The following is a 50,793-nucleotide window of genomic DNA, read 5'->3' as shown; positions in this document are numbered from 1 at the left end:
CTCATCGGCCTCGAGCCTGTCCAACACCATGCGGACCGCACGGTCCTTGAACGCTTCCGGATACTTCGCGGGCATGTTCCCATCCTCTCGATAAAGGAACGGAACGAAACCCAGGGCGGTTCAGATCTCGGTGAGGAGTGTGTCGGTGGTGTCGTGGCCGGTGGGGGTGCCGGTGAGGACGAGGTCGGCGATGAGGTCGGCGCGGATCTCGTCCACGGTGCGGTCGTCTGCGTCGAACGGGATCCCGGCGGTGGTGGCGTCTCGTTTCGCTTTCTGGTTCTCTTCGCGGAGGCGGTGTGCCATTTGGGAGAGGCGGTCCATCATCGCGTGGATGAGCACGGCGGGGGCGTGGACGTGCAGGTCGGCCATGCCGTCGTCGGTATCCGCTGTCCAGACGCGTCGTTTCGGGCGTGCGGCCTTGTGACGGTCGTCGATGCTGCGGGGGTGGAAGCGTTCCGCGATCCTGTTCGCGATCGGCCGCAACCGGTTCGGGGACTCGACCTCGGCGAACGGCAGCACCGCCGCCGCATATGCCGCCCGCACGGCGTCGTCCTCCAGGTGGGAGCCGGCATCGATGATGACCCGGGCGTGGGCGGAGCTGATCCGCCCTGCCGCTTGTGCCTGCCAGACGGCGGGGAATCCGTCGACGAGCCAGGACGCGTCACCGATGCGGCGTTCGATCGTGCGATCACTGACCCGCAACCGTTGCCCGATCTCGGCCGCAACGGCCCGGATCGTCATGTCGCCCCGGTCGGGGTGCGCCCCCTGACGGGCGATATCCACGGCGACGCGACCGGCGAGCGCGAGCATCCCGTCCCGTGCGGCCATCATCGCGTTCAGGGTGGCATCGGCCGCGCTCAACGACTCGACCAGATCAGCCAACACGGCCATCTGCGAGTCCGACGCATCCACCAGAACCACCATGCGACGAGTACACCACCAACCACCGACATTCGAACAAAGAATCGACGGCTCCTGCAGTCGTGAAGATCACGACTGGATAACGAAAGGGGTGCACTGCGTCCGCGGCCGTTGTGAACGTCTGCGTTCGCGTTACGCGTCGACGGACCGAGCTGCCGCGATGAACCGCCAGATCAGCTCTGCATCCTTGACGCCCCGTTCCGACTCCACGCCGCTGGAGACATCCACCCCGGACGGGCGCGCAGCGCGCACCGCGTCGCCGACGTTGTCGGGGTCGAGGCCGCCAGCGAGGAGCCAGCGCCCTTCGATGGGGCCGTCCGCCAGTCCGCCGATGTCCCAGGTCTCACCCGAGCCGGGTACCGGCGAGTCGAGAAGCAGCGACTCCTCGCCCCACGCGCCGACCGGCTCGCCGCCGAAGTGCGCCAGCGATGTCGCGCGCCAGACGCGAGGAAAGAGCCCGGCGGCCGCTTCCAGGTCGGCGCGCGCATACTTCGGGCCGTGCAACTGCAGCACGTCGACACCGATGGTCGTGGCGAGTCGGACGGCGTCGTCGACGGCGAGATCGTTCACGACCAGCACCCGATCGGCGGACCGACCGGCATAGTCGCAGAGCGACCGAGCGGTATTGGGGGAGATGTTGCGCACGCTTCTCGTGCTGATGACCATCCCGACAGCATCCGCGCCGGCGTCGAGCGCCGCGCCGAGGGTCTCGATGGTCGACAGCCCGCAGATCTTCACGTACATGATCGCCTCCGATGTCCAGTGCGCCGGTCGTATCCGACGGGTGCACTAAGAGGCGGATCTTCGGATGCTGATCCTGTCGGCCGTCCGACGGGCAGAGTGAATCCCGCCAGCGCAGCGTGATGGTTCCTCGTCGATTCTAGGCACTCAGCCCAGCATGTGCGTCAGGCGGCGGGCCTCCTCGCGGCGATCAGGGCCGCGATCGGGGCCGGATCGCAGTACAACTCGTACCGTGCGATCCTTCCCTCCTCGTCGAACGTGACGACCTCGGTCTCGGGAAAGTCGAGCGCCTCGCCGAGGATCTCGAGCCGGTTGTTCATGCTGGCGAAGATGGTCGTGCCTGCAGCATCCGCTCCGCGTGTGAGCACGCGGCGCTCGACCAGCCTCCAATACGTCAGGACCTTCCTCAGGTCCGCGTCGACGGCTCCGACGCCCGCAGTCGCCGGCGAACCCATTCCTCCGAAGTAGACGACGCAGTCGTCGGCAAGGTAGGAGGTCATGGCGTCCCAGTCCTTCTGCGGTGAATCGAGATCGAGTGCCGCGATGGCCTCCCACCATGCCGAGAGGATCGCGTGCAGATCGGTCGCCGGCGCAGCCTCGGGCATGCGGTCCCGAGAATCTCGTTCCCTCGCCTGTGCTGCTCGGTAGCTGTCGATCTTCCGGTCGATGGCGGCGAGGTGCCGGTGCGTCTGATCGAGACGCTCGAGCACGCGTGCTCGGTGCTCCTGGAAGAACATCAGGCGCTCCTGCTCCGTGCCCTCGCGCCGACTCAGTTCCGCGATCACGCGGATGTCCGAGATCGGCATGCCGGTCTGGCGCAGCATCACCAGGCCCGAGATCCATGCCACGTCTCTCTCGCCGTATCGACGGCGACCGCCGGAGTCGCGCGGTGCCGCTTGGAGCATCAGGCCCTCGCGCTCGTAGTAGCGCAACGCCTCGACTCCGACGCCGATCGCCTCGGCGACCTTGCCGATCGGAAGTCCTTCGGGTGGTACGACGGCATCGACATCGGGCAGCAGCAGATCGGACATGCCCTCATTGTTCAACCTGTTGCGCGCTACAGGTCAAGCGCTGGAGCCGCTTCTTGAGGTCGATGTCCGTGGCTCGTGCCCGGAAACGCAAAAACCCGCGATTTCTCGCGGGTTTTTCGTGGACCTGAGGGGACTCGAACCCCTGACCCCCTGCATGCCATGCAGGTGCGCTACCAGCTGCGCCACAGGCCCATCTCGCTGCCCGAACCTTCCGGAGCAACTCGAAAAGCGTACTACAGGAATCGCCGCCACCGCCAATCGGCCCGGCGATCCCGGGCGCGTCGGCCGGGCATCGCTGCCCGTACGCTGGAGCGATGGCCAGCATCCACCCGATCACCGCCGCCGACCTCGACGACTGGACGGAGCTCTGGAACGGCTACCTGACGTTCTACGAGGCGAGCGTGCCGGATGCCGTCACCGGGGAGACCTTCCGTCGACTCGTGGCCGACGCCGAGCTCCACGGAGCGATCGCCCGCGACGACGACGGCCGCGCCATCGGGATCGTGCACTGGCTCACGCACGCCGCCACCTGGACCACCAGCCACTACACGTACCTCGAAGACCTGTTCGTCGCACCGGACACCCGAGGCGGGGGAGTCGGACGTTCCCTGATCGCCCACGTCACCGACTGGGCGCGCGAGCACGGGTCGACCAAGGTGTACTGGCTGACCCAGGAGAGCAACGAGACGGCCCGCCATCTGTACGATCGGGTCGCCACGCACAGCGGTTTCACCCACTACCAGATCGAGCTCTAGGAACAACGCCGAACCCGGAACCGTTGGGATCAGGGTGAGCATCTTCGACAGCATCGTGATCGGAGCCGGCCAGGCCGGACTCTCGGCGTCGTACCACCTCACCCGCCTCGGCATCCGCCACGTCGTCCTCGATGCTGACGCCGAACCCGGCGGGGCATGGCGACACCGCTGGGACGCTCTCACCATGCGCGACGTCCACGGCGTCGCCGAGCTCCCCGGCGATACGCCCCCGCCTCGCGACGGCCAGCGCGCGAACGTCGCCGTACCCGCCTACTTCGGCGCCTATGAGCGCGCGCACCGGCTTCCGGTGATCCGCCCGGTCCGCGTCGACCGCGTCCAGGACGACGACGGCGTCCTCGTGGTGCACGCCGGCGACCGGCGATGGCGCGGCCGCACCCTCGTCAACGCCACCGGCACCTGGACGCATCCGTTCCTCCCGCACTACCCCGGCATGGAGACGTTCCTCGGCGAGCAACTGCACACCGTCGATTACCCGGGACCTGAGCAATTCATCGGCAAGCGCGTGCTGGTCGTCGGAGGTGGCGCGTCTGCCGTGCAGTTCCTCGGTGCTCTCGCGCCGCTCACCGACACCATCTGGGCGACCCGACGCGAGCCGGTCTGGCGCACCGACGACTTCACTCCCGAGGCGGGAGCCGCCGCCGTCGCCCTCGTCGAGAAGCGCGTCGCGAAGGGTCTTCCTCCGGAGAGCGTCGTCAGCGTCACCGGGCTCATGCTGCGGCCCCAGGAGCAGGAGGCGGAGCGCCTCGGGGCGTACGCGGACCGGCGTCCGATGTTCAGCCGTATCGAGCCGGACGGCGTTCGCTGGGCCGATGGATCGTTCGAACCCGTCGACGTCATCCTCTGGGCCACGGGCTTCCGCCCGGCGATCGCGCACCTCGCACCGCTGCATCTGCGCTCCGCTGCCGGCGGCATCCAGTTGGATCGCCACGGACGTGGCACGACAGCGGTGGCCGATCCGCGCATCCAGCTCGTCGGCTACGGTCCCTCGGCCAGCACGATCGGCGCCAACAGGGCCGGTCGGTCGGCCGCGAAGGGCGTGCAGCGGATCCTCGAGGGAGAGCGCGAGACCGTCGACGCTCGCTAGCCTGGACGCATGCTGCGCATCGTCTTCCTCGTGGTCTGGCTGCTGCTGTCGGCATGGCTCGTGATCTGGACCGGCGAAGGTCTCTTCGGGGTCGATCAACGGCACTCGATTCTTCCGTTCGCCGGCGAGGACACGCTGGGCGCCCCGATCCTCATCGGCGTGGCCTGGGGGATCATCGGGTCCCTCGGCGGAGTGATGAGCGGCTTCCGTGGGATCAGTCGTGGTCGTGCAGCCCGGGGCGAGACCCGACTGGGCGTCGGCCGGATCGTCAGGATCGATCGCACGGGGACGGAGATCAACGACGTCCCCCAGTACGACGTCTTCGTCCGCGTCACACCCCCCGAGGGCGAGGAGTTCGTCGGCCAGATGCGGATGCTGATCGACGCGAGCGACATCGCGAGCCTCCAGGTCGGGCAGCCGGTACCGGTGCGATACGACCCCGCGCGTCCGGACGTCGTCGAGCTCGCGGACCTGCGCGACCCCGAGGTGCGGGAGGCGATGCTGCAGTGGCGAATCGCCCGGGGCCTCATCCCGCCGCATCTCGTCCGCGCTCGCACCACGGGTATCCAGGTGCCCGCATCGGTGCTCGCCATCCGCCCGACCGGGCGCCGCCTCGAAGGCCAGAGCGAGCTCGCTCTCTCGGTGCTGATGGCGCCGGAGGGAGGAGCGACCTGGGAGGCCGACACGACCGTGTTCGCCTACCCGGAGGCGATCTCCCGCTTCCAGGTCGGCTCCCCGATCTGGGCCTTCTATCGACGCGAGGATCCGCAGACCGTCGCCGTCACGATCGAGAAGGAGCCCACACGATGAACGTCGCCGACACGCTGATCTGGCTGCTGAACTTCCCGGCGTCGCACGCGTACGCGATGGTGTTCATCGCCGGCTTCTCGATCCTCGGTCTGTTCGCCGCCTCGTCGCGGGGCGCGATCCCCGGTGCGGCGCTGCGCATCGTCCGCGAGAGCGAGGGGCTCGCCGCCGACGAGCCGCGGAGGACCGAGAGCCTCCTCGGGCGGGCACGTCGCCTCCTCTTCCGGGTGCTCGCATTCGTCATGCTGGCGAACCTCGTGATCGGCATCCTCAGTCTCACCGGCGTGCCGCTGACCCGCGCCTACATCCATGAGCACGGCATACCCACGACGGCGACGATGGACGGCGACTGGGTGACGTTCTCGACGACCGCTGGCGTCGAGTACACGCTCGAGAGCAACTTCTTCAGCCCTGCCGTGTACCCCGACCGCGACGTCTACCTCCCCAGCGGAGAGCCGGTCGTCGTGCGCTACCTGCCTGACCATCCCCAGGCCTTCGTGATCGACAGCACGCAGACCCCGCGCTGAGCAGCACGCGTAGGCTGGATGGCATGTCTCGTGTCATCGTCTTCGGCGGCCACGGTCGCATCGCCCTCCTGCTCGCTCCGCTCCTCGTCGCTCGCGGCGACGAGGTCACCTCCGTGATCCGCAACCCCGACCATGTCGCCGACGTCGAAGCCGGCGGCGCCACGGCGCTCGTCGCCGACATCGAGAACATCGACACCGAGGGACTCGCCGACATCCTCCGTGGTCACGACGCAGTCGTCTGGTCGGCGGGTGCGGGCGGGGGAGACTCCGGCCGCACCTACGCTGTCGATCGCGACGCGGCGATCCGCTCGATGGATGCCGCGGTGCTCGCCGGCGTGCGTCGCTATGTCATGGTCTCCTGGCTCGGATCCACCGCCGATCACGGCGTACCCGAGGACGCCGCGTTCTTCCCCTATGCGGACGCGAAGTGGGCAGCGGATGAGCATCTGCGCTCGGTCGATCTCGATGGCACGATCCTCGGCCCAGGCACCCTCACGTTCGACGAGCCCACGGGGCGCATCCAGATCGACCCAGCGGGGCGCGGCGAGGTGACCAGGGCCGACGTCGCCGCGGTTATCGCCGCGACCATCGCCGACCCGTCGACGATCGGCAGGACGCTGCGCTTCGGCAACGGCGACCCCGAGAGCGCCGTCGCCATCGCGGACGCCTTCTCGCACTGATGACGGCCACCCGCGCCACGGCGGTCGGGCGACGGGCGGTCGTGCTTCTCGGAGCGGTTCTCGCGGTGCTCTTCGCCTCGGCATCGACATCGGCGCAGGCCGAGCTCGTGCAGCCCGCCCCTGTGCAGCCCGCCCCCGCGCAGGCGACCACCGCGCAGGCCACCACCGCGCAGACCTCGCCAGCTCGCAGCGGCCCCGAGGCCCGTGCGGCAGAGCTCGTCGCCGCGATGCCCACGAGTGCGCAGGCCGCGAGCGTGATCATGGGGCACATCCCGAGCACCGATCCGACGGCGCTGCGTGCCTACATGGCGCAGGGGTTCGGCGGCTTCCTGCTCATGGGAGCCAACATCCCGACGACCCTGCAGGAGCTGGCGGGCCTCAGCGCGGCGCTCGTCCTGGACTCCGCCCTCCCTCCGCTCATCGCCGTCGACCAGGAGGGCGGCCTGGTGTCGCGGCTCGCCGGCGACGTGTATGCCGCATCGACGACGCTCAAGGCGCTGCCGGTGGACGAGACCTCGATCGCGTTCACCGGTCGAGGAGCACTCGTCGCCCAGGCAGGCATCACGGTCGATTTCGGGACGATCGCCGACGTGACAGCGGATCCCGGGTCGTTCATCTTCGGACGCGCTCTCGGAACCGACCCGCAGAGCTCCGCCGACAGGGTCGCCGCGGCGACCGTCGCGCAGGAGCAGTTCCTCGCATCGACGCTCAAACATTTCCCCGGCCACGGTGCGGCACCCGGGGACTCGCACCATGCGATCCCGAGCACGGAGAAGAGCCTCGAGGAGTGGCGGACGAGCGATGCGCTGCCGTTCGCCGCCGGCATCGACGCGGGCGCATCGCTGCTCATGTTCGGTCATCTCTCCTACACCGCGGTCGACTCGGCTCCCGCCTCGCTGTCGCCCGCCTGGCATCGGATCGCCCGGGAGGACCTCGGATTCGACGGAGTGATCGTCACGGACGATCTCGGGATGCTGCTCTCCTCCGGCATCTCCGCCTACAGCGACCCGGTTGCGAACGGCGTGAGCGCCCTCGCCGCCGGCAGCGATCTCCTGCTAATGGTCGCCGGATCCACACCCGAGACCGCGGGGCAGATGGCTGCGGGCATCACTGCGGCGGTGCAGAGCGGCGCTCTGCCCGCGGAGAGACTCGCGGATGCTGCGACACGGGTGCTCGCACTGCGGCTGAGCGCGTCGGCTGCGAGCGCGGAGTGGACGGTGTGCCCGACGTGCACCCCCGCCGGGTGAGCCCTCAGGCGGCGATCGGCGCCCCGAGCCATGCCTCCAGCAGCGCGCTGCGCAGAACAGCACCGCGGTCGGCGAAGACCCGCTGACGCCGTACGTACTCGGCCTTGCCCTCCGACGTCTCGATCCGCACCGGGACGACGCCCCAGGCAGAGAGGTCGTAGGGTGCTGCCTCCATGTCGAGGAGGCGGATGTCGCGGCCGAGCTCGAACGTGTCGAGAAGCAGCTCGCCGGGGATCAGCGGGCCGAGCTTCGTCGCCCACTTGTACAGGTCCATCCCCGCATGCAGACACCCCGGCTGCTCGAACAGCGGCTGGTCGTCGCGGGTCAGCGGGGTGCGGTTGAGGGGAACCGCATCGGGGGTGAAGAAGCGGAACGCGTCGAAGTGTGTGCAGCGCAGGTCGTGATCCTCGACCACCGCGTCGGTGCCCGTTCGCCCCAGGCGCAGCGGGACCGGATGGCGGTTCTCGTCCTGGCGGTAGACCATGGCCCATTCGTGCAGGCCGAAGCATCCGAACTGCCCGGGGCGAGACGCCGTGCGTCGCAGCATCCGTTCCACGAGCGCAGCGAGCTGCGGCTTGTCATCCGCGAACATCGCGGCATCGGGAACCGCCCCCGATGACCCGGCCGACGCGTACCAGCGCCAGTCGCGACGCTCGACGGCATCGTCGAGCGCGATGCCGGCACCGGGGTGCCACCGCCGCAGCTGCGCGGGCTTGTACCCGTAGTAGGTGAACAGGAAGTCCCAGACCGGATGCTTCTCGCGTCGAGCCGCACGCTCGCGGTGGTCGGCGGTGAGAGCATCCGCTCGCTGCTGATGGGCCTGCTCGCGGCGCGTCCACTCGGCTCGGGAGAGCATCATCTCAGTGCAGGATGCCGGCTTCGCCGAGCAGATCCCGCAGGCCTGCGCCGTCCTCGGCGCTGACCCAGGGGGCGACGTGCTCGGAGTGCGGCTCCTTGCCCGCGCGGCCTCCGGCGAGCACCGCCTCCGCCGGAAGCAGACGTCGGATCGCGACTCCCGCGACCGACGATGGGTGCTCGGACATGAACTCCGAGTAGATGGCCTCGTCGTGCTGGCCGTCGTCGCCGATCAGGAGCCACTTCACGTGCGGGAACTCGGTCGCGAGCCGCCGCAGGTTGGTGAGCTTGTGCTCACGGCCACTGCGGAACCAGCGGTCGTGCGTGGGACCCCAGTCGGTGAGGAGCATCGACCCGTTGGGGAAGAGGTGTCGGCCGAGGAACCTCCGCAGCGTGGGCGCGACGTTCCAGGCACCGGTGGAGAGATAGACCATGGGAGCACCCGGATGCTGCCGCAGGAGCTGATCGAGCAGCACCGCCATCCCTGGCACGGGCAGTCGCGCGTGCTCGTCGACGACGAACGAGTTCCATGCCGCGATGAAGGGACGGGGGAGCGCCGTCACCATGACGGTGTCGTCGACGTCGGAGAGCACGCCGAATCTCGTGTCGGCGGCGACGATGAACGCCGTGGCCTCGACGGGCGGCTGTCCCTCGACCGAGACGGTGAAGCTCTGCCAACCCGCGGGGAGGTCGGCATGGATGACCGCGTCGACCACGCCGCCGCGATCGGCGACGACATCGTGCATGGTGTCGCCGATGCTTACGGTGACCTTCGCGAAGCTCACCGGGATCCCGACGAAGCTGCGCCAGCCCCGCACGCTGGCGAGATCGCCGTTCTTCGTCCGCCGCTGCGGCGGCACGATGAGCACTCGACCGACGACGCGCACCCAGCCCGGTCCGCCGTAGCCGGGGAAGGGCACGATCGTCGCCGACCGCCCGCGACGGCGCGCACGCCCTTCACGCCACACGTGGAAGCGGTGCTCGAGGCGCGCGAACCAGTGGATCCGGGGGGCCGAGGATGCAGAGGCCATTGCCTCAGTCTTTCACGTCGGGATCCGTCTCCGCGTCGCCGATGTGGAGATGACGGGCCTCGGAGCGGGCGATCAGTTTCTTGCCGAGGAAGATGAGCAGCAGGAACGCGGCGATCACGCCGACGAAGATGTACCCGGCGAAGTGCACCTGGTCGACCAGCTCCAGGAAGCTCCCCGCAGCGAGAGACGTGATGCTCACATACGCCGCTGCCCAGATCAGGCACGCCGGGGCGGTCCACGCGAGGAATCGCCGATAGGAGTAGTGACTCATCCCCACGGTGAGGGGGACGAGCGAGTGCAGCACAGGCAGGAACCGGGAGAGGAAGATCGCGATGCCTCCGCGCCGGGCCAGGTAGGTCTCGGCGCGGACCCAGTTCCTCTCGCCGATCTTCCGCCCGACCCAAGACCTGCGGATGCGGGGACCCAGCCAACGCCCGAGCACGAAACCGATGCTCTCGCCGATCAGCGCGCCGACGACGACGGCGGCCACCATGGCCACCGCCTCGATCGGACCCTCGACGCCCATGGACGCGATGATCACGACGGTGTCGCCGGGGAAGATCAGGCCGATGAGAATGCTCGTCTCGAGCATCACAGCCGCAGCGGCGATCAGGGTGCGCGCGACGGGATCGATCGACTGGACGGTGTCGAGGATCCAGAGCAGGAAGGCATCCACGTCACGAGACTACGGGAGGGCGCCGCCTCTAGGCTGGCAAGGTGCCCGAGCCTCTGACCACCCGCGCTCTGGACGCCGCTCGCCTGCCGAACGGGGGACTCGACACCACTGCGCTCTTCCTCGCTCTCGCGGGTTCATTCGAGGACGTGTTCTGGCTGGACGCGGGCTCCGACGCGGCGAAGGGTTGGAGCTTCCTCGGCACCGGGGTGCGTGATGCCGCCCCACGGGATGTGCGACTGGACACGACAGATCACGGCGGCATCCCGTTCACGGGCGCCATCCCCTTCAGCGGCGGCTGGGTCGGCTGGTTCGACTACGAGACCGGCGCAGGCCGAGCCGGCGCGCCCACTGCGCCGGCCGACGGCGGGGCGTGGCTGCGCACCACGCGCATCGCTGCGATCGAACACTCCACAGGTCGGGTCTGGGCGCTCGCCGCGGACGACGAGCTCGAGGAATGGGCCGCGTTCGTCGCGGAGCCGAGAGCGGCGGCATCCGTCGAACCGATCGGGATCACGGAGGATGCGGACGCGCGCCACACACCCGCGCAGTACCGGGAACTCATCGAACGGTGCCGGGACCACATCCGCGCGGGCGCCGCCTACCAGCTCTGCCTCACGACGAGGTTCACCGTCCCGGGGGAGCACGATCCGGTCGCCGCGTACCTGCGACTCCGATCCGAGACACCCGCGCACCATGGCGGGTTCCTCCGTATCGGGGGGCGTGCGCTGCTCAGCGCGAGCCCCGAGCAGTTCCTCGACGTCAGGGGAAGCGCCGTGCGCACGAAGCCGATCAAGGGCACCCGCCCGCGGGGCGCCGACACGGAGACGGATGCCGCGCTGGCCGCGGAACTCGTGGCCGATGAGAAGGAACGCGCCGAGAACGTCATGATCGTCGACCTCATGCGCAACGACCTCTCCCGAGTGTGCGTGCCCGGGAGCATCCGTGTCGATGCGCTCTGGCAGGTCGAGAGCTACCCGGCCGTGCATCAGCTCGTCAGCACGGTCAGTGGAACCGTCGCGCCCGGGACCACGCTCGCCGATCTGCTCGAGGCGGCGTTCCCCGCCGGGAGCATGACGGGGGCGCCGAAGCTGTCGGCGATGACTCTTCTGCACGACCTCGAGGGCGGCCCGCGCGGGATCTACGCCGGATGCTTCGGATACGTCGGTGCGAACGGTGCGCTCGATCTCGCGATGGTGATCCGCAGCATCGTCGTCGATGCTGATCAGGCCGTCGTCGGTGCGGGCGGCGGGATCACCTGGCGATCGATCGCCGCTGCGGAGACCGCGGAGGTCGCCATCAAGGCCAGAGCCCCGCTGGCCGCGCTGGGGGCCCGAACGCCCGCGCTCTGGCGTTCGGATATCCTGAACTGATCCCGGTTTTCCTCCCAGATTGGTCGTGCGTTCGTTGTCTGAGAACCTGTCCTCCGCTCCCGTCAACGACGAGGGTCCTTCCGCTCACGCCATCCAGGCCAAGTGGCAGAAGTACTGGGCGGAGAACCAGACGTTCCTCACGGGCGGAGCCGACGACACCCGCCCGCGTCGATACGTGCTGGCGATGTTCCCCTATCCCTCGGGCGACCTGCACATGGGGCATGCGGAGAACTACCTCTACTCCGACATCGTCGCGCGCTTCTGGCGCCATCGCGGCCACAACGTCCTGAACCCGATCGGGTGGGACTCGTTCGGTCTGCCGGCGGAGAACGCCGCCATCCGCCGGGGTGCCGACCCCAAGGAGTGGACCTACCAGAACATCGCGCAGCAGAAGACGGGTTTCCAGTCCTACGGCGTCTCGTTCGACTGGACGCGCGTGCTGCACACCTCCGACCCGGAGTACTACCGCTGGAACCAGTGGCTGTTCCTGAAGATGCAGGAGCGGGGGCTGGCCTACCGCAAGAAGAGCCCCGTGAACTGGTGCCCGAACGACCAGACGGTGCTCGCGAACGAGCAGGTCGTCGACGGTCGCTGCGAGCGCTGCGGCGCCGAGGTCGTGAAGAAGAAGCTCACGCAGTGGTACTTCCGCATCACCGACTACGCCGACCGTCTGCTCGACGACCTGAACCAGCTCGAGGGCCGCTGGCCGTCGAAGGTGCTGCAGATGCAGCGCAACTGGATCGGTCGCTCGATCGGCGCCGACGTCGACTTCCGCATCGAGGGACGGGACGAGCCGGTGACGGTGTTCTCGACGCGCCCCGACACCCTGCACGGTGCGACGTTCTTCGTCGTCGCACCGGACGGAGAACTGGCCGGCGAGCTGGCCGCCGAGGCTCCTGCGGAGGTGCGCGAGCGCTTCCAGAGCTATCTGTCGGACGTGCAGAAGAGCACCGACATCGACCGTCAGGCGACCGATCGTCCCAAGACCGGCGTCTTCCTGGAGCGCTACGCCATCAACCCCGTGAACGGCGAGCGACTGCCGATCTGGGCCGCGGACTACGTTCTCGCGGATTACGGCCACGGCGCCGTGATGGCGGTTCCCGCCCACGACCAGCGCGACCTCGACTTCGCGCGGGCGTTCGACCTGCCCGTGAAGATCGTCGTCGACACCACCGCACCGGTCACCGGCGCGATGCCCGTGATCGAGGTCGACGACGAGGGCGTGCCGATCGACACCGGCCTCGATGACCAGCATCCCTCGGTCACCGGCATCGCGCTGACGGGCGAGGGCCGCCTGATCAACTCGGGTGAGCTGAACGGCCTGTCCAAGCGCAACGCGATCGCACGGGCGATCGAGCAGCTCGAGGCCTCCGGCACGGGCCGCGCCGCGAAGAACTACCGACTGCGCGACTGGCTGATCTCGCGTCAGCGCTTCTGGGGCACCCCGATCCCGATGCTGCACGCCGAGGACGGCCGGATCATCCCGGTGCCCGAAGAGCAGCTGCCCGTCACGCTGCCGAGCGTCGAGGGTCTGGACCTGTCGCCGAAGGGCGCATCGCCGCTGGGCGCGGCCGAGAGCTGGGTGCGCACCGTCGACCCCGAGACCGGTGACCCCGTGCTGCGCGACCCCGACACGATGGACACGTTCGTCGACAGCTCGTGGTACTTCCTGCGCTTCCTCTCGCCGAACAGCGACACGTTCGCGTTCGACCCGAAGGAGGCAGCGCGCTGGGCTCCCGTCGACTCGTACATCGGCGGCGTCGAGCACGCGATCCTGCACCTGCTGTACGCGCGCTTCATCACCAAGGTCCTGTTCGACATGGGCCTGATCGACTTCACCGAGCCCTTCTCGAACCTCATCAACCAGGGCATGGTTATCCTCAACGGCACGAAGATGTCGAAGAGCAAGGGAAACCTCGTCCTGTTCCAGGACGAGCTCGACGCGCACGGCGCCGACGCGCTGCGCGTGGGTCTCGCCTTCGCCGGACCGGTCGAGGACGACAAGGACTGGGCCGACGTCTCGACCACGGGTGCACAGAAGTTCATCGCCAGGGCCCTGCGGATCGCCGGCGAGGTGTCGAGCCCCGTCGACGTCGTGTTCGACGGGGGAGACGCCGCGCTGCGCCGTGCCACGCACAGGCTGCTGGCCGCGGCACCGGCGCTGGTCGAGCAGACGAAGTTCAACGTGCTCGTCGCCCGGCTGATGGAGCTCGTGAACATCACCCGCAAGACGATCGACGCCGGTCCCGGCGCCGGCGATCCCGCGGTGCGCGAGGCCGCCGAGACCGTCGCCGTGATGCTCGACCTCATCGCTCCGCATTCGGCGGAGGAGATGTGGGAGATCCTCGGGCACGAGCCCTCCGTCGGCCTCGTCACCTGGCGCTCGGCGGACCCCGAGCTCCTCATCGAGGACTCCGTCACCGCGGTGGTGCAGGTGGGCGGAAAGGTGCGCGCTCAGCTCGAGGTGTCGGCGCGCATCGGTGAGGCGGAGCTCGAAGCCCTGGCCCGCGCCGATGAGAGAGTGATCCGGTCGATCGGCGATCGGGAGATCGTCAAGGTCGTCGTCCGAGCGCCGAAGATCGTCAGCATCGTCGTCAAGGGCTGAGCATGGCCGAGGCGGAGCGGGACAGCGCGTGGCGCGATGAACTGATCCGCCTCGGCGGCAGCATCCATCAGGACGATGCCCCGCCACTCAGCGATGAGGAGGATGCGGTCCAGCAAGCCGGCATTCAGCGGTATCTCGCGATGCTCGACGTCTTCGACTTCGAGGAGCTCGTCGATCAGGACACGATCGAGGCGATCCTGTGGTCGCTGCACGCGATCGACGACTACGGCATCTACGAGGCCGCGTACGGTGCGCTGTCCCTCGCGGACGAGATGGCGCTGGGGCGGGCGTTCGCGCAGGTGCTCCCCGAATGGCTGCGGACGCGCGGTGATCACGACAGCATCGCCGCGGCGATCTGGCTGCTCGTCGAGCGCGACACCACTCGGGCGGAGTTCGCGCGCGGCGCCGCAGGCTGGGCGCCGGACGAGCGGAGCCTGGTCCTCGCTGCGCTGGCCAGGTGGGACCGCGATGTCGAGGGGTGGACACCGGTCGCGGCAGCTCTCGGGGTACCGGTTCGTGAGAGCGTGGCCGACCCGCTCCCTGCCGACTGGCCCGCGGACTGGACCGCGGCTGCGGTCGCGTTCCGTGACGACGGACGGGTGGATCGTGCCTGGCTCGACGAGGGCGACTTCGCGAGCAACTTCCCCCGTGTGCTCGCGCTCCTGGAGATCGACCACGGAGACCGGTGGCGGGAGGTTCCCGACCTGCTGAATCCGCTGCTCGTGCGTCGACGGGACGCAATCCCCGCGTTCGTCGATGCCTTGGCCGAGGTCCCCTCGGCGCGCCGCGACCGGATCCTCGGGGCGATCGATTCGGCCCGGCCCGAGACGGCCGACGCTCTGAGGTCTCTGCTCGCGCAGCGCTGACCGCTCGTCCCCAGCGCCCCGGGGTTCGCGGGTTCTGCACGGAGTGTGTTCTTCCGCCCACACAGTGTCGCCGGCGCGACATACCGTGGGCGTGTGCCAGCGACAGCGTCCACCGCATCACCCGTGCGGCGCGCACGGGTGAGCATCGGTGCGGCCGTCGTACTGGGTCTCATCGTGCTCTCGATCGCCGTGGGCGTCGGGATCATGCGCGGTCAGGCGGCTCCGTCGGAGACCGTTCCCCTCGGATCGGATGCCGCGACGACAGCGCCGTCCGGCGAGCTCTACGTCCACGTGCTGGGCGCCGTTCATCAGCCGGGTCTCTACGTGCTGGACCTGGATGCCCGGCTCGTCGACGCGATCGCCGCGGCGGGTGGAACGACGGATGACGCGGATCTCACGGCGATCAACCTCGCGCGCCTGCTCACGGACGGCGAACAGATCATCGTTCCCGTCATCGGTGCGGTCGACACCGCGCCCGGTACGGAGGACCCGGCGTCGTCCGACGGCCTCATCGATCTCAACTCGGCGGATCAGTCCGCGCTGGAGGCCCTGCCGCGCATCGGACCTGCACTGGCCCAGCGCATCATCGACTGGCGCGAACAGAACGGACGCTTCACGTCAGTGGACGATCTTCTTGCGGTGCCGGGGATCGGAGAGAAGCTGCTCGCCGGCATGAGGGATCTCGTCCGGGTCTGATCCTGACCCCCGGATGGGGGCAAAGGTGGTCAAGAGGGTGGAGAACACGCGAATATATCGCTCAAGATCCTCCGTCGTTTCCTCGTGGCGACGTGTGATCTCCGGACCGTGAGTTGGGGCCTACTCCGGTCCGATCGGTTCGAGGAAGTCTCGCGGTGATGCTCTCCCTTCTCCGCGCTCCTCGAACCTCCGCCCACGGGTGCCTCCCCGCGCCCGTGGGCGGGCCCTCGTCGCCTGCTGCTCGAGAATCGTGCACAGTCGGCGTTCGCGGGGAACTCTGCACCACTCGCGGCGGATCGCGGTGATGTCGGATTCGGGCGCGGGCGCGGGCTCTAGCGTGGCGCCATGGATGACGGACGGGATCGGCGTGACCTGCGGCTGCTGCCGGTCGCGGTGTGCGTCTGGGGCTCCGCGCTCCTCGGCGTCTTCGTTCCGTCGTCGGCCGCGATCGCCCTGCTCTCGTGCCTTCTCGGGGCTGCGATGGGCGTGGTGCTGCTGGTCATCGCCGGTCGCCGCAGCGGAGCGCGTCGTGGCGGCCTTCCGATCGTCGTCCTCGTCGCGGCGGCCGCGGTGTCTCTCTCCGTCGTGGCGGCGATGCCGTCGAGAACCGCGGCCGCCGAGGTGGATGGTCGCGTGGTGGAAGTGGTCGCCGAGATCTCGTCGTCGGCATCGATCGGCCGCGACGGACGGCTGTGGTTCGACGCCGAGACCTCGAGCATCGGTGGGCGGAGCATGCCGGCAGCGGTGGTCGCGCCGGTGCGGATCGGCGTCGACCCCGCTGACGGCTTCGACCTCGGCGCGCGCATCCGTGTCGTGGGCGAGGCGCTCGGGACGGATGCCGGTGAACGTGCGGCGCTCGTCGTGTTCGCGTCCGAGGCGGAGGTCGTCCGTCCGGCGGAGGGCGTGTTCGCGGTCGCGGCGGATGCGCGCACCGCCTTCATCGAGCGGGCGACCAGGCTCCCCGAGCCCGGGGCCGGCCTGCTGCCCGGACTCGCGGTCGGCGACACGAGAGCGGTCTCGACCGAACTGAACGACGACATGCGCGCGAGTGGCCTCAGCCACTTGACCGCCGTCTCCGGGGCGAACTGCGCGATCGTGGTCGGTGCGGTGTTCTGGATCGTCGCACTCGGCGGCGGCGGTCGCGGGCTCCGCGTGACTCTCGCGGCGGCCGCGCTGGGAGCGTTCGTCGTACTGGTGACCCCCGAGCCGAGCGTCATCCGTGCTGCCGTGATGGCCGGAATCGCCATGCTGACGGTGCTGCTCGGGCGCCCCAGTGCGGGGGCCGGGCTGCTCGCCCTGTGCAGCATCGGCATCCTGATCGGTGACCCCTGGCTGTCCGCGACGCCGGGGTTCGCCCTCTCGGTCGCGGCGTCTGGAGCGCTGATCCTGCTCGCGTCCCCGCTCGCGCGGGGCCTGGAGCGTGCGATGCCGAGGACCGTGGCTCTCGCGATCGCCGTTCCGCTGGCCGCGCAGCTCGTGTGCGGGCCGATCATCGCCCTGTTCGCAGAGCAGCAGTCGCTCGTCGGTGTCGCTGCCAACATGATCGCCGGGCCGGCCGCACCGATCGCGACGGTGATCGGCCTGCTCGCATGTCTCGCCGCTCCCTTTCCTGCGCTCGCCGATCTCCTCGCCGCGGCGGCCTGGCTGCCCTCCGCTTGGATCGCGATGACCGCTCACATCAGCGCGGGACTGCCGCTCGCTCAGATCACGCTCGTGCCGGGCATGGGAAGCGCACTGCTCGTCGCCGTGGTGAGCGGGGCTGTCGCGGTCGTGCTCGCCCGTGCGCGCGGGGGAGGGACGCCGCTGCCGGTCTGGACGCGGCGCATCGCCGGCGCGGTCGTCGTCATCGTCGTGTCCGCATCGGCCGGGCAGCTGCTGCTGCGAGGTCCGCTCGCCACCGCCACCACTCCGGACGGATGGGCCATCGCCGCCTGCGACGTCGGTCAGGGCGACGCACTCGTGGTCCGCTCGGAGGGCATGATCGCGCTCATCGACACCGGCCCCGACCCCGAGCCGCTCCGTCGATGCCTGCAGGAACTCGGCGTCACACGCATCGACCTTCTGGTGCTGACGCATTTCGATCTCGATCATGTCGGCGGGACTTCGGCGGTCGAAGGCATCGCCATGCAGGTGCTGCACGGTCCGACGGCCTCGACGGACGACGAACGCATTCTCGCCGACCTCGCGGACGGCGGCGCCAGACTCGTCGACGCAGCGGCCGGACTCGAGGGTGCGCTCGGCGCGGCGAGGTGGCGCGTGCTCTGGCCGCTGCGCTCATCGGCGGTCTTCCCCTCGGGCAACGACGCGAGCGTGATCCTCGAGATCGCGGGCGGTCAGGTGCCGCGATCTCTGTTCCTCGGCGACCTCTCCGCAGAGTCGCAGCGGATGCTGATGCGCACGGCGCGACTGGGATCGGGCTTCGCCGTCGTGAAGGTGGCCCACCATGGGAGCGCCGATCAGGAACCCGACCTGTACGAGTCGATCCGGCCGACCGTCGCGGTCATCAGCGTCGGTGAGGACAACGACTACGGGCACCCGCGCCAAGAGATCCTCGACGTGCTCGACGCGATCGGCGCCCACGTGCTGCGCACCGATCAGCGGGGGCGCATCCTGCTCGGCATGCGCGAGGATGAGCTCGAGGTCTGGACGGAGAAGAGCGTCGGAGCCCCCGGGTAGGCTGAGACCATGGCAGGTTCCCGCACATCCGCACGTGGCGGCGCCAAGCCGAGCAAGATCCCCCAGGTGTCGTGGCGCGACCCCCGACCGGCACCCGTGGTCCTCGTCTCCGGGCCCGAGGAGGTCTGTGCCGAGCGCGCGATCGCGGGAGTTCGCGACTATCTCCGCGCCGAGGATCCAGCGCTCGAGGTGAGTGACGTGCGCGCCGACGACTATGCGCCCGGCACGTTGCTCGCGCTCACCTCGCCCTCGCTCTTCGGCGAGCCGCGGCTCGTGCGGGTGTCCGGCGTCGAGAAGTGCTCCGACGCCTTCCTGCAGGAGGCCGTCGCCTATCTCGAGCATCCGCAGGACGGTGCGACCGTCATCCTTCGGCACACGGGTGCGACTGTGCGGGGCAAGAAGCTCCTCGATGCTCTGCGTGCGGGCTCCGGCGGCGGGATCGAGATCGCCTGCCCGGCGATCAAGCGTGACGGAGAACGCGTCGACTTCGCTGCCGGCGAGTTCAAGGCCGCCAAGAAGCGCATCGCACCGCCCGCGCTCCGGGCCCTCGTCTCGGCGTTCGCCGACGACCTCACCGAACTCGCGGCCGCCTGCCAGCAGCTCATCGGTGATGTCGACGGCGACATCACCGAGGACGTCGTGACCAAGTACTACGGCGGACGAGTCGAGGTGTCGGCGTTCGTCGTCGCCGACACCGCGATCGCCGGCCGCTACGGCGAAGCCCTGATCGCTCTGCGCCACGCTCTCGCGTCGGGCGCCGACCCCGTGCCGATGGTCGCTGCCTTCGCGATGAAGCTGCGGGGCATGGCCAGAGTCGCCGGCAACCGCGAACCCAGCAGACAGCTCGCCCAGCGCCTCGGCATGAAGGACTGGCAGGTCGACCGGGCACGGAGAGACCTCGCCGGGTGGAACGAGCGTTCGCTCGGCATGGCGATCCAGGCCACGGCTCGTGCCGACGCCGAGGTCAAAGGTGCCTCCCGCGACCCGATCTTCGCGCTCGAGCGCATGGTCACCATCATCGCCACTCGCGAGCCCTTCGGAGGAGAATCATGAAGCTGCTGCTGATCCGGCACGGCCAGACCCCCAGCAACGTCAGCGGAGCCCTCGACACGGGGCGCCCAGGGCCGGGACTCACCGGTTTCGGCCACGTGCAGGCGCAGGCTGTGCCCGCGGCCCTGACCGGTGAGCGCATCGACGCGATCTACGTCTCGCCGCTCGTGCGCACGCAGCTCACTGCGGCGCCGCTCGCCGCCGCGCGCGGACTCGAGACCGAGGTGATCGAGGGCCTCGAGGAGATCTCGGCGGGCCGATGGGAGATGCACACCGATCGCGAGGCGGTGCTCGACTACGTCGACACCGCTCGTCGGTGGCTCGCCGGCGACCTCGATGCGGCGATCGACGGCGGGGAGAGTGGAACCGAGTTCTTCGCACGCTACGACGCGGCGATCGAACGCATCGCCGCGGCTCACGTCGGAGGGGCGGCCGTCGTCGTCAGCCACGGCGCCGCCATCCGGGTGTGGGCCGCCGCGCGCATCATCGACGTCGATCTCGAGGCATCCGCGCACTGGTGGCTGCACAACACGGGCATGTGCGCGCTCGAGGGCGACCCCGAAAACGGTTGGCGCCTCGTCCGCTGGGAGGAGGAGCCCCTCGGCGGACTCGATCTGGAGGATCCCGCAGCCAACGACGTCCCCGCAGAGCCGGTGGGGGAGCCGGGCGAACCCGTGCAGACGCCCTGGGCGTGACCCGTTAGCGCAGAAGTCGCCGACCGAGGACGAAGAGAAAGGGCCCGTCTCCGTGAGGAGACGGGCCCTTTCTCTTCAGTCGGATGCTCAGAGAGCGGCGACCTGCTTGGCGATGGCCGACTTGCGGTTCGCAGCCTGGTTCTGGTGGATGACACCCTTGCTGACGGCCTTGTCGAGCTTGCGGGTCGCCTTCTTCAGAGCGGCCTCGGCAGCAGCCTTGTCGCCGGAGGCGACGGCGGCGCGGGTGGCGCGGACGTGCGTCTTCAGCTCGCTCTTGACGGCCTTGTTGCGCTCGCGAGCCTTCTCGTTGGTCTTGTTGCGCTTGATCTGCGACTTGATGTTTGCCACGTGTGGACACTTTCTGTACGGAGTTGTTCGGAGTGCCGGAGGTAGAAGAGGGCTACCGCACGGCGGTCGTGAGGGAAGAACCCACACGCAAGCCAAGAGTCAATGCTACCAGCATCCGTCCGGAACACCCTAAACGGCTCGACCGTCGACGGAGCGGCGCTCGAGCGGAACACCGCGCCGGGAGGAGAATCATCGGAATACCCGCCCCGATGATGAGGAGACCGATGAGCGCTGCTGTGAGGGTCGGCCCACGATGGATGGTTCCGTTCACCCTGGCCTGGCTCGCGATCTGGACGGTGCAGCTCACCCCGGTGCAGCTCCTCCTCCCGCTGCAACTCGACACCTCCGGCGCGGACTGGGTGAGCGGAGTCGTCTCGTCGGGGCTCGTGCTGGGAATCGGCGGCCTCGCGGGTGTCGTCGCCGGTCCGCTGGCCGGGGCTCTCTCCGATCGCACCGCGCCAGGGCGTCGCCGGCGTCGGATCTGGGCGCTGGGCGGTGTGTGGACCACGGCGGTGTTCCTCGTGCTCACCGGGTTCGTCGACGGCGCCTGGGCGGTCGGGGGCTCCTGGGTCGGCGTCTCGATCGGTGTCGCGGTGTCGTCGGCGGCGTTCACCGCACTCATCGCCGATCAGCTCCCGTCCAGTCAGCGCGGAGCGGCGTCCGCCGCGGTCGGATCGAGCCAGGCGGTCGGCGTCGTGCTCGGGGTCGGGCTCGTCGTGCTGCTCGGACTCGGGATCCGCGACGGCTACGTCCTGCTCGCCGTGCTCATCGGCGTCATCGGAACGGGGACAGCGCTGCTGCTCCCGGACCCGCCGGCCGCCGCACCGAGCGCCGCACAGACGCGTACGTCCCGCACGTCATCATTGCGCGATCGCGACTTCGCGTGGATGCTCTCGGGGCGACTCGTCACGAACATCGGCAATGCGCTGGGAACCTCCCTCTTCCTCTTCTTCCTCATCCACGGCCTGGGGCAGCCGAATGCGCTGGCGCAGGACAACCTGCTCCTCCTCATCGTCGTGTACACGCTGTTCGTCGTGGCGGCCTCCGTCGTGACGGGAATCGTGTCCGACCGCACAGGACGTCGTCGAGGCCTGGCCGTCGCGGCGACCCTCGTACAAGCGGCATCCGGAGTCGTCATCGCCATCGTCCCGACCTTCGAGGCGACGCTCGTCGCCGCGGCGCTGATGGGTGCGGGCTACGGCGCGTTCTCGACCGTGGGGCTGGCCTTCGCTGCCGATCTGCTCCCGGACGAGAAGGACCACGCGCGCGATCTGGGCATCGTCACCGTGACAGCGGCGCTGGGACAGCTCATCGGGCCCGTGCTGGGGGCGGCGCTCGTGGCCCTCGTCGGCGGGTTCTGGCTCGTCTTCACGGCCGCAGCGGTGTTCTCCGTCGTCGGTGGCGTGCTCACATCGCGGGCGAGGCCTGCTCCAGAGTCGCGATCGCGAGCCGCAGTACCGCATTGAACACCCGCGGACGCATCGCCGTGACGAGGTGCGTCGTGCGGGGGACGACGATGAGTTCCGCATGCGGGGCGAGGCGCTGGAAGAGAGCCTCGTTGATGCGCAGCTGGTCGTACTGGCCGTTCACGAACCACAGCGGGATACGGATGCGTTGCACCGCGGGGGCGAGATCGAGGGTGGACAGGCTGCGCAGCGCGGCATCCTGCGCGTCGAGCGCGTACCCGCCGGCCGCGAAGTCGTCGCGGTTCTCCGGCGGGATCGTCGCCGTGATCACTCGACCGGCGAGCCACAACCCGCGGTCGGGCAGCGAGTTCAACGCGCCGGCCAGCAGCCTGTAGGTCGCCAGATTGGCACCATGGGGGAGTGCCGTGCACGATGCTGCGATGAGCCCGTCCACCGGAGGCTTCTGAGCCCCGCCGGTGTAGGCCAGCGAGAGCAGACCACCCATGGAATGCCCGGCCAACAGCACCGGGCCCTGCTCCGCCGCCGCACGCACGGCCGCATCGATCGTGTGCAGGGCTTCGTGCAGCGTGAAGTCCTCACGGATCCGCGTGCCGTGACCGGGCAGGTCGACCGCGGTGGCCGGGACACCCGCTTCCTCCAGGAACGCGAGCTGCGATCGCCACATCGTCGCGGACGTGCGGATGCCGTGGACGAGCACGATCTGGACGGTCACGCGTTCAGCATAGATCCGGCATATGAGAGGCGGGGCCGGTGGATGACCACCGACCCCGCCTGCTGTGCACGGGTGCTTACTTCTCCCAGCCCAGGTCCTCCACCGGCGTGACGCCGAAGAGGTCGAGGCCCACGTACGGCTCCGGGGTGAGGTTCGCGAGGCCGTCCTGCACGACGTAGATGGACGGGCCGCTGTACAGCGGGATGACGCCCCAGGTCTCTTCGATGATCTCGGGCTCGAGCTTCATCGCGGCGGCGGTCCAGCTCTCGGCGTCGGTCTGCGACTCGACGTCGGAGGCGAGCTTCTCGTCGATCTCCGCCGAGCCGGTGCCCGACAGGTTGAGGCCGCTGTCCGAGCCGTAGAGCTGGCTCATCCAGGCCGGTCCGAACGGGTCGGAATCGGTGAAGCGAAGGCTGAAGATGTCCCAGTTCTTCGTGTTGAAGTCGTCGGAGAAGTCGTTCGTCGAGCGGACGTCGATCTGCACGTCGATGCCGATCTCCTTCTGCTGCGCCTGGAGCGACTTCGCGAGCGCCTCCTGCACGGGAGTGTTGCTGAAGATCGGGTACGTGACCGTGAACTTCTCGCCGTCCTTCTCACGGATGCCGTCGTCGCCGACCTTCCATCCGGCGTCGTCGAGGAGCTTCTTGGCCTCTTCCTGGTCGTACTTCAGACCCGCCTCGCCGAACGCGTCGACGTAGCCGTCCTGGAACGAGTACATGTTGAGCGATCCCGCGACGGGCTCCTCGTAACCGAGGCCCTTCCACGCGATCTGCTTCTGCTGGTCGATGTCGACACCGAGGAAGAACGCCTTGCGCACGTTGATGTCCTCGAACTGCGGCTTGTCTGCGTCGACCATGAGCACGGTCTTCGCGGTCTGCTGCGCGCGTCGCACGACGGCACCGTCGACATCGGAGACCTGCTTCAGGCGGTCTTCGCTGTTGGCCTCGACCTGGTCGATCTCACCGTTGCGGAACGCGTTGATCGCCGCGTCGTCCTCGAGTGCCTGGAAGGTCACCTTGTCGAGCTTGGGAGCATTGCCCCACCACTCGGGGTTCGGCGTGAACGAGACGAAGCCGCTGTTCGCGTCGAACTCGTCGACGACGTAGGGGCCGGCGCCCCACTCGGAGTTGAGGTTGCCGATGTACGCGTTGTTGAAGGTCTCAGCATCCGCGTGCTTCGGGTTCAGCACGCCGCCGGTGAGGAAGGCCATGGACGGCCAGGCGTAGATGCCGTCGAAGGTGACGACGGCGGTCTTGGCGGTGTCGCCCTGCTCGACCGAGGCGATCTGCTTGTACCCGTCGGTCGCATTGGGGTTGAACCCCTCGTCGTACGAGCGGTTCGCCTTCCATGTGGCGTCGATGGCGGTCCAGTCCATGTCGGTGCCGTCGTTGAAGTGCGCCTTGTCCGTGAACGTGAACGTGATCGTGGTGTTGCCATCGACCTCGCCGATCTCGTAGGCGTCGAGGTAGGCGTCGTTCTTGGACACCTCGCCCTCGGGCGTGACGAGCAGGATCTGCGGCATGAAGTAGTACCACAGGCGTGCGGTGTCAGCGCTGGCGTCGCTGTTGAAGGCGTTCAGCTGCTCCGGGACCTCCTGGATCTCGAAGTGGACCTCTCCGCCGTCCTGGACGTTGTCGCGGGGCTGGGGATTGTAGTCCGCGGTCTTGGTCTCGACGGTCTCTCCGCCATCGTTCCCGCCGCCGGTGTTGCCGGATCCGCTCGCGCAACCGGCGAGGGCGAGTGCGAGGACGCCGCTGATCGCGACCGCCCCCCACAACTTGTTGTGCTTCATGGTGCTCCTTCCGCCTTTCGGCGATGTCATACAGGGAAGCCTAAAACCGGCTATCGGCATGCGCAGGGGGTCGCAGTGAATGCCGCTTAACCGTTATCGGACGGTGATCCGTGACCACTGTCAGGCGGTCACGGATCGCGTGGTCATGGTGTCCGGATCGAACACAACGCGCTGGCGGGTGCGCTCGATGTCGGGGTCGGGGACGGGGATCGCCGACAGCAGAGCCTGGGTGTACGGATGCTGCGGATTGTCGAAGACCTCGTCCACGTCGCCGTGCTCGACGAAGTCGCCGAGGTACATCACCGCGACGCGGTCGGCGATGTGACGCACCACCGACAGGTCGTGCGCGACGAACAGATACGACAGTCCGAGCTTGACCTTGAGCTCGTCGAGGAGGTTGATCACACCGGCCTGGATCGACACGTCGAGCGCCGACACCGGCTCGTCGAGGACGACGATCTTCGGATTCGTCGACAGCGCGCGGGCTATCCCGATGCGCTGTCGCTGCCCACCGGAGAACGCCTGCGGGAACCGATCGCTGTGGGCCGGGTTCAGGCCGACGAGGTCCATGAGCTCGTCGACCCGACGGTTCACCTCGTCCTTCGGCGTGCCGATCGCGATGAGCGGCTCCGCGATGATGTCGGCCACCGTCATACGAGGATCGAGCGCTCCCATCGGATCCTGGAAGACGATCTGGATGTCGCGCCGGAGTCGGCGCTCGACCTTGCGGCTCCGGATGTCGTTCACGCTCGTTCCGGCGATCACGATGTCGCCGTCGGTCTGCTTGACCATGTCCATGATCTGCAGCAGAGTCGTGGTCTTGCCGCTTCCCGATTCGCCGACGATCGCCATGGTCTCGCCCTCGCGAACATCGAAGCTCACACCCTTGATCGCGTGCACCTCGCCGACCTTGCGCTTGAGGAAGGACCCCTTCAGCAGCGGGAAAGTCTTGGTGAGGTTCTTCACCTCGAGCGTGACCGGCCGCTCCTCGCGCGGGGTGCGGGTGAGGGCGCTCTCCGGCGCCTCGCGCACCGGATACACCGGCAGCCCACCCAGCAGTGCGCCGTCGTCGATCTCGTCTGCACGGATGCACGCGGCGAGGTGCGACTCACCGGTTCCGGTCGCGACGGGGAGGAGTTCGGGCTCGGCGTCGCGGCATGCGTCCACGGCGATCGGACAGCGATCGGCGAACGGGCAGGCGTGCGGCAGGTTGATCAGCAGCGGCGGGTTGCCCTTGATCGGCGTGAGCGGTTCCTTCTCGGCCTTGTCGACCCGGGGGATGGCTCCGAGCAGACCGATCGCATACGGCATCCGGGTGTGGTGGAAGAGCTCGCGCGCTGGCGCATGCTCCACAGGCTTGCCCGCGTACATCACCATGACGTCATCGGCCGTGCGCGCCACCACGCCCATGTCATGCGTGATCATGATCACGGCGGCGCCGGTCTCGTCCTGTGCCTTCTCGATGAGGTCGAGGATCTGCGCCTGGATCGTCACATCGAGAGCGGTGGTCGGCTCGTCGCAGATGATGAGCTTCGGATTGTTCGCCATCGCGATCGCGATGACGACGCGCTGGCGCATGCCGCCGGAGAACTCGTGCGGGAACGACTTCATGCGCCGCTCGGGCTCCGAGATTCCGACGAGCTTCAGGAGCTCGACCGCACGGCTCCACGCCTCCTTCTTCGACAGGCTCCGGTGCACGGTGAGTGCTTCGACGAGCTGATCTCCGATCGTGAACACCGGTGTCAGCGACGTGAGCGGATCCTGGAAGACCATCGACATGCCGTTGCCGCGGATCACCGAGAGCTGGGCATCGCTCTTGCCGAGGAGCTCCTCGCCGTCGTACATGATCGAGCCGGTGACGCGGGCGTTCTCGTCGAGAAGGCCCATGATCGCGAGGGACGTGACGGACTTGCCGGATCCGGACTCGCCGACGATGCCGAGCGTCCTGCCCGCCTCCAGGTCGAAGCTGACGCCGCGGACGGCATCCACCCGCCCCGCCTCCGAGGCGAAGCTGACGGTGAGGTCGCGGACAGAGAGTACTGTGCTCATGCGCGGCCTCCTGCCGCCGAGGTGGGATCGAGGGCGTCGCGCAGACCGTCGGCGACCAGCGCCATGGAGACGGTCAGCAGCGTCAGCGCCGCGGCGGGGAAGAGGAACAGCCACGGCGCCGTGCTCAAGGACCCGGAGCCCGAGCCGATCAACGCGCCGAGCGACACATCGGGGATCTTCACTCCGAATCCGAGGTACGACAGGCCGGTCTCGGTGACGACCGCGTTCACGACACCGAGCGTGAAGTTGATGACCAGCAGCGAGCCGATGTTCGGCAGCAGATGCCGCAGCACGATCCTCATGCCGCTCACACCCATGTAACGGGCGGCGCTGACGTACTCGCGCTCGCGGAGCGACAGGGCCATCGTCCAGATGATGCGGGCGGGGAAGTACCAGCCGATCACGAAGATCATGATCAGTGCGATCACCCGCCAGTCGCCGCCTGACTTATTGGAGATCATCGCGAGGATGAGGAAGCTCGGGATCACCATCATGAAGTGGATGACGAGCAGTGCGATGCGCTCGGTCCAGCCTCCGAAGTACGCCGCCGCGGTGCCGACGAGGGCCGACACGATCGTCACTCCGACGGAGACCGTGATGGCGATCATGAGCGAGCGCTGCAGGCCGACCGCGACCTGGGCGAACAGATCGTTGCCGGCGCTGTTGGTCCCGAACCAGTGATCGGCGGAGGGCCCGGTGCTGAGGTTGAGGAAGTCCATGTGCTCGTGCGCGTAGCGGGCGATCAGCGGGCCGAACACTGCGAACAGCACGATGAAGACGAAGATGCCGAGGCCGATCATCGCCCCTCTGTTCCTGGCGTAGCGCCGGGAGTAGAGGGTCCACTTCGAGAGGCGCTTGCGCGCGACCCGTGCCGTGGCGGTATCCGGAACGTCCGCCGGGGGCTGGACCGTCGGGTCGATCATGTCGGTGCTCATGTCAGCTCACCCTCACTCGCGGGTCGAGGACGACCACCGCGATGTCGGCGAGGATCGCGCCGATCGCGGTGAGCACGGCGCCGAAGGCCGCGATCGCGACCGTGCCGTGGATGTCGTTCTTGGAGATGGTCTCGATGAAGTACTTGCCCATGCCGTTCCACGCGAAGATCGTCTCCGTCAGCACCGCACCGGTGAACACGGCAGGGATCGTGAAGGCCACCTGCGTGGCCACCGGGATGAGCGAGGTGCGCAGGGCGTGCTTGCGGATCGCCTGCTGCTTGGTGAGCCCCTTGGCGCGCGCCGTGCGGACGTAGTCGGCGCTGATGTTGTCGAGCAGGAGCGAGCGCTGCAGGAAGTGGATGCTGGCGTAACCGGTCAGGACCAGGGCGATCGTGGGCAGCGTCAGATGTTGGAGGACGTCGACGAGGACGGGGAAGAACCCCTCGACCCCCTTGCTCGCATTCCCGGTCACGAAGAAGACCCGGGTACCCGTGGCGTTGTTCAGTCCGATCGCGAGCAGGACGATGCCGAACGCCGCGACCACGATCGGGATGTTCATCGTGATGATGCTGGTGGCCTGACCGATGCGGTCGGCGAGCTTGTACTGACGCGACGCGGTGTAGACGCCGAGAGCGATGCCCAGGATCGTCGTGAGGATGGTCGCGCCGAGGACGAGCTCGGCGCTCACCCACATGCGATACGCGACCTGCTCGTTCACCGAACCGCCGGTGGGGCTCACGCCCCAGTCCCATCGCAGCAGGATTCCGGTCAGCCAGGTCCACCAGCGCTCGATGAGCGGGACCGTGTCACTGAGGTTGCGCGGAGCGAGGGTGTGCACGATCTGCTCTTCGGTGAGCGGCGGGCGGCGGCCGACGTAGTTGCTGCGTGGATCCAGGAAGTTCCACGCGAGGAAGTACGTGAGGTTGGTCGCCACCACGATCATGAGCAGCCAGCCGAGTGAGCGGCGCACGAGGTACTTGATCACGGTGATGGGTCTTTCTCTTCTCCAGCGAAGTGCGGGATTAGCCGACGCAACGCTGAGCCGGTAAGACAGTCCATCACCATCTGCCGATCTGCGCGATACGACGAATGCACTGGTCTGTGACGGAGTCCTATCGCCCACGGGATCCGGTGTCACGGATGGCTCCCGGGCAACTTCGCGAGACTATCACCGAAAGTCCCCGAATCGGCATTAGTCGCCCCTCACCGTAGAATCGTCGGGACATGTCACCACGCGCCCTCACCCCTCTTCAGCCCGCCGCGACGCCCGCTGAGAAGATCCGCAACTTCTGCATCATCGCCCACATCGATCACGGCAAGTCGACGCTCGCCGACCGCATGCTCCAGATCACGGGCGTGGTCTCGGATCGCGACATGCGCGCGCAGTACCTGGATCGCATGGATATCGAGCGCGAGCGCGGCATCACGATCAAGAGTCAGGCGGTGCGGATGCCGTGGCAGGTCGACGGCGAGACCGTCGCACTGAACATGATCGACACCCCCGGTCACGTCGACTTCACCTACGAGGTCTCGCGCTCCCTCGCCGCGTGCGAAGGCGCGATCCTGCTCGTCGACGCGGCACAGGGCATCGAGGCCCAGACTCTCGCGAACCTCTACCTCGCGCTCGAGAACGATCTGACGATCATCCCGGTCCTCAACAAGATCGACCTGCCGGCCGCCGAGCCCGAGAAGTACGCGAAGGAGCTCGCCGACCTGATCGGCGGCCGCCCCGAAGACGTCCTCCGCGTGTCCGGCAAGACCGGTGCGGGGGTCGAGGACCTGCTCGACCGCCTCGTGCAGGAGATCCCGGCGCCGGTCGGCGATGCGGATGCTCCCGCCCGGGCGATGATCTTCGACTCGGTGTACGACGCCTACCGCGGGGTCGTCACCTACGTCCGCATGGTCGACGGCAAGCTGTCTCCGCGCGAGCGGATCCAGATGATGTCGACCGGCGCGAACCACGAGGCTCTCGAGGTCGGCGTCTCCAGCCCGGAGCCCACCCCGACCAACGGGCTCGGCGTCGGCGAGGTCGGCTACCTCATCACCGGCGTGAAGGACGTCCGCCAGTCGAAGGTCGGCGACACCATCACGAACGCCCGCAAGCCGGCATCCGAAGCGCTCCCGGGATACACCGACCCCAAGCCGATGGTCTTCTCCGGCATCTATCCGATCGACGGCAGCGACTACGCCGAGCTCCGCGAGGCGCTCGACAAGCTCAAGCTCTCGGATGCGTCGCTGCAGTACGAGCCCGAGACCTCTGTGGCGCTCGGGTTCGGCTTCCGCTGCGGCTTCCTCGGCCTGCTGCACCTCGAGATCATCACCGAGCGTCTCTCGCGCGAGTTCGGACTCGACCTCATCACCACGGCGCCCAGCGTGATCTACGAGGTGCTCACGAGCGACACCGGCGAGACTGTCACGGTCACCAACCCGAGCGAGTACCCGGACGGCCGCATCGGCTCGGTGTCCGAGCCGATGGTGAAGACCGCGATCCTGCTGCCCAAGGACTACGTCGGCACGGTCATGGAGCTCTGCCAGTCGCGCCGCGGCACGCTGCTCGGCATGGAGTACTTCTCGGAGGAGCGCGTCGAGCTCCGCTACACGATGCCCCTCGGCGAGATCGTGTTCGACTTCTTCGATCAGCTCAAGTCGAAGACCCAGGGGTACGCCTCGCTCGACTACGAGCCGGCAGGACAGCAGGAGGCGGATCTCGTCAAGGTCGACATCTTGCTGCAGGGCGACAAGGTCGACGCGTTCAGCTCGATCGTCCACCGCGACAAGGCCTACGCCTACGGCACGCTCATGACCGAGCGGCTGCGCAAGCTCATCCCTCGTCAGAACTTCGAGGTGCCGATCCAGGCCGCCATCGGCGCCCGCATCATCGCCCGCGAGACGATCAGGGCGCTCCGCAAGGACGTGCTCGCCAAGTGCTACGGCGGTGACATCAGCCGCAAGCGCAAGCTCCTCGAGAAGCAGAAGGAGGGCAAGAAGCGCATGAAGATGGTCGGTCGCGTGGAGGTCCCTCAGGAGGCGTTCATCGCCGCTCTCTCCGGAGACGTCGAAAGCAAGGACAAGAAGTAGCAGATGCGTTCGCCGGCGTATTCGCGGGGAGTGACCGCGAATCCGATCGCCGACGTTCCTCGTGGACTCCGCGTCGACGAACTGTCGACCGCCGTGCCCGCATCGGCGCGTGATGCCGTCGGCGCGCTCATCGGCTCCTGGGAGCTCAACAGACGCGTCGGCTTCGACACCCCGTCGACCCCTCCCGTCCTCGGTGCCGACGGTGTGCTGTCACGGCGTGTGCTCGGCATCCGATTCGACGCGCCGGTGCGGGTCTTCCGAGCGGATCCGCACGGTCTCGCGTACGAGACCCGACCCGGGCACCCGCTGTACGGCGAGGAGACCTTCGTCGTCGCGGAGGGGCGCTTCACGGTCCGCTCGATCTCACGGCCCTCGACGTTCCTGTGGTGGATGCTGACGCCGGCGCTCCGTCTGATGCAACGTTCCGTGCGTCGCGATTACGTGCGGGCGGTGGAGGCGGAGATCGCCGCGCAGCAGCGCGCTCGCTGACCGGGATCGGCGGACGAGGGAGACGCGGAGGAGGGTTCGTCCAGGGAACCTGAGTAGGCTGGAGGACATGCGGCGCGGGACTTTCCGAGACGACACGGTTGACTATGCGGCCGTGGGTGCGACCCACGCGCCCGATCTCATGCAGTATCCGCCGGAGCGCAGTATTCCGGCCGAGAACTCCTGGCGGATCGGCAGTGGCGCTGAGCGATTCCAGTCGGCCGGCGAGTCTCTCCTCTCCTGGACCGCTCAGCGCGCGGCCGGTCTGAGCGTGACGGACGTCCGTCCTGCGCCGGGACCGACCTACGCCGGTGTGAGCTTCGATGCCGAGGGCACTCCGATCGCTCCGAGCAAGAGCGAGGTCGAGCAGCGCTTCGATGCCGAGGGCATGCCGTTCGTCGGCCCCGGCATGACCCTGCGCGTGCACGGTCGGGTCGGCGGAATGCGCGCCGACGCCGAGCTCCGCGTCATCTCGGTGACAGAGGAGAAGCGTCGCATCGGTTTCGTGCTCGGCACCGTCGACGGTTCGGTCGTCAGCGGTGAGGAGTCGTTCGACATCGAGTGGCGCGAGGACAACGACGAGGTGTGGTTCACCGTCCGTGCCTTCGACGCGCCGAACTCCCTCCTCTACCGACTGGTGCCCGCACTCGTGAAACGCCGCCGCAAGGAACTCTTCGCCCGTTACCTCCGTGCGATCTCTCCGCTGTACGCGACCCCCGTCTGATGGCGGGACCCCTGCCGCTCGGCGACCCTGCGCCGACCGACGGCGCTCTGCCCGTCGACCTGCCTGTCGATCCGACCCGGCCCTTCTCTGCGTACCTGCACATCCCGTTCTGCCGGGTGCGCTGCGGATACTGCGACTTCAACACGTACACCTCCGGCGAGCTGCGCGGTGCGCGGCAGGAGGACTACGCCGAGACCCTCACGACCGAGATCGACCTCGCCCGCCGGGTGCTCACGGATGCCGGAGCGCTCCGCCCCATGGACACGGTGTTCTTCGGCGGCGGAACCCCGACCCTGCTCCCCGCGGGCGATCTGGCGCGGATGCTCGACGCCGCGGCATCCGCATTCGGGCTGGCTCCGAACGCCGAGGTCACGGTCGAAGCGAACCCCGACACGGTCACGCCCGAAGTCGCCCGCGTGCTCGCGGATGCCGGAGTCACCCGTCTGTCGATCGGCATGCAGTCGGCGGTGCCGCGCGTACTCGCCGCTCTCGATCGCACGCACCGCCCCGAGAACGTGCGCACGGCCGTCGATGCGGCCAAGGACGCGGGTCTCGCCGTCAGTGTCGACCTCATCTACGGCGCTCCGGGAGAGTCGCTGGGCGACTGGGAGGCATCGCTCGATGCCGCGCTGGCGCTCGAGTCCGATCACATCTCCGCGTACGCGCTGATCATCGAGGACGGCACCAAGCTCGCTCGTCAGATCCGTCGCGGCGAGGTTCCCGCGCCGGACGACGATCTGCAGGCCGACATGTACGAGCTGCTGGACGCGCGACTCAGCGCGGCAGGATTCGACTGGTACGAGATCAGCAACTGGGCGCGGCCCACTGCGGAGTCCGACAATCGCTCGCGCCATAACCTCGCCTACTGGCGAGGCAACGACTGGTGGGGTTTCGGCCCTGGGGCGCACAGTCACGTGGCCGGCCTGCGCTGGTGGAACGTCAAGCATCCTGCCGCATACGCTCAGCGTCTCGCGGCCGGCGAGTCGCCCGCGGCGGGCACGGAGCGCCCTGACCCGCAGGCGCACATGCTCGAGCGGGTGCTCCTGGAGAGTCGGCTCGCCGAGGGCATCGCGGTCGCCGACCTTCCGGCGGGGAATCGCTCGCGGGTCGCCGGGCTGATCGCCGACGGCCTCGTCGATGCGGCATCCGCGGTGCGTGGACGCGTGCGGCTGACCCTCAAGGGCCGCCTGCTCGCCGACGCCGTGGTGCGCGAGCTCACCGACTAGGCAGCAGATCCACGATCTCGGAGCGCCGTTGCGGCATCGTGGCGCTCTCGATGTCGAACACGCGCGTCATGCCTTCGGTGCCGAAGACCGGCCACCCCGGGTCACCCGTCTTCACGTAGGCGATCCAGGAGGCGTGCATCTCTGCGGCCAGTCGTGTGGGCGCATCGGGGCCGGTCAACCGCCTCGCCTCGTCGTCATCGAGACGGTCGAAGACGAACCCCAGCTCGAGGGCGTGCGCGGCGCGCAGATCCCGAACGGGGCTCGGCCAGGCGAACTCGTAGACGTGGGTCGACGTGGGGCGTGCGGCGGCGAGGCGGGAGAGGGGAGCGCGCAACAGGATGTCGGTCGCGAGCTGTCCGAACACCTCGCCCGTGGTTGCACCGGGGAACGCCGATCTGACGGCGGTGACCGCGCGCCCGGGGATCCGTAGGGCGAGACGTGCCAGGAGGAGTTTCAGACGGCTGATCCCGGCGAGCGACTCCGGAGGGAACCACAGCCGGTACTCGTCCGTGTTGGAGCCGATCAGCACGGGCGTATCGATCGACCCCAGCACCTTGTGCGGCGACTGCGGGAGGCTGTCCTGGTCGATCGCGAGCTGGAACCCCGGAGCACCGCCGAGCGGCGAGGACCCGGCGGCCTGATCCCGACGGGCGTCGAGCAGGGCATCCGGCGGCATGCCGAGGAAGGACCCGCGGTCGGCGCTGACACCGAGACGCTTCGCCAGCTGCTGCGTCACCCGGCCCGCCTTCTCGGGTGATTGCGCGTCGAGCGGCCCGGATTCGATGATCGCGCGGGCGATCATCGGTCTCGTGTCGTCTCGTGCGAGCAGGGCCGCCACGAGTGCGCCGCCGGCGGATTCGCCCATCGCGGTGATCGCCGACGGATCGCCGCCGAATGCGGAGATCTCGCGGTGCACCCACTCGAGTGCCGCCGCGACGTCGCGCAGACCGAGGTTGCACGGCGCGTCGTCCAGCACCGAGAAGCCTTCCGAGCCCAGTCGGTAGTTGACGGAGACGAAGACGACGCCCGCGCGCGCGAAAGCAGCTCCGTCGTAGAGGGGGAGCGCGGCGGTTCCCCGCTCGAGGGCACCGCCGTGGACCCACAGCATCACCGGCGCGCCCGAGGCGTCGACCGGGGCCCAGACATTGGCGGTGAGGATGTCGTCGCCGGGGATCCGCACCGAGCCCAGCAGCTCGCCGATCGCGCCGCCATAGGGGCGCTGCGGGGCAGTGGGACCGAAGGCATCGGCGTCCCGCACTCCCTGCCATGGCGCGACGGGCTGAGGTGCACTGAAGCGGTTCCGCCCGAACGGAGGTACGGCGTAGGGGATGCCGAGGAAGCGCCGGACGCCGTCGTCCTGCACGCCGCGGACGGTTCCCGCGGCGAGCGCGACGGTGGGCCGTGGAGTCATGGGCGCCATCCTAGGACGTACGCGATAGGATTGGCACTCTACGGGTTCGAGTGCCAGGCGGGAGGATCAGATGGTCACGGAACGAGGCCTTCAGGTGCTCCGGGCGATCGTGCAGGACTACGTCGAGACGCACGAGCCGGTCGGCAGCCGCACGATCGTCGACAGATACTCCTTCGGGGTGTCGGCGGCGACCATCCGGAACGACATGGCGCTGCTCGAGGACGAGGAGCTCATCACGGCTCCGCACACCTCGTCCGGGCGCGTTCCGACAGACAAGGGCTACCGGGTCTTCGTCAATCACCTCGCGCAGTTGCGACCGCTCACGGTCGCCCAGCGCAGCGCCATCGAGTCGTTCCTCACGGATCCTGCCGATCTCGACGACCTCATGGCCCGCACGGTGCGCGTCCTCACCCAGCTCACGGGTCAGGTCGCCCTGGCGCAGTACCCCTCTTTCGCCCGCGCACACCTCACGCACCTCGAACTCGTCGCGCTCGCGCCGAACCGTCTGCTGATCGTGCTGGTGACCGATGCCGGCGGCGTGTCCCAGCGGATCGCCCTTCTGCCTGTCGAACTCGACGAGGCGGACGTCGCCGTCCTGCGTGCCCGCTTGTCGGCGCTGATCACCGGACGAGCGGTGAGCGACGCGTCTGATCGTCTGCAGACGCTGCTCTCTGACGACACGACGACGGATGCCGCGCTGCGCTCGCTCGCCGTCATCGTCTCCGAAGAGCTCGGTCAGTTCCGCCAGGAGCGCCTGGTGATGGCGGGAGCGGCGACGCTCGCGCGACGCGAGCAGGACTTCCGCGGCAGCATCCATCCTCTGCTCGAGGCGATCGAGGAGCAGGTGACGCTGCTGCGGCTGATGAGCGAGATGGAAGCCGACGCTCACGGGCTCGCTGCGAGCATCGGCACCGAGAACGCCCCGTTCGGGCTGGGTGAGGCGTCGATCGTCGCCAGCGATTACGCCGCCCCGCACGGGACGGCACGGGTCGGCGTCATGGGCCCCACCCGCATGGACTACCCGAGCAATCTCGCGGCAGCACGGGCGGTCGCCCGTTACCTGTCGCGGATGCTCGACGAAGACGAGGCGAGCCGCTGACGCGGTCGCCGCACACCACACACTGAGAAGGGCCACCGTGGCGGATCACTACGAGGTTCTCGGGGTCTCCCGAGACGCATCGACCGACGAGATCAAGAAGGCGTATCGCCGTCTTGCGCGACAGCTGCACCCGGATGTGAACCCGGGCGAGGACGCGGCCGAGCGCTTCAAGCTCGTCACCCACGCCTACGACGTGCTCAGCGATGACGACTCCCGCCGCCGCTACGACATGGGCGGCGGAGACGGCGCGGCGGGCAACTTCGGCGGATTCGGCGGATTCGGCGACATCTTCGAGACCTTCTTCGGCGCCGCACAGGGCGGAGGCCGGGGAGCACGTCCCCGATCTCGCCGCGAGCGTGGACAGGATGCGCTGGTGCGCGTCACGCTCGATCTCGGCGACGTCGTGTTCGGTGCGCATCGCGACATCGAGGTGGACACAGCCGTGCTCTGCGAGACGTGCAACGGCTCGTGCTGTCAGGAGGGCACCTCGCCCGTCACCTGCGACATCTGCGGCGGATCCGGTCACGTGCAGCGTCAGGTGCGCAGCCTGCTCGGCAACGTCGTCACCTCGCAGCCCTGTGGGACCTGCGAAGGGTACGGAACGACCATCCCGTACCCGTGCGGCACCTGCGCCGGCCAGGGGCGAGTGCGCTCGCGTCGCACCGTGTCGCTGGACATCCCCGCCGGCGTCGAGACGGGTCTGCGGCTCCAGCTGCCGGGTTCGGGCGAGGTCGGCAAGGCGGGCGGTCCGAACGGCGACCTGTACGTCGAGGTGACGGTCAACCCGCACCCCGCCTTCAGCCGTGACGGAGACGATCTGCTCGCGACCCTCGAAGTGTCGATGACCGATGCGATCCTCGGCACGGAGACCACGATCACGGGACTCGACGGTGAGGTGGACCTCGAGATCCGTTCCGGCGTGCAGTCGGGCGATGTCCTCACGATCAAGGGACGCGGCATCACTCCGCTCCGCGGCACGCAGCGCGGTGACCTCCGCGTCGGCGTGCAGGTGGTGACCCCGACGCGCATCGATTCGGCACAGCGCAAGCTGATCGAGGAGTTCGCGAAGAAGACCAAAGCTCCGGCCCCGCAGCTCGCGCAGTTCCAGCAGGGTCTGTTCTCGAAGCTCCGCGACCGCTTCCGCTCGCACTGACCATGGCGCTCCACTTCCTCGTCGAGGACTCGACGCACGCTCAGGTCGACGGGCTGGTGTCGCTCACGGGTGCCGAGGCCAAGCACGCCGCGGTCGTGCGGCGGCTGCGCGTGGGCGAGACCGTGACGATCGGCGACGGAGCAGGAGTGTGGCTGACGGGAGTCGCAGAGGAGGTCGCGCCGGCCCTCGTCGACGTGCGGATCACGGAGCGCACGGTCGTGGCGGCCGCGTCGCCGCGCATCGTGCTCGTGCAGGCCCTGGCCAAGGGCGACCGCGACGAGCTCGCCGTGCAGGCGGCCTGCGAGCTGGGGGTCGACGAGATCGTGCCCTGGCAGGCCAGCCGCAGCGTCTCCCGGTGGGAGGGCGCGAAGGCGACGAAGGGACGGGAGAGGTGGGCGACCATCGTGCGCGAGGCAGCCAAACAGGCGCATCGCGCGTGGGTGCCTTCCGTCTCGGAGCCCGTCACGACCGTGCAGCTCTCGCGGCGCGCGGCCGACGAGCGGATGCTGCTGCTCGACCCGACCGCTCCCACGCGGCTGTCGGCGCTGGTCCCCGACGGCCGGGACATCGTGCTCGTGGTCGGTCCCGAGGGCGGGATCGCCCCCGACGAGCTCGATCGGCTCACTGCCGCAAGCGCTGAGCGGGTGCGGCTGGGCGACACGGTGCTGCGCACGTCGACAGCCGGTCCCGCGGCGATCGCGCTGCTCTCCGGTGCGCTCGGCCGCTGGTGACGACGGCTCAGTAGACTGAGACCATGAGCCAGCCCTCGATCTTCACCCGCATCCTCTCCGGCGACATCCCGGGCGAGATCCTGCGGGAGACCGAGCGGGTCTTCGCGATCCGCGACATCGATCCGCAGGCTCCGCTGCATGCGCTCGTGATCCCCAAGACCGAGCAGTACCGCGACGTCACAGAGCTCGCCGCCGGGGATCCTGAGCTGCTCGCAGAGCTCGTCGCGATGGCGAAGAGTCTGGCCGAAGAGCACGCGAACGGCGAGTACCGTCTCATCTTCAACAACGGCGCGAGCGCCGCGCAGTCCGTCTTCCACGTGCACGCCCATGTGCTCGGCAACATAGAGGAGAAGAAGCTCGTTGGCTTCTGAGGAGAACATGTCCGACCCCACGTCCGGTGACGTGGTCGAGAAGATCTACGCCGACGGCGTCGCGATGGTGCAGCTGCTCGGACCGCAGGATCGACTGCTGAGGATGCTCGAGAAGGAGCATCCTCAGGTCCAGGTGCTCGTGAGGGGCAACGAGATCACCCTCTCCGGTGCGTCATCCGATGTCGCACAGGCGAAGCGTCTCGTCGATGAACTGCTGACGATGACCCGCCAGGGACACGACCTCGCCCCCAGCGACGTCGCGAGTTCTGCGCAGATGCTGCGCCGGGACGAGGGGCCGCGTCCGAGCGAGGTGCTCGGCGAGGCGATCCTGTCGACGCGCGGCAAGGTGATCCGGCCGAAGACACTGGGACAGAAGGAGTACGTCGACGCGATCGAGGAGAACACGATCGTCTTCGGCATCGGCCCCGCCGGTACCGGCAAGACCTACCTGGCCATGGCGAAGGCCGTGCAGGCGCTGCAGCGCAAGGAGGTCGACCGGATCATCCTCACCCGACCGGCGGTCGAAGCGGGCGAACGCCTCGGCTTCCTGCCCGGCACGCTGACCGACAAGATCGACCCGTACCTGCGCCCGCTCTACGACGCGCTGAACGAGATGATGGACCCCGAGATCGTGCCGCGGCTGATGGCCACCGGCACGATCGAGGTCGCGCCGCTGGCGTACATGCGCGGTCGGACGCTGAACAACTCGTTCGTCGTGCTCGACGAGGCGCAGAACACGACGCCGGAGCAGATGAAGATGTTCCTCACCCGTCTCGGCTTCGGCACGCGGATGGTCGTCACGGGCGACATCACCCAGGTCGATCTGCCGCAGGGATCGTCCGGACTCCGGATGGTCACCCGTGTGCTCGCGGACATCGATGACATCCACTTCTCACGGCTGACCAGCGCCGACGTAGTGCGCCACTCGCTGGTTGGACGCATCGTCGACGCCTACAGCGAGTACGACGAGAAGCGTACGGCGCAGCGTTTCGAGCGCGAGCAGGCGGCGGAGTTCGCCAACCGCGCGGAGCGCCGCGGAGCCCAGCGCCCAGGGCCCCGGGACCGGAAGCCGAAGCGGGGCCTCTCCTGATGCGACCGGCACCGACAAGACCAGCACTGACGAGACCAGCACTGACGAGACGAGCACAGCCATGATCGAGATCAACAACGAGTCGGCGATCGACGTCGACGAGACCGTGCTGCAGCGACTGACCGACTTCAACCTCGCACAGCTGCACGTCAGCCCCGACGCCGAGGTCGCGATCGTCCTCGTCGACGAGGGTGCGATGGAGGCGCTGCACGTGCAGTGGATGGACGAGCCCGGTCCCACAGACGTGCTGAGCTTCCCGATGGACGAACTGCGCCCCGGCACCGAGGACCGCCCGACTGCCCCCGGGCTGCTCGGAGACATCGTGCTGTGCCCGCAGGTCGCCGAGACCCAGGCGCAGGCCGCCGGTCACACGCTCATGGATGAGCTGATCTTGTTGACCACACACGGTCTGCTGCACCTGCTCGGCTACGACCACGCTGAGCCGGACGAGGAGCGCGAGATGTTCGGACTGCAGAAGGAGCTCATGCAGGGCTTCGCCGCGTCCGAACGACGACGATGACCGTCGTCTTCCTGCTCGTCGGCGCCGTCCTCCTGGTGGCGTTCGGCGGTCTCATGGCTGCGATCGACGCCGCGTTCTCGGTGACCTCGCGCAGCGACCTCGAAGACATGGGGGCCGAGGGGCGCAACGCGCGCCAACTGACCAGGATCGCCGCGGAGCCCGACGCGCACGTCAACGGCGTGGCATTCATCCGTGTGCTGTCCGAGACGACGGCCGCGGTGCTGGTGACCGTCGCGTTCTCGAACCTCTTCGACAACATCTGGTGGGCCATGCTCGCCGCGGCCGTGCTGATGACGGGCATCACCTTCGTCCTCGTCGGTGCGAGCCCTCGCTCGGTCGGCCGTCATCACTCCGACGGCATCCTCCGCGCGTTCGCGCCGGTCGTGCGGGGCGTGCGACTGAGCCTCGGTCCGCTCGCGAACGGGCTCGTCGCCCTCGGCAACCGGGTCACGCCCGGCACCGGCCGCAGCAGCTTCAGCTCGGAGGAGCAGTTGCTCAGCATGGTCGACGAGGCGGCGTCCAACGATCTGATCGAGGAGGACGACCGCGATCTGATCCATTCGGTCTTCGACTTCACCGACCAGTTCGTGCGTGCCGTGATGGTCCCTCGCACCGAGATGGTGACGGTCGACGCGACGGCGACGACGAGCGAGGCCATGACCCTCTTCCTGCAGCGAGGCGTGTCCCGGATGCCGGTGGTCGACGACGAAGCCGACGACGTGGTCGGCGTGCTCTATCTCAAGGATCTCGTGCAGTTCGCCTTTCGCGATGAGAGCGCGTGGCGCGCAGCATCCATCCGTCCGATCTCGCGGCCGGCCACGTTCGTGCCCGAGTCGATGCGTGCGGAGACCCTGCTCCAGCAGATGAAGCGGGATGCTGTGCACGTGTGCCTCGTGATCGACGAGCATGGCGGCATCTCGGGCCTCGTGACGCTCGAGGACCTCATCGAGGAGCTTGTCGGGGAGATCTCCGACGAGTACGACCAGGTGTCGGCCGAGGTCGTCGACCTCGGCGAAGGAAAGTATCGGGTGAGCGCACGCCTGTCGCTGGAAGACGTCGGCGACCTGTTCGGCCTCGAGCTCGAGGATGAGGACGTCGACTCGATCGGCGGTCTTCTCGGCAAGACGCTCGGCCAGGTGCCGCAGCCGGGAGTCACGGCGACGGTGGACGGACTCGCCCTCACGGGCGGCGCCTCGCGAGGTCGCGGACGAGGGATCGCAACAGTATTCGTGGAGCGGGCAGCGGTGTCCGTCGAACAGGGAGAGACAGATGACTGAAGAGTCCAGGAGCGGATTCGTGACGTTCGTCGGGCGTCCCAACGTGGGAAAGTCCACGCTGACGAACGCGCTGGTCGGCGAGAAGATCGCGATCATCAGCGACAAGCCGCAGACGACCCGTCGCGCGATCCGCGGCATCGTCAACCGCCCGGACGGGCAGCTCGTCATCGTCGACACCCCGGGCATCCACAAGCCCCGCACGCTGCTGGGCGAGCGGCTGAACGACCTCGTCGAGCAGGTGCTCGGCGACGTCGATGTGATCGGTTTCTGCGTGCCCGCCACCGAGAAGGTCGGCCCCGGGGATCGGCGCATCGCGGCATCGCTCGACGGCTATGCGCGCGCGAAGAAGATCGCGATCGTCACGAAGACGGATGCTGCGGGGCGCGATGAGATCACCGAGCGCCTGATGGAGGTCGACTCGCTGCGCGAGGACTGGGCCGCGGTGATCCCGCTGTCGGCACTGACGCGCGACCAGCTCGACGTGCTGTCGGACGAGATCCTCGGACTGCTGCCGGTGGGGCCCGCGCTCTATCCCGAGGGCATCACGACCGACGAGTCGCAGGAGGACCGCATCGCGGAGATCATCCGCGAAGCCGCCCTCGACGGCGTGCGCGACGAGCTTCCGCACTCCATCGCGGTGGTGATCGATGACATCGCCCCCCGCGAGGACAGCGACCTGACCGACGTGCACGCATCGATCGTCGTCGAGCGTGACAGCCAGAAAGCCATCATCATCGGCCGCAAGGGCTCGCGGCTGCGAGACGTCGGGGCACGTTCGCGTGCCGGCATCGAGGAGCTCCTCGGCACCCGGGTGTTCCTCGGCCTGCACGTCAAGGTCGCGAAGGAGTGGCAGCGCGATCCGAAGCAGCTCGGTCGACTGGGCTTCTGAGCTCGAGCGCCGACATCGAGGGACATCGGCAGGACACCCCGATCAATCGATCTCGCGGAGCGCGGAGGTGATGATCACGACCCCTTCTCCGAACTCGGCGTCGGCGGCGGACTGCAGCGTGCCGTCGTCCCACACCACGTCGACCCAGACGTATCCGCGTTCTGTCCAGACGCTCAGCGCCTTGGTGCCCAGTCGGTCCACCAGATCGTCCCGGATCGCTGTGAGATCGGCATCCGGGGACGTCCCGTCGACACCGCCTGTGGGATCCTCGGGGCGCACGGGATCGAAGAGGGCGAGCATGATCGGCGGATCGGTGATCGTGTAGAGGTCGCCGTCGTATGTGCCGTAGACGGCATACGAGCCCCAGGTTGTGTCGCCGCTGGTCTCGCTTCCGTCGACGCCGTCCCAGATCCATCCGTCGACGGGGATTCCCGAGCACTGCGGCGGGTACGACTCCATGACTGCACCGAGGCACAGCTGCACGGCGCCGTCCGTGTCGATCACCGTGCCTGTGCCGATGACCCGCCCGACCGGAATCTGGGGATGCACCGCCTCGATGCGCTGATCCGCGACGACGCCGGAGCTCGTCGGAGCGGGGGAGCCCGCCGTCGACGATCCGCACCCGGACAGCAGGAGGACACCGATCACGGATGCCGCTGCCAGGAGCGGGCGGCGCTTGTTCGCACTCATACCCGACAGTGTCGGGTCGGCGGCGATCGTCTCACCGGTCGTCCGCTCGTCGCTTCCCTGCTACCATGGCCCCATGCCTTTCGGCGGTCTGCTTCTTCTTAGCTGCCGCGACGAGTCCTAAGAGCTAGGGCCTTCCTCGTCGCGGCGCTTGTGTTGGCCCGTTCATTCTGACGAAGAGAAGTAGAAGCCCATCATGCAGAACACCCAGCGCCCGTCCGCGATGCCGATCCACAAGTACCGGCCGTACCACGAGCAGATCACCGTCGATCTCCCCGACCGCACCTGGCCGAGCAACAGGATCACCCAGGCTCCCCGCTGGTGCGCGGTCGACCTGCGCGACGGCAACCAGGCGCTCATCGACCCGATGTCGCCAGAGCGCAAGCGCGTGATGTTCGAGCTGCTCGTGAACATGGGATACAAGGAGATCGAGGTCGGGTTCCCCTCGGCCAGCCAGACCGACTTCGACTTCGTGCGTCAGCTCATCGAAGAGAACCTGATCCCCGACGACGTCACGATCCAGGTTCTGACCCAGGCGCGCGAGCACCTGATCGCCCGCACCTACGAGTCGATCGCCGGCGCGAAGCAGGCGATCGTGCACCTCTACAACTCCACGAGCGTGCTGCAGCGCGAGGTCGTCTTCCGCACCGACAAGCAGGGCATCATCGACATCGCCCTCGAGGGCGCGCGGCTGTGCCGCCAGTACGAGAAGACCATCCCGGAGACGCAGGTCTTCTACGAGTACTCGCCCGAGAGCTACACCGGCACCGAGCTCGAGTTCGCGGTCGACGTGTGCAACCAGGTCATCGAGGTCTTCGAGCCGACGCCCGAGCGCAAGGTCATCATCAACCTGCCTGCGACCGTCGAGATGGCATCCCCGAACGTCTACGCCGACTCGATCGAGTGGATGAGCCGTCACCTCGCGCATCGCGAGAACGTCATCCTGTCGCTGCACCCGCACAACGACCGTGGCACGGCCATCGCCGCCGCCGAGCTCGGCTACATGGCAGGCGCCGATCGCATCGAGGGCTGCCTGTTCGGCAACGGCGAGCGCACCGGCAACGTCGACATCGTCGCGCTGGGCATCAACCTGTTCACGCAGGGCATCGACCCGCAGATCGACTTCAGCGACATCGACCAGGTCAAGCGCACGGTCGAGTACTGCAACCAGCTGCCCGTCCCCGAGCGCAGCCCGTGGGCCGGCGACCTGGTGTTCACCGCGTTCAGCGGATCGCACCAGGACGCGATCAAGAAGGGCTTCGAGGCGATGGCCGCGAAGGCCGAGGCAGAGGGCGTCACGGTCGACGAGATCGAATGGGCTGTTCCGTATCTGCCCGTCGACCCGAAGGACCTCGGACGCTCCTACGAGGCGGTCATCCGGGTGAACTCGCAGTCCGGCAAGGGCGGCGTCGCGTACCTGCTCAAGGCGGACCACGCGATCGACCTGCCCCGCAAACTGCAGATCGAGTTCTCCGGTGTCGTGCAGGCCAAGACGGATGCCGAGGGCGGAGAGGTCACCAGCGACCAGATCTGGTCGATCTTCAACGACGAGTACCTGCCGGCAGCAGACGCATCCGAGAAGTGGGGACGCTTCGAGCTGCTCGCCACGCAGACGCGCAGCGACATGTCCGGCGAGGTCGTCCTCGACGTCACCCTGCGCGACGACGAGCAGCAGCTCTCGGTCGTCGGCAGCGGAAACGGACCAGTGGCCGCGTTCATCGAAGTTCTGCGCGCACAGGGCTTCGACATCACGCTCTACGACTACGTCGAGCACGCTCTCAGCGCCGGCGGCGACGCGCAGGCGGCCGCGTACGTCGAACTGCAGGTCGGCGAGCAGCGGCTGTGGGGGATCGGCATCGACGGTGACATCTCCACGGCATCGCTCAAGGCGATCGTGTCGGCCGTGAACCGGTCGATCCGCTCGCGGGCAGGGGAGCTCGCCGCGGTCTGAGCCCGGTGCGCACCCGGTCGTTGAGCGAGGAGCGGAGCGACGAGACAAGACGTTTGTGATGCGGGGCGTTTCGTCTCGCTTCGCTCGCTCAACGACCGGTGGCTCGCTTCGCTCGCTCGACGACCGGTGGCTCGCTTCGCTCGCTCGACGACCGGCGGCTCGCATCGCTCGCTCAGGGACCGGGACCGTCACTCCGGGTTGATGACGGGGATGAGTCCGGTCTCGGCCGCGACCTTGCGGCGATACAGGCGGCGCTGCTCCGGCAGCGAGACATCGAAGCTCACAGCGAGGATGCGGATGATCGCGGTGACGACGATCCCGATCACGGCGGCGACCGTGATCTGCATGCCGAGCATGTTCGCGATCACGATGAACGCGCAGCCCGCACCCGCTGCGACGGCGTAGAGCGAGCCGACGTGCATGATCGCCGTTGGAAGCCCCATGAGCATGTCGCGCAGCACCCCGCCGCCGACCGCGGCGCAGACGCCGATGAACACGGCGGGAACCGGCGGGATGCCGAAGGCGATCGCCTTGCTCGTGCTGAACGCCCCGAACATCCCGATCACGACGGCGTCGAGCACGACGATCACGGTGTTCACGCGGTTGAACACCCCGGCGAGCAGCATCCCCAGAAGCGACGCGCCGGTCGCGGTCAGCAGATACCAGTTGCTGTGCAGGGTGGCGGGTGGCTGACCGAGCAGGATGTCGCGGATGAGGCCGCCGCCCATGCCGATCATGATTCCGATGATCGCCACGCCGAGCCAGTCCAGACGGCGCTGGCCCTGGAATCCGGATGCGAACATCGCGCCTTGCACCCCGCCGAGTCCGACGCCGAGCAGGTCAGCCCACAGCGGAATGGTGAAGAGCGGTTCGGTCACCCGTCCATTGTCGCCCACGGAGGATAATCGAACGGTGCCGACCTACCGAGACGAAGCAGTGATCCTGCGCACCCACAAGCTGGGTGAGGCCGATCGCATCGTCACGATGCTCTCGCGTGGTCACGGCAAGGTGCGTGCCGTCGCGAAGGGGGTGCGCCGAACCTCATCGAAGTTCGGCTCGCGGCTCGAGCCGTTCATGGTCGCCGATGTCCAGCTCTATCAGGGGCGCACCCTCGACATCGTGCAGCAGGCCGAGTCCCTCGGCTCGTACGGAACCGACATCGCCGCGCACTACGACCGCTTCACGGCGGCGAACGCGATGGTCGAGACGGCCGATCGTCTCAGCGACGCCGAGGCGACGCCCCAGCAGTATCTGCTGCTCGTCGGCGGCCTCCGCGCTCTCTCCCGGGGAGAGCACGCCCCGCGCAGCATTCTCGACTCCTACCTGCTGCGCGTCATGGCGCTCTCCGGGTGGGCGCCGTCGCTCGACGACTGCGCCCGCTGCGGTGCGCCGGGCCCGCACACCCGATTCGTCGCCCAGCTCGGAGGGATGGTGTGCTCGAACGACGCGCCCGCCGGGAGTCCGCGCATCGCGGAGAAGACGCTGATGCTGCTGCGCGCGCTCATGGCGGGGGAGTGGGACGTGATCGACGACGCGGCGCAGGTGGAGATCTCGGCCGCCTCCGGTCTGGTCGCGGCCTACGCGCAATGGCACCTCGAGCGCGGCATCCGCTCGCTCGCCCACGTGACCGACGCCCCCCGAGAAGGAGCAAGGTGAGCCCCAAGCCGTACACGCACAAGGATGCCGTGGCGTACCGACCCCTGGACTGGACGGGTGTGCACCCGCCGGCGTTCCCCGCGGTGCCCGAGCACGTCGCCATCGTCATGGACGGCAACGGACGCTGGGCGAACCGTCGAGGTCTCAACCGCATCGAAGGGCACAAGGCGGGCGAGGAGGTGCTCCTCGACGTCGTCGCGGGGGCGATCCAGGCGGGCGTGAAGCACCTCTCGGTGTACGCGTTCTCCACCGAGAACTGGGCGCGATCGCCCGAAGAGGTTCGCTTCCTCATGGGCTACAACCGCGACGTCCTGCACCGTCGACGCGATCAGCTCAACGAGTGGGGCGTGCGGGTGCGCTGGGCCGGGCGCAAGCCGCGACTGTGGGGCAGCGTGATCAAGGAGCTGCAGTACGCGGAGCAGCTCACGAAGCACAACGACACCCTCACGTTGACGATGTGCGTGAACTACGGCGGACGAGTCGAGCTCGTCGACGCGATGCGGTCGATCGCCGCGGACGTCGCCGCGGGAAGGATCCGGCCGAATGCGATCAGCGAGAAGATGATCCGTCGGAACCTGTATGTGCCCGACATGCCCGACGTCGATCTGTTCCTGCGCAGCTCTGGAGAGCAGCGCACATCGAACTTCCTCCTGTGGCAGTCGGCCTACGCCGAGATGGTGTTCCTCGACACGCTGTGGCCGGACTTCTCACGCGAGGAGCTCTGGCGAGCGATCGGGGTCTACCTGTCGCGGGACCGTCGATTCGGCGGCGCGGTGGACACGCCGGATCAGGCCTGAGACCGGAGCCAGCGCGCGGCCTCGCGCGGGTGGCGGAGGCGCACGATCGAGAGATGCGGATGCTGCTCGGCGAGGAGCGGCATCCGCTCCGACCATTTATTCAGCGTCTTCGTCTGCCAGGCGAGGATGTTCTCATCGGGGTCGGCGCGGAGCATGTTCCAAGGCCCCTTCTGGCGGTTCCCGTTCCAGAGCTCTCTGCGCAGGATGCCGCGCGCCAGGGTCCGGCGGATCAGGCGGGATCGCACGATGCGGTACGGATAGTCGAGCCAGACGGCGAGCTGCGCGCGTGGCGCGAGGATCTCATCGGTGCCCTTGCTCGTGTACTGCCACTCGGTGACCCACAGGTCCTCGGCGGCGAAGGTGCGGACCTCGTCGAGGAACTCCGGACGGGGTGTCCAGTCGGGGGCGTGGTAGAGCCCGTCGATCTCGACGTGTCTGAGGCCCCATGCTCGGCCGAGTCGCGACGCGAACGTCGTCTTTCCCGCTCCGCTGACCCCCGCGACCAGCACCCGGTGCGGGCGGGAAGGCAGCGGATCGTCGGCGGAGAGCATCCGTCGATCGTAGCGGCTGGGTCGCGCTCCTGAGCGTGCAGCGATGGGACGAAGGGCGCTCAGGGAGCAGCGGGGTGGAATAGGCCGCCGGGGTATGCGGTTGGATGAAGGTGTGAGCGAACCCATCTCGATCGACATCTGGTCCGACATCGCCTGCCCGTGGTGCTACATCGGCAAGCGCAATCTCGAGAAGGGACTCGAAGCCGTTTCCGGCGATGACGACGTCCCGCAGGTGAACATCACCTTCCACTCGTTCGAGCTCTCACCCGACACCCCCGTCGACTTCGACGGGGACGAGGTCGACTTCCTCGCGGGCCACAAGGGGATGCCGCGCGCCCAGGTCGAGCAGATGCTCGAGAACGTCACCGGAGTGGCCCGCGACGCGGGCCTGGAGTACCGGTTCGACGTGCTGCAGCACACGAACACCGTGAAGGCGCACGAGCTGCTGCATCACGCCAAGGCCAACGGGCGCCAGCACGAGATGGAGGAGCGCCTGATGTCGGCGTACTTCACCGAGGGCAAGCACGTCGGTCGCATCGACGACCTCGTAGAACTCGCCGTCGAGGTCGGGCTCGACGCGGACACGACTCGACAGGTGCTGGAGTCGGCCGAGTATCTGTCGGCTGTGCGACAGGACCAGGCCCAGGCCCGTGCCTACGGGATCCAGGGCGTGCCGTTCTTCGTGATCGACGGCCAGTACGGCATCTCCGGTGCTCAGCCGCCGGCGGCATTCGAGAACGTGCTGCGCGACCTGTGGGCCAAGCGCGGCGAGAACGAGGACGAGCCCGCCGCCGTCTGATCGGTCGACGGCGGCCCGAGTCTCAGCGGGTGAGGGCCGCCTCGATCGCCTCGACGATCTCGGGATCGTTGGGCTTCTGCTTCGGACGGAAACGCTGCACAGAGCCGTCGGGAGACACGAGGAACTTCTCGAAGTTCCACTCCACGCGCCCCGCCTTGCCACCGGCATCCGGAGTCTGCTTGAGCTCCTTGTAGAGGTCGGCCGCGTTCTTGCCGTTCACCTTGACCTTGTCGGTGATCGGGAACGTGACGCCGTAGGTCGTGGAGCAGAACTCGAGGATCTGCTCGACCGAACCCGGCTCCTGGCCGAAGAACTGGTTGCAGGGGAAGCCGACGACGCTGAAGCCGCGGTCGGCGTACAGACGCTGCAGCTCCTCGAGCTGCTCGTACTGCGGAGTGAGGCCGCACTTCGACGCGACGTTGACGACGAGGACGACGTCGGCGCCGAGATCATCGAGCGTCTTCTCCGTTCCCTGAGCGTCGGTGAAGGGGATGCTGCGCACGGGGGAGTCGGTCATATCCACAGCTTAGATCGATGCGCCTGCGTCGGCTCCGGTCTGGGAGAATGGGAACGTCATGACTGTCGCCTCCGCCCCCGCACGCCCGCTCCGCATCGGCCCCATCGACCTCGACGTCCCCGTCGTGCTCGCGCCGATGGCCGGCATCACCAACACCGCGTTCCGCCGGCTGTGCCGGGAGTATGGAGCCGGCCTCTACGTCAGCGAGATGATCACCTCGCGTGCGCTCGTCGAGCGCAACGAGAGCACCATGCGTCTCATCCGCCATCACGAGTCCGAGACGCCGCGGTCGATCCAGCTCTACGGCGTGGATCCGAAGACCATCGCGGACGCCGTGCGCATCATCGTCGCCGAGGACCACGCCGACCACATCGACCTGAACTTCGGGTGCCCGGTGCCCAAGGTCACCCGCCGCGGCGGCGGGGCGGCGCTGCCCTGGAAGAGCAAGCTGTTCGCCGACATCGTCACCCAGGCCGTCGAGGCCGCCGAGCATCTGCCGCTCACGGTCAAGATGCGCAAGGGCATCGACCACGACCACCTCACCTTCCTCGAGGCCGGTCGTGCGGCGGAGGACGCGGGTGCTGCAGCGGTCGCACTGCATGCGCGCACCGCGGGCGAGTACTACTCCGGCCACGCCGACTGGAACGCGATCGGTGAGCTCAAGCAGGCGGTCACCAGCATTCCCGTGCTCGGCAACGGCGACATCTGGTCGGCCGACGACGCCGTGCGGATGATGGAGCAGACCGACTGCGACGGCGTCGTCGTCGGGCGGGGCTGCCTCGGCCGCCCGTGGCTCTTCGGCGACCTGGCTGCCGCGTTCGGCGCCGAGTCGACGCCCGTGGACGCGACCCTCGGGTTCGTCGCCGACGCGTTCCGACGTCATGCCGAACTGCTCGTCGAGTTCTTCGACGACGAGGACCACGGATGCCGCGACGTCCGCAAGCACGTCGCCTGGTACTTCAAGGGCTACCCGGTCGGCGGCGACGTGCGCACCGGGCTCGCGATGTCGTCGAGCCTCCAGCAGATCGACGACCTGCTCGGCCAGCTCGACCGCGACGCCCCGTACCCGGGTGCGGATGCCGAGGGTCAGCGTGGACGAGCGGGGCGCCCCAAGCGCACGTCGCTGCCGGACAAGTGGCTCGAGTCCCGCGAGATCGGCGAGTCGACCTCCGAGATGATGCGCGGCGCGGAGATCGAGAACAGCGGTGGCTGAGGTGGCGGCATCCGGACATCGAAGCGACGGGTACGATCCGCGCGATGCCGAGCGCTTCTTCGCGGAGACGCACCGCTCAGAACGTGACGACTTCGCGCGGGACAGGGCGCGGGTGCTGCACTCGGCAGCCCTCCGTCGGCTCGCCGCGAAGACGCAGGTGCTCAGCCCGGCGAGCACGGCCGACTTCGCCCGCAACAGACTGACGCACTCGCTCGAGGTCGCACAGGTGGGTCGTGAACTCGCGACCGCGCTCGGCGTCTCCGCCGATGTCGTCGACACCGCATGCCTCAGCCATGACCTCGGTCACCCTCCGTTCGGGCACAACGGCGAGCGTGCGCTGAACGAGTGGGCGGCGGACATCGGAGGCTTCGAAGGCAACGCGCAATCGCTGCGGATCCTCACGCGTCTCGAGGCGAAGGTGCTCGACTCGGACGACCGCTCCGTCGGACTCAACCTCACGCGCGCCAGCCTCGACGCGACGTGCAAGTACCCGTGGACGGTCGACAGCCCGGTTCCCGACCCCGGCGGACGACTGAAGTTCGGGGTCTACCCGGAGGACGAGGCCGTGTTCCGCTGGATGCGCGAGGGGGCTCCAGGGCGCCTGCGCTGCATCGAAGCGGAGATCATGGACCTCTCCGACGACATCGGATACTCCGTGCACGACTTCGAGGACGCGATCGTCAACGGCTACGTCGACGTCGCGCAGCTCTCGGACCCGCACGAGCACGAGGCCCTGATCGATCGCATCCAGCAGTGGGTCGGCTACGACTTCACCCGCGACGAACTCGCCGATGCGCTCTACCGTCTGGCGAGCCAGCCCATGTGGCTGCGCTCGTTCGACCGCTCCCGGCAGGATCTCGCCCGCCTGAAGAACCTCACCAGCGATTTCATCGGCCGGTTCGCCCGTGCTGCGGTGTCGGCGACGCGCGAGGCCTACCCGGGGTCTGCGCTCGTCCGTTACAACGCCCAC

At 68.3% G+C, this 50,793-nt stretch carries 49 protein-coding genes and 1 tRNA gene (1 of these 50 cut by a window edge); 32 read left to right on the top strand and 18 right to left on the bottom strand.

Annotated elements, in window-relative coordinates:
- Positions 1-120: 120 nt before the first annotated feature.
- The 4 genes from ACI3KS_RS02620 to ACI3KS_RS02605 all read right to left on the bottom strand — a co-directional run bounded on the left by ACI3KS_RS02620 (position 121) and on the right by ACI3KS_RS02605 (position 2,885).
- Positions 121-924, bottom strand: a complete 804-nt coding sequence (locus tag ACI3KS_RS02620) for a DUF222 domain-containing protein (RefSeq protein WP_404914894.1) — start codon at positions 922-924, stop codon at positions 121-123.
- Between the two features lie 129 nt (positions 925-1,053).
- On the bottom strand, positions 1,054-1,665 hold the full coding sequence (locus ACI3KS_RS02615) for a phosphoribosylanthranilate isomerase (protein WP_404914892.1): 612 nt from the start codon (positions 1,663-1,665) through the stop codon (positions 1,054-1,056).
- Between the two features lie 161 nt (positions 1,666-1,826).
- Complete coding sequence (locus ACI3KS_RS02610) at positions 1,827-2,693, bottom strand: MerR family transcriptional regulator (RefSeq protein WP_404914891.1); 867 nt, start codon at positions 2,691-2,693, stop codon at positions 1,827-1,829.
- A 119-nt stretch (positions 2,694-2,812) separates the two neighbouring features.
- A tRNA-Ala gene (locus tag ACI3KS_RS02605) sits at positions 2,813-2,885 on the bottom strand.
- Positions 2,886-3,007: 122 nt separating this feature from the next.
- Between ACI3KS_RS02605 and ACI3KS_RS02600 the strand changes: the two genes are divergently transcribed.
- Genes ACI3KS_RS02600 through ACI3KS_RS02575 form a run of 6 tightly spaced genes read left to right on the top strand, consistent with a single transcriptional unit; the run spans position 3,008 to position 7,814 of the window.
- The gene (locus ACI3KS_RS02600) at positions 3,008-3,448 is read left to right on the top strand and encodes a GNAT family N-acetyltransferase (protein WP_404914889.1); all 441 of its coding nucleotides are present in this window, start codon (positions 3,008-3,010) and stop codon (positions 3,446-3,448) included.
- Between the two features lie 34 nt (positions 3,449-3,482).
- Positions 3,483-4,553 carry an NAD(P)-binding domain-containing protein gene (locus ACI3KS_RS02595; RefSeq protein WP_404914887.1) on the top strand — a complete coding sequence of 357 codons (1,071 nt, stop codon included), beginning with the start codon at positions 3,483-3,485 and terminating at the stop codon, positions 4,551-4,553.
- 9 nt (positions 4,554-4,562) lie between these two features.
- A complete protein-coding gene (locus ACI3KS_RS02590) occupies positions 4,563-5,363 on the top strand; it encodes a DUF3592 domain-containing protein (protein ID WP_404914885.1) in 801 nt (266 codons plus the stop codon).
- On the top strand, positions 5,360-5,887 hold the full coding sequence (locus ACI3KS_RS02585) for a hypothetical protein (RefSeq protein ID WP_404914883.1): 528 nt from the start codon (positions 5,360-5,362) through the stop codon (positions 5,885-5,887). The genes ACI3KS_RS02590 and ACI3KS_RS02585 overlap by 4 nt, the downstream gene beginning before the upstream one ends.
- Before the next feature lie 23 nt (positions 5,888-5,910).
- Complete coding sequence (locus ACI3KS_RS02580) at positions 5,911-6,567, top strand: NAD(P)H-binding protein (protein WP_404914881.1); 657 nt, start codon at positions 5,911-5,913, stop codon at positions 6,565-6,567.
- Entirely contained in the window at positions 6,567-7,814 is a 1,248-nt protein-coding gene (locus tag ACI3KS_RS02575; RefSeq protein WP_404914879.1) for a glycoside hydrolase family 3 N-terminal domain-containing protein, read from the top strand. The genes ACI3KS_RS02580 and ACI3KS_RS02575 overlap by 1 nt, the downstream gene beginning before the upstream one ends.
- A 4-nt stretch (positions 7,815-7,818) precedes the next feature.
- Here the strand turns inward: ACI3KS_RS02575 and ACI3KS_RS02570 are convergent, their stop codons facing one another.
- Genes ACI3KS_RS02570 through ACI3KS_RS02560 form a run of 3 tightly spaced genes read right to left on the bottom strand, consistent with a single transcriptional unit; the run spans position 7,819 to position 10,376 of the window.
- Positions 7,819-8,673, bottom strand: coding sequence for a 3-methyladenine DNA glycosylase (locus ACI3KS_RS02570; RefSeq protein WP_404914877.1), 855 nt, complete (start codon positions 8,671-8,673; stop codon positions 7,819-7,821).
- 1 nt (position 8,674) lies between these two features.
- The gene (locus ACI3KS_RS02565) at positions 8,675-9,700 is read right to left on the bottom strand and encodes an App1 family protein (RefSeq protein ID WP_404914875.1); all 1,026 of its coding nucleotides are present in this window, start codon (positions 9,698-9,700) and stop codon (positions 8,675-8,677) included.
- Between the two features lie 4 nt (positions 9,701-9,704).
- Positions 9,705-10,376: a DedA family protein gene (locus tag ACI3KS_RS02560; RefSeq protein WP_404914873.1), complete on the bottom strand. Its 672-nt coding sequence runs from the start codon at positions 10,374-10,376 to the stop codon at positions 9,705-9,707.
- A 41-nt stretch (positions 10,377-10,417) separates the two neighbouring features.
- Here ACI3KS_RS02560 and pabB point away from each other — a divergent pair, with 41 nt between their 5' ends.
- The 7 genes from pabB (at position 10,418) to ACI3KS_RS02525 (ending at position 20,334) form a co-directional block, all read left to right on the top strand.
- Positions 10,418-11,746 carry an aminodeoxychorismate synthase component I gene (pabB, locus tag ACI3KS_RS02555; RefSeq protein WP_404914871.1) on the top strand — a complete coding sequence of 443 codons (1,329 nt, stop codon included), beginning with the start codon at positions 10,418-10,420 and terminating at the stop codon, positions 11,744-11,746.
- Positions 11,747-11,780: 34 nt separating this feature from the next.
- A complete protein-coding gene (gene leuS, locus ACI3KS_RS02550; protein ID WP_404914907.1) occupies positions 11,781-14,351 on the top strand; it encodes a leucine--tRNA ligase in 2,571 nt (856 codons plus the stop codon).
- Positions 14,352-14,353: 2 nt separating this feature from the next.
- The gene (locus ACI3KS_RS02545) at positions 14,354-15,217 is read left to right on the top strand and encodes a hypothetical protein (protein WP_404914869.1); all 864 of its coding nucleotides are present in this window, start codon (positions 14,354-14,356) and stop codon (positions 15,215-15,217) included.
- A 93-nt stretch (positions 15,218-15,310) separates the two neighbouring features.
- On the top strand, positions 15,311-15,913 hold the full coding sequence (locus ACI3KS_RS02540; RefSeq protein WP_404914867.1) for a helix-hairpin-helix domain-containing protein: 603 nt from the start codon (positions 15,311-15,313) through the stop codon (positions 15,911-15,913).
- A 345-nt stretch (positions 15,914-16,258) separates the two neighbouring features.
- Entirely contained in the window at positions 16,259-18,589 is a 2,331-nt protein-coding gene (locus tag ACI3KS_RS02535; RefSeq protein ID WP_404914865.1) for a ComEC/Rec2 family competence protein, read from the top strand.
- 9 nt (positions 18,590-18,598) lie between these two features.
- Positions 18,599-19,642 carry a DNA polymerase III subunit delta gene (gene holA / locus ACI3KS_RS02530; RefSeq protein ID WP_404914863.1) on the top strand — a complete coding sequence of 348 codons (1,044 nt, stop codon included), beginning with the start codon at positions 18,599-18,601 and terminating at the stop codon, positions 19,640-19,642.
- Entirely contained in the window at positions 19,639-20,334 is a 696-nt protein-coding gene (locus tag ACI3KS_RS02525; protein ID WP_404914861.1) for a histidine phosphatase family protein, read from the top strand. The genes holA and ACI3KS_RS02525 overlap by 4 nt, the downstream gene beginning before the upstream one ends.
- 87 nt (positions 20,335-20,421) lie before the next feature.
- Here ACI3KS_RS02525 and rpsT read toward each other — a convergent pair whose 3' ends face one another.
- A complete protein-coding gene (gene rpsT / locus ACI3KS_RS02520; RefSeq protein ID WP_404914859.1) occupies positions 20,422-20,682 on the bottom strand; it encodes a 30S ribosomal protein S20 in 261 nt (86 codons plus the stop codon).
- A gap of 2 nt (positions 20,683-20,684) precedes the next feature.
- Here rpsT and ACI3KS_RS02515 point away from each other — a divergent pair, with 2 nt between their 5' ends.
- On the top strand, positions 20,685-22,148 hold the full coding sequence (locus tag ACI3KS_RS02515) for an MFS transporter (protein WP_404914857.1): 1,464 nt from the start codon (positions 20,685-20,687) through the stop codon (positions 22,146-22,148).
- Here the strand turns inward: ACI3KS_RS02515 and ACI3KS_RS02510 are convergent.
- The 5 genes from ACI3KS_RS02510 to ACI3KS_RS02490 all read right to left on the bottom strand — a co-directional run bounded on the left by ACI3KS_RS02510 (position 22,090) and on the right by ACI3KS_RS02490 (position 28,582).
- Complete coding sequence (locus ACI3KS_RS02510; RefSeq protein WP_404914855.1) at positions 22,090-22,821, bottom strand: alpha/beta fold hydrolase; 732 nt, start codon at positions 22,819-22,821, stop codon at positions 22,090-22,092. The two genes, ACI3KS_RS02515 and ACI3KS_RS02510, sit on opposite strands and share 59 nt — an antisense overlap.
- A 76-nt stretch (positions 22,822-22,897) precedes the next feature.
- The gene (locus tag ACI3KS_RS02505) at positions 22,898-24,613 is read right to left on the bottom strand and encodes an ABC transporter family substrate-binding protein (RefSeq protein ID WP_404914853.1); all 1,716 of its coding nucleotides are present in this window, start codon (positions 24,611-24,613) and stop codon (positions 22,898-22,900) included.
- 120 nt (positions 24,614-24,733) lie between these two features.
- Entirely contained in the window at positions 24,734-26,662 is a 1,929-nt protein-coding gene (locus ACI3KS_RS02500) for a dipeptide ABC transporter ATP-binding protein (protein WP_404914851.1), read from the bottom strand.
- Positions 26,659-27,597 (bottom strand): ABC transporter permease, encoded by a 939-nt coding sequence (locus ACI3KS_RS02495; protein ID WP_404914849.1) that lies wholly within the window; start codon positions 27,595-27,597, stop codon positions 26,659-26,661. Before ACI3KS_RS02495 ends, ACI3KS_RS02500 begins: the two co-directional genes overlap by 4 nt.
- Before the next feature lies 1 nt (position 27,598).
- On the bottom strand, positions 27,599-28,582 hold the full coding sequence (locus ACI3KS_RS02490) for an ABC transporter permease (protein ID WP_404914847.1): 984 nt from the start codon (positions 28,580-28,582) through the stop codon (positions 27,599-27,601).
- Positions 28,583-28,821: 239 nt separating this feature from the next.
- Between ACI3KS_RS02490 and lepA the strand changes: the two genes are divergently transcribed.
- The 4 genes from lepA to hemW all read left to right on the top strand — a co-directional run bounded on the left by lepA (position 28,822) and on the right by hemW (position 33,111).
- Positions 28,822-30,675, top strand: coding sequence for a translation elongation factor 4 (gene lepA, locus ACI3KS_RS02485; protein WP_404914845.1), 1,854 nt, complete (start codon positions 28,822-28,824; stop codon positions 30,673-30,675).
- A 3-nt stretch (positions 30,676-30,678) separates the two neighbouring features.
- Complete coding sequence (locus ACI3KS_RS02480) at positions 30,679-31,164, top strand: DUF1990 family protein (protein WP_404914843.1); 486 nt, start codon at positions 30,679-30,681, stop codon at positions 31,162-31,164.
- A 67-nt stretch (positions 31,165-31,231) separates the two neighbouring features.
- Positions 31,232-31,885: a DUF1990 family protein gene (locus tag ACI3KS_RS02475; protein ID WP_404914841.1), complete on the top strand. Its 654-nt coding sequence runs from the start codon at positions 31,232-31,234 to the stop codon at positions 31,883-31,885.
- Complete coding sequence (gene hemW, locus ACI3KS_RS02470; protein WP_404914839.1) at positions 31,885-33,111, top strand: radical SAM family heme chaperone HemW; 1,227 nt, start codon at positions 31,885-31,887, stop codon at positions 33,109-33,111. Before ACI3KS_RS02475 ends, hemW begins: the two co-directional genes overlap by 1 nt.
- On the opposite strand, the gene ACI3KS_RS02465 is transcribed toward hemW, so the two are convergent.
- Positions 33,101-34,522, bottom strand: a complete 1,422-nt coding sequence (locus tag ACI3KS_RS02465; RefSeq protein WP_404914837.1) for a carboxylesterase/lipase family protein — start codon at positions 34,520-34,522, stop codon at positions 33,101-33,103. The genes hemW and ACI3KS_RS02465 overlap by 11 nt on opposite strands.
- A 70-nt stretch (positions 34,523-34,592) precedes the next feature.
- On the opposite strand from ACI3KS_RS02465, the gene hrcA reads away from it, so the two are divergent.
- The 8 genes from hrcA (at position 34,593) to era (ending at position 41,652) form a co-directional block, all read left to right on the top strand.
- Entirely contained in the window at positions 34,593-35,621 is a 1,029-nt protein-coding gene (gene hrcA, locus ACI3KS_RS02460) for a heat-inducible transcriptional repressor HrcA (protein WP_404914835.1), read from the top strand.
- Between the two features lie 37 nt (positions 35,622-35,658).
- A complete protein-coding gene (dnaJ, locus tag ACI3KS_RS02455) occupies positions 35,659-36,774 on the top strand; it encodes a molecular chaperone DnaJ (RefSeq protein WP_404914833.1) in 1,116 nt (371 codons plus the stop codon).
- Between the two features lie 2 nt (positions 36,775-36,776).
- Positions 36,777-37,505 (top strand): 16S rRNA (uracil(1498)-N(3))-methyltransferase, encoded by a 729-nt coding sequence (locus ACI3KS_RS02450; RefSeq protein ID WP_404914831.1) that lies wholly within the window; start codon positions 36,777-36,779, stop codon positions 37,503-37,505.
- A 23-nt stretch (positions 37,506-37,528) separates the two neighbouring features.
- A complete protein-coding gene (locus tag ACI3KS_RS02445) occupies positions 37,529-37,876 on the top strand; it encodes an HIT domain-containing protein (protein WP_404914829.1) in 348 nt (115 codons plus the stop codon).
- A gap of 7 nt (positions 37,877-37,883) precedes the next feature.
- Complete coding sequence (locus tag ACI3KS_RS02440) at positions 37,884-38,966, top strand: PhoH family protein (protein WP_404914827.1); 1,083 nt, start codon at positions 37,884-37,886, stop codon at positions 38,964-38,966.
- Between the two features lie 61 nt (positions 38,967-39,027).
- The gene (gene ybeY, locus ACI3KS_RS02435; protein ID WP_404914825.1) at positions 39,028-39,486 is read left to right on the top strand and encodes an rRNA maturation RNase YbeY; all 459 of its coding nucleotides are present in this window, start codon (positions 39,028-39,030) and stop codon (positions 39,484-39,486) included.
- A complete protein-coding gene (locus ACI3KS_RS02430) occupies positions 39,483-40,763 on the top strand; it encodes a hemolysin family protein (RefSeq protein WP_404914823.1) in 1,281 nt (426 codons plus the stop codon). Before ybeY ends, ACI3KS_RS02430 begins: the two co-directional genes overlap by 4 nt.
- Entirely contained in the window at positions 40,756-41,652 is an 897-nt protein-coding gene (gene era / locus ACI3KS_RS02425) for a GTPase Era (protein WP_404914821.1), read from the top strand. The genes ACI3KS_RS02430 and era overlap by 8 nt, the downstream gene beginning before the upstream one ends.
- A 42-nt stretch (positions 41,653-41,694) precedes the next feature.
- On the opposite strand, the gene ACI3KS_RS02420 is transcribed toward era, so the two are convergent.
- Positions 41,695-42,342 (bottom strand): hypothetical protein, encoded by a 648-nt coding sequence (locus tag ACI3KS_RS02420; protein ID WP_404914820.1) that lies wholly within the window; start codon positions 42,340-42,342, stop codon positions 41,695-41,697.
- 193 nt (positions 42,343-42,535) lie between these two features.
- Here ACI3KS_RS02420 and leuA point away from each other — a divergent pair, with 193 nt between their 5' ends.
- Entirely contained in the window at positions 42,536-44,290 is a 1,755-nt protein-coding gene (leuA, locus tag ACI3KS_RS02415; protein WP_404914818.1) for a 2-isopropylmalate synthase, read from the top strand.
- Positions 44,291-44,478: 188 nt separating this feature from the next.
- Here the strand turns inward: leuA and ACI3KS_RS02410 are convergent, their stop codons facing one another.
- On the bottom strand, positions 44,479-45,168 hold the full coding sequence (locus tag ACI3KS_RS02410) for a trimeric intracellular cation channel family protein (RefSeq protein ID WP_404914816.1): 690 nt from the start codon (positions 45,166-45,168) through the stop codon (positions 44,479-44,481).
- A 34-nt stretch (positions 45,169-45,202) separates the two neighbouring features.
- On the opposite strand from ACI3KS_RS02410, the gene recO reads away from it, so the two are divergent.
- Both recO and ACI3KS_RS02400 read left to right on the top strand, forming a co-directional pair.
- Positions 45,203-45,946 (top strand): DNA repair protein RecO, encoded by a 744-nt coding sequence (recO, locus tag ACI3KS_RS02405; protein ID WP_404914814.1) that lies wholly within the window; start codon positions 45,203-45,205, stop codon positions 45,944-45,946.
- Positions 45,943-46,743: an isoprenyl transferase gene (locus ACI3KS_RS02400; RefSeq protein ID WP_404914812.1), complete on the top strand. Its 801-nt coding sequence runs from the start codon at positions 45,943-45,945 to the stop codon at positions 46,741-46,743. Before recO ends, ACI3KS_RS02400 begins: the two co-directional genes overlap by 4 nt.
- On the opposite strand, the gene ACI3KS_RS02395 is transcribed toward ACI3KS_RS02400, so the two are convergent.
- Positions 46,734-47,294 carry an AAA family ATPase gene (locus tag ACI3KS_RS02395; RefSeq protein WP_404914810.1) on the bottom strand — a complete coding sequence of 187 codons (561 nt, stop codon included), beginning with the start codon at positions 47,292-47,294 and terminating at the stop codon, positions 46,734-46,736. The genes ACI3KS_RS02400 and ACI3KS_RS02395 overlap by 10 nt on opposite strands.
- 112 nt (positions 47,295-47,406) lie before the next feature.
- On the opposite strand from ACI3KS_RS02395, the gene ACI3KS_RS02390 reads away from it, so the two are divergent.
- Positions 47,407-48,093: a DsbA family protein gene (locus ACI3KS_RS02390; RefSeq protein ID WP_404914808.1), complete on the top strand. Its 687-nt coding sequence runs from the start codon at positions 47,407-47,409 to the stop codon at positions 48,091-48,093.
- 22 nt (positions 48,094-48,115) lie between these two features.
- Here the strand turns inward: ACI3KS_RS02390 and ACI3KS_RS02385 are convergent, their stop codons facing one another.
- On the bottom strand, positions 48,116-48,610 hold the full coding sequence (locus ACI3KS_RS02385; RefSeq protein WP_404914806.1) for a glutathione peroxidase: 495 nt from the start codon (positions 48,608-48,610) through the stop codon (positions 48,116-48,118).
- A gap of 58 nt (positions 48,611-48,668) precedes the next feature.
- Here ACI3KS_RS02385 and dusB point away from each other — a divergent pair, with 58 nt between their 5' ends.
- Together dusB and ACI3KS_RS02375 are read left to right on the top strand one after the other, a co-directional pair.
- Positions 48,669-49,823 (top strand): tRNA dihydrouridine synthase DusB, encoded by a 1,155-nt coding sequence (gene dusB / locus ACI3KS_RS02380; RefSeq protein WP_404914804.1) that lies wholly within the window; start codon positions 48,669-48,671, stop codon positions 49,821-49,823.
- Between the two features lies 1 nt (position 49,824).
- On the top strand, positions 49,825-50,793 hold the 5' portion of the coding sequence (locus tag ACI3KS_RS02375) for a deoxyguanosinetriphosphate triphosphohydrolase (RefSeq protein ID WP_404914905.1). 414 nt of this gene lie beyond the right edge of the window; 969 of the gene's 1,383 nt are visible here — the first part of the coding sequence; its start codon is at positions 49,825-49,827; the stop codon falls past the right edge of the window.

The organism is Microbacterium sp. ZW T5_45, assembly GCF_044987415.1.
Taxonomy (GTDB): Bacteria; Actinomycetota; Actinomycetes; order Actinomycetales; family Microbacteriaceae; genus Microbacterium.
The sequence above is the reverse complement of the archived record's forward strand: the minus strand, read 5'-3'. Positions and strand labels throughout refer to the sequence as shown.

What these genes read in the sequence shown, in the direction of transcription:
- ACI3KS_RS02545 (WP_404914869.1), top strand. Translation starts at nt 14,354, where the DNA reads ATGGCCGAGGCGGAGCGGGACAGCGCGTGGCGCGATGAACTGATCCGC.
- leuA (WP_404914818.1), top strand. Translation starts at nt 42,536, where the DNA reads ATGCAGAACACCCAGCGCCCGTCCGCGATGCCGATCCACAAGTACCGG.
- holA (WP_404914863.1), top strand. Translation starts at nt 18,599, where the DNA reads ATGGCAGGTTCCCGCACATCCGCACGTGGCGGCGCCAAGCCGAGCAAG.
- ACI3KS_RS02475 (WP_404914841.1), top strand. Translation starts at nt 31,232, where the DNA reads ATGCGGCGCGGGACTTTCCGAGACGACACGGTTGACTATGCGGCCGTG.
- ACI3KS_RS02385 (WP_404914806.1), bottom strand. Translation starts at nt 48,610, where the DNA reads ATGACCGACTCCCCCGTGCGCAGCATCCCCTTCACCGACGCTCAGGGA.
- ACI3KS_RS02440 (WP_404914827.1), top strand. Translation starts at nt 37,884, where the DNA reads ATGTCCGACCCCACGTCCGGTGACGTGGTCGAGAAGATCTACGCCGAC.
- ybeY (WP_404914825.1), top strand. Translation starts at nt 39,028, where the DNA reads ATGATCGAGATCAACAACGAGTCGGCGATCGACGTCGACGAGACCGTG.
- ACI3KS_RS02535 (WP_404914865.1), top strand. Translation starts at nt 16,259, where the DNA reads ATGGATGACGGACGGGATCGGCGTGACCTGCGGCTGCTGCCGGTCGCG.
- ACI3KS_RS02450 (WP_404914831.1), top strand. Translation starts at nt 36,777, where the DNA reads ATGGCGCTCCACTTCCTCGTCGAGGACTCGACGCACGCTCAGGTCGAC.
- ACI3KS_RS02600 (WP_404914889.1), top strand. Translation starts at nt 3,008, where the DNA reads ATGGCCAGCATCCACCCGATCACCGCCGCCGACCTCGACGACTGGACG.
- ACI3KS_RS02480 (WP_404914843.1), top strand. Translation starts at nt 30,679, where the DNA reads ATGCGTTCGCCGGCGTATTCGCGGGGAGTGACCGCGAATCCGATCGCC.
- ACI3KS_RS02430 (WP_404914823.1), top strand. Translation starts at nt 39,483, where the DNA reads ATGACCGTCGTCTTCCTGCTCGTCGGCGCCGTCCTCCTGGTGGCGTTC.
- ACI3KS_RS02465 (WP_404914837.1), bottom strand. Translation starts at nt 34,522, where the DNA reads ATGACTCCACGGCCCACCGTCGCGCTCGCCGCGGGAACCGTCCGCGGC.
- ACI3KS_RS02525 (WP_404914861.1), top strand. Translation starts at nt 19,639, where the DNA reads ATGAAGCTGCTGCTGATCCGGCACGGCCAGACCCCCAGCAACGTCAGC.
- ACI3KS_RS02590 (WP_404914885.1), top strand. Translation starts at nt 4,563, where the DNA reads ATGCTGCGCATCGTCTTCCTCGTGGTCTGGCTGCTGCTGTCGGCATGG.
- ACI3KS_RS02495 (WP_404914849.1), bottom strand. Translation starts at nt 27,597, where the DNA reads ATGAGCACCGACATGATCGACCCGACGGTCCAGCCCCCGGCGGACGTT.
- ACI3KS_RS02620 (WP_404914894.1), bottom strand. Translation starts at nt 924, where the DNA reads ATGGTGGTTCTGGTGGATGCGTCGGACTCGCAGATGGCCGTGTTGGCT.
- ACI3KS_RS02395 (WP_404914810.1), bottom strand. Translation starts at nt 47,294, where the DNA reads ATGCTCTCCGCCGACGATCCGCTGCCTTCCCGCCCGCACCGGGTGCTG.
- lepA (WP_404914845.1), top strand. Translation starts at nt 28,822, where the DNA reads ATGTCACCACGCGCCCTCACCCCTCTTCAGCCCGCCGCGACGCCCGCT.
- hemW (WP_404914839.1), top strand. Translation starts at nt 31,885, where the DNA reads ATGGCGGGACCCCTGCCGCTCGGCGACCCTGCGCCGACCGACGGCGCT.
- ACI3KS_RS02615 (WP_404914892.1), bottom strand. Translation starts at nt 1,665, where the DNA reads ATGTACGTGAAGATCTGCGGGCTGTCGACCATCGAGACCCTCGGCGCG.
- ACI3KS_RS02505 (WP_404914853.1), bottom strand. Translation starts at nt 24,613, where the DNA reads ATGAAGCACAACAAGTTGTGGGGGGCGGTCGCGATCAGCGGCGTCCTC.
- ACI3KS_RS02445 (WP_404914829.1), top strand. Translation starts at nt 37,529, where the DNA reads ATGAGCCAGCCCTCGATCTTCACCCGCATCCTCTCCGGCGACATCCCG.
- ACI3KS_RS02565 (WP_404914875.1), bottom strand. Translation starts at nt 9,700, where the DNA reads ATGGCCTCTGCATCCTCGGCCCCCCGGATCCACTGGTTCGCGCGCCTC.
- era (WP_404914821.1), top strand. Translation starts at nt 40,756, where the DNA reads ATGACTGAAGAGTCCAGGAGCGGATTCGTGACGTTCGTCGGGCGTCCC.
- ACI3KS_RS02585 (WP_404914883.1), top strand. Translation starts at nt 5,360, where the DNA reads ATGAACGTCGCCGACACGCTGATCTGGCTGCTGAACTTCCCGGCGTCG.
- ACI3KS_RS02580 (WP_404914881.1), top strand. Translation starts at nt 5,911, where the DNA reads ATGTCTCGTGTCATCGTCTTCGGCGGCCACGGTCGCATCGCCCTCCTG.
- ACI3KS_RS02500 (WP_404914851.1), bottom strand. Translation starts at nt 26,662, where the DNA reads ATGAGCACAGTACTCTCTGTCCGCGACCTCACCGTCAGCTTCGCCTCG.
- ACI3KS_RS02570 (WP_404914877.1), bottom strand. Translation starts at nt 8,673, where the DNA reads ATGATGCTCTCCCGAGCCGAGTGGACGCGCCGCGAGCAGGCCCATCAG.
- ACI3KS_RS02610 (WP_404914891.1), bottom strand. Translation starts at nt 2,693, where the DNA reads ATGTCCGATCTGCTGCTGCCCGATGTCGATGCCGTCGTACCACCCGAA.
- ACI3KS_RS02420 (WP_404914820.1), bottom strand. Translation starts at nt 42,342, where the DNA reads ATGAGTGCGAACAAGCGCCGCCCGCTCCTGGCAGCGGCATCCGTGATC.
- dusB (WP_404914804.1), top strand. Translation starts at nt 48,669, where the DNA reads ATGACTGTCGCCTCCGCCCCCGCACGCCCGCTCCGCATCGGCCCCATC.
- ACI3KS_RS02575 (WP_404914879.1), top strand. Translation starts at nt 6,567, where the DNA reads ATGACGGCCACCCGCGCCACGGCGGTCGGGCGACGGGCGGTCGTGCTT.
- hrcA (WP_404914835.1), top strand. Translation starts at nt 34,593, where the DNA reads ATGGTCACGGAACGAGGCCTTCAGGTGCTCCGGGCGATCGTGCAGGAC.